Source organism: Actinocrispum wychmicini, from assembly GCF_004345645.1.
Classification (GTDB): domain Bacteria; phylum Actinomycetota; class Actinomycetes; order Mycobacteriales; family Pseudonocardiaceae; genus Kibdelosporangium; species Kibdelosporangium wychmicini.
The window spans coordinates 1-57,671 of sequence record NZ_SLWS01000023.1 but is presented as its reverse complement, the minus strand read 5'-3'; the positions used below and the strand labels follow the sequence as shown (position 1 = coordinate 57,671).

50 protein-coding genes and 1 pseudogene (1 of these 51 running past the window's edge) are annotated in these 57,671 nt (G+C 68.9%); 34 read left to right on the top strand and 17 right to left on the bottom strand.

The window, feature by feature from the left end; translation table 11 throughout:
• Positions 1–1,476 carry the 3' portion of a bifunctional 3'-5' exonuclease/DNA polymerase gene (locus EV192_RS52630; protein ID WP_132126367.1) on the top strand. Its footprint begins 153 nt before the window's first position, so 1,476 of the gene's 1,629 nt are visible here — the last part of the coding sequence; its start codon lies beyond the left edge, outside the window; the stop codon is at positions 1,474–1,476.
• Here the strand turns inward: EV192_RS52630 and EV192_RS52625 are convergent.
• Positions 1,458–2,081, bottom strand: a complete 624-nt coding sequence (locus tag EV192_RS52625) for a QsdR family transcriptional regulator (RefSeq protein ID WP_165961061.1) — start codon at positions 2,079–2,081, stop codon at positions 1,458–1,460. The genes EV192_RS52630 and EV192_RS52625 overlap by 19 nt on opposite strands.
• 84 nt (positions 2,082–2,165) lie before the next feature.
• On the opposite strand from EV192_RS52625, the gene EV192_RS52620 reads away from it, so the two are divergent.
• From EV192_RS52620 to EV192_RS52600, 5 genes are all read left to right on the top strand, one after another.
• Entirely contained in the window at positions 2,166–3,338 is a 1,173-nt protein-coding gene (locus EV192_RS52620; protein ID WP_132126365.1) for an acyl-CoA dehydrogenase family protein, read from the top strand.
• A complete protein-coding gene (locus tag EV192_RS52615) occupies positions 3,338–4,378 on the top strand; it encodes an acyl-CoA dehydrogenase family protein (RefSeq protein ID WP_132126364.1) in 1,041 nt (346 codons plus the stop codon). Before EV192_RS52620 ends, EV192_RS52615 begins: the two co-directional genes overlap by 1 nt.
• Positions 4,378–5,289 carry a tetratricopeptide repeat protein gene (locus EV192_RS52610; RefSeq protein ID WP_165961060.1) on the top strand — a complete coding sequence of 304 codons (912 nt, stop codon included), beginning with the start codon at positions 4,378–4,380 and terminating at the stop codon, positions 5,287–5,289. Before EV192_RS52615 ends, EV192_RS52610 begins: the two co-directional genes overlap by 1 nt.
• A 41-nt stretch (positions 5,290–5,330) precedes the next feature.
• Positions 5,331–5,591 carry a tetratricopeptide repeat protein gene (locus EV192_RS52605; protein ID WP_165961059.1) on the top strand — a complete coding sequence of 87 codons (261 nt, stop codon included), beginning with the start codon at positions 5,331–5,333 and terminating at the stop codon, positions 5,589–5,591.
• A 100-nt stretch (positions 5,592–5,691) separates the two neighbouring features.
• Positions 5,692–6,630: a tetratricopeptide repeat protein gene (locus EV192_RS52600; protein ID WP_132126361.1), complete on the top strand. Its 939-nt coding sequence runs from the start codon at positions 5,692–5,694 to the stop codon at positions 6,628–6,630.
• Here EV192_RS52600 and EV192_RS52595 read toward each other — a convergent pair.
• Complete coding sequence (locus tag EV192_RS52595) at positions 6,627–7,709, bottom strand: winged helix DNA-binding domain-containing protein (RefSeq protein WP_165961058.1); 1,083 nt, start codon at positions 7,707–7,709, stop codon at positions 6,627–6,629. The genes EV192_RS52600 and EV192_RS52595 overlap by 4 nt on opposite strands.
• Positions 7,710–7,910: 201 nt before the next feature.
• On the opposite strand from EV192_RS52595, the gene EV192_RS52590 reads away from it, so the two are divergent.
• Genes EV192_RS52590 through EV192_RS52580 form a run of 3 tightly spaced genes read left to right on the top strand, consistent with a single transcriptional unit; the run spans position 7,911 to position 14,026 of the window.
• Positions 7,911–10,799 carry a type 2 lanthipeptide synthetase LanM family protein gene (locus tag EV192_RS52590; protein WP_243727642.1) on the top strand — a complete coding sequence of 963 codons (2,889 nt, stop codon included), beginning with the start codon at positions 7,911–7,913 and terminating at the stop codon, positions 10,797–10,799.
• A gap of 53 nt (positions 10,800–10,852) precedes the next feature.
• Positions 10,853–11,044: a hypothetical protein gene (locus EV192_RS52585; protein ID WP_132126358.1), complete on the top strand. Its 192-nt coding sequence runs from the start codon at positions 10,853–10,855 to the stop codon at positions 11,042–11,044.
• 60 nt (positions 11,045–11,104) lie between these two features.
• A complete protein-coding gene (locus tag EV192_RS52580; protein ID WP_132126357.1) occupies positions 11,105–14,026 on the top strand; it encodes an ATP-binding protein in 2,922 nt (973 codons plus the stop codon).
• 243 nt (positions 14,027–14,269) lie between these two features.
• Here EV192_RS52580 and EV192_RS52575 read toward each other — a convergent pair whose 3' ends face one another.
• Positions 14,270–15,772 (bottom strand): PucR family transcriptional regulator, encoded by a 1,503-nt coding sequence (locus EV192_RS52575; RefSeq protein WP_132126356.1) that lies wholly within the window; start codon positions 15,770–15,772, stop codon positions 14,270–14,272.
• A 100-nt stretch (positions 15,773–15,872) separates the two neighbouring features.
• On the opposite strand from EV192_RS52575, the gene EV192_RS54530 reads away from it, so the two are divergent.
• The 8 genes and pseudogenes from EV192_RS54530 to EV192_RS52535 form a co-directional block, all read left to right on the top strand.
• Positions 15,873–16,958, top strand: coding sequence for a DUF917 domain-containing protein (locus EV192_RS54530; RefSeq protein WP_165961057.1), 1,086 nt, complete (start codon positions 15,873–15,875; stop codon positions 16,956–16,958).
• Positions 16,955–18,388 carry a hydantoinase/oxoprolinase family protein gene (locus tag EV192_RS52565; protein ID WP_132126354.1) on the top strand — a complete coding sequence of 478 codons (1,434 nt, stop codon included), beginning with the start codon at positions 16,955–16,957 and terminating at the stop codon, positions 18,386–18,388. Before EV192_RS54530 ends, EV192_RS52565 begins: the two co-directional genes overlap by 4 nt.
• On the top strand, positions 18,385–19,734 hold the full coding sequence (locus tag EV192_RS52560; protein ID WP_132126353.1) for a purine-cytosine permease family protein: 1,350 nt from the start codon (positions 18,385–18,387) through the stop codon (positions 19,732–19,734). The genes EV192_RS52565 and EV192_RS52560 overlap by 4 nt, the downstream gene beginning before the upstream one ends.
• Complete coding sequence (locus EV192_RS52555) at positions 19,713–21,287, top strand: hydantoinase/oxoprolinase N-terminal domain-containing protein (protein ID WP_132126352.1); 1,575 nt, start codon at positions 19,713–19,715, stop codon at positions 21,285–21,287. The genes EV192_RS52560 and EV192_RS52555 overlap by 22 nt, the downstream gene beginning before the upstream one ends.
• A complete protein-coding gene (locus EV192_RS52550; protein ID WP_132126351.1) occupies positions 21,280–22,350 on the top strand; it encodes a DUF917 domain-containing protein in 1,071 nt (356 codons plus the stop codon). Before EV192_RS52555 ends, EV192_RS52550 begins: the two co-directional genes overlap by 8 nt.
• Entirely contained in the window at positions 22,347–22,988 is a 642-nt protein-coding gene (locus EV192_RS52545) for a GGDEF domain-containing protein (protein WP_132126350.1), read from the top strand. The genes EV192_RS52550 and EV192_RS52545 overlap by 4 nt, the downstream gene beginning before the upstream one ends.
• A 172-nt stretch (positions 22,989–23,160) precedes the next feature.
• Positions 23,161–23,799: a DUF4360 domain-containing protein gene (locus EV192_RS52540; protein ID WP_424923456.1), complete on the top strand. Its 639-nt coding sequence runs from the start codon at positions 23,161–23,163 to the stop codon at positions 23,797–23,799.
• Between the two features lie 116 nt (positions 23,800–23,915).
• A pseudogene (locus EV192_RS52535) lies at positions 23,916–24,950 on the top strand (FAD-dependent oxidoreductase); the annotation flags it as partial.
• Positions 24,951–25,147: 197 nt separating this feature from the next.
• Here EV192_RS52535 and gad read toward each other — a convergent pair.
• Genes gad through EV192_RS52520 form a run of 3 tightly spaced genes read right to left on the bottom strand, consistent with a single transcriptional unit; the run spans position 25,148 to position 27,501 of the window.
• Entirely contained in the window at positions 25,148–26,527 is a 1,380-nt protein-coding gene (gad, locus tag EV192_RS52530; RefSeq protein ID WP_132126349.1) for a glutamate decarboxylase, read from the bottom strand.
• A gap of 9 nt (positions 26,528–26,536) precedes the next feature.
• Positions 26,537–26,962: a GNAT family N-acetyltransferase gene (locus tag EV192_RS52525; protein WP_132126348.1), complete on the bottom strand. Its 426-nt coding sequence runs from the start codon at positions 26,960–26,962 to the stop codon at positions 26,537–26,539.
• Positions 26,962–27,501 (bottom strand): NADAR family protein, encoded by a 540-nt coding sequence (locus tag EV192_RS52520; protein WP_132126347.1) that lies wholly within the window; start codon positions 27,499–27,501, stop codon positions 26,962–26,964. The genes EV192_RS52525 and EV192_RS52520 overlap by 1 nt, the downstream gene beginning before the upstream one ends.
• A 47-nt stretch (positions 27,502–27,548) precedes the next feature.
• On the opposite strand from EV192_RS52520, the gene EV192_RS52515 reads away from it, so the two are divergent.
• The gene (locus EV192_RS52515; protein ID WP_132126346.1) at positions 27,549–28,322 is read left to right on the top strand and encodes a helix-turn-helix domain-containing protein; all 774 of its coding nucleotides are present in this window, start codon (positions 27,549–27,551) and stop codon (positions 28,320–28,322) included.
• Here EV192_RS52515 and EV192_RS52510 read toward each other — a convergent pair.
• Complete coding sequence (locus tag EV192_RS52510) at positions 28,312–29,409, bottom strand: S-(hydroxymethyl)mycothiol dehydrogenase (protein WP_132126345.1); 1,098 nt, start codon at positions 29,407–29,409, stop codon at positions 28,312–28,314. The genes EV192_RS52515 and EV192_RS52510 overlap by 11 nt on opposite strands.
• 329 nt (positions 29,410–29,738) lie before the next feature.
• A complete protein-coding gene (locus EV192_RS52505; RefSeq protein WP_132126344.1) occupies positions 29,739–30,209 on the bottom strand; it encodes an SWIM zinc finger family protein in 471 nt (156 codons plus the stop codon).
• A gap of 150 nt (positions 30,210–30,359) precedes the next feature.
• On the opposite strand from EV192_RS52505, the gene EV192_RS52500 reads away from it, so the two are divergent.
• The 11 genes from EV192_RS52500 to EV192_RS52450 all read left to right on the top strand — a co-directional run bounded on the left by EV192_RS52500 (position 30,360) and on the right by EV192_RS52450 (position 41,498).
• Positions 30,360–30,980, top strand: a complete 621-nt coding sequence (locus tag EV192_RS52500; protein WP_132126343.1) for a BON domain-containing protein — start codon at positions 30,360–30,362, stop codon at positions 30,978–30,980.
• 6 nt (positions 30,981–30,986) lie between these two features.
• Positions 30,987–31,328 carry a sunset domain-containing protein gene (locus tag EV192_RS52495; protein ID WP_132126342.1) on the top strand — a complete coding sequence of 114 codons (342 nt, stop codon included), beginning with the start codon at positions 30,987–30,989 and terminating at the stop codon, positions 31,326–31,328.
• Positions 31,329–31,409: 81 nt separating this feature from the next.
• Positions 31,410–32,921, top strand: a complete 1,512-nt coding sequence (locus tag EV192_RS52490) for a hypothetical protein (RefSeq protein ID WP_132126341.1) — start codon at positions 31,410–31,412, stop codon at positions 32,919–32,921.
• Positions 32,922–33,126: 205 nt separating this feature from the next.
• Complete coding sequence (locus EV192_RS52485) at positions 33,127–33,972, top strand: ABC transporter permease (protein ID WP_132126340.1); 846 nt, start codon at positions 33,127–33,129, stop codon at positions 33,970–33,972.
• A 14-nt stretch (positions 33,973–33,986) separates the two neighbouring features.
• Positions 33,987–35,000, top strand: a complete 1,014-nt coding sequence (locus tag EV192_RS52480; RefSeq protein WP_132126339.1) for an ABC transporter substrate-binding protein — start codon at positions 33,987–33,989, stop codon at positions 34,998–35,000.
• A 2-nt stretch (positions 35,001–35,002) separates the two neighbouring features.
• Positions 35,003–35,800, top strand: coding sequence for an ABC transporter ATP-binding protein (locus tag EV192_RS52475; RefSeq protein ID WP_243727641.1), 798 nt, complete (start codon positions 35,003–35,005; stop codon positions 35,798–35,800).
• 27 nt (positions 35,801–35,827) lie between these two features.
• Positions 35,828–36,784: a hypothetical protein gene (locus tag EV192_RS52470; protein ID WP_132126337.1), complete on the top strand. Its 957-nt coding sequence runs from the start codon at positions 35,828–35,830 to the stop codon at positions 36,782–36,784.
• Positions 36,785–36,793: 9 nt separating this feature from the next.
• Positions 36,794–39,502: a ThuA domain-containing protein gene (locus tag EV192_RS52465; protein WP_132126336.1), complete on the top strand. Its 2,709-nt coding sequence runs from the start codon at positions 36,794–36,796 to the stop codon at positions 39,500–39,502.
• 73 nt (positions 39,503–39,575) lie between these two features.
• Positions 39,576–40,070, top strand: a complete 495-nt coding sequence (locus EV192_RS52460; protein ID WP_132126335.1) for a glutathione peroxidase — start codon at positions 39,576–39,578, stop codon at positions 40,068–40,070.
• Positions 40,063–40,995: an o-succinylbenzoate synthase gene (locus EV192_RS52455; protein ID WP_279496406.1), complete on the top strand. Its 933-nt coding sequence runs from the start codon at positions 40,063–40,065 to the stop codon at positions 40,993–40,995. The genes EV192_RS52460 and EV192_RS52455 overlap by 8 nt, the downstream gene beginning before the upstream one ends.
• Positions 40,996–41,066: 71 nt before the next feature.
• Positions 41,067–41,498: a type II toxin-antitoxin system Rv0910 family toxin gene (locus EV192_RS52450; RefSeq protein ID WP_207926982.1), complete on the top strand. Its 432-nt coding sequence runs from the start codon at positions 41,067–41,069 to the stop codon at positions 41,496–41,498.
• Here EV192_RS52450 and EV192_RS52445 read toward each other — a convergent pair.
• Positions 41,466–42,122 carry a TVP38/TMEM64 family protein gene (locus EV192_RS52445; protein WP_132126334.1) on the bottom strand — a complete coding sequence of 219 codons (657 nt, stop codon included), beginning with the start codon at positions 42,120–42,122 and terminating at the stop codon, positions 41,466–41,468. The two genes, EV192_RS52450 and EV192_RS52445, sit on opposite strands and share 33 nt — an antisense overlap.
• A 148-nt stretch (positions 42,123–42,270) precedes the next feature.
• Between EV192_RS52445 and EV192_RS52440 the strand changes: the two genes are divergently transcribed.
• Both EV192_RS52440 and EV192_RS52435 read left to right on the top strand, forming a co-directional pair.
• Positions 42,271–43,575, top strand: coding sequence for a Fic family protein (locus EV192_RS52440; RefSeq protein ID WP_132126333.1), 1,305 nt, complete (start codon positions 42,271–42,273; stop codon positions 43,573–43,575).
• 24 nt (positions 43,576–43,599) lie between these two features.
• Positions 43,600–44,448: a patatin-like phospholipase family protein gene (locus tag EV192_RS52435; protein ID WP_243727640.1), complete on the top strand. Its 849-nt coding sequence runs from the start codon at positions 43,600–43,602 to the stop codon at positions 44,446–44,448.
• Here the strand turns inward: EV192_RS52435 and EV192_RS52430 are convergent.
• The 5 genes from EV192_RS52430 to EV192_RS52410 are packed head-to-tail and all read right to left on the bottom strand — an operon-like array spanning position 44,439 to position 49,403.
• Positions 44,439–44,870: a DUF309 domain-containing protein gene (locus EV192_RS52430; RefSeq protein WP_132126332.1), complete on the bottom strand. Its 432-nt coding sequence runs from the start codon at positions 44,868–44,870 to the stop codon at positions 44,439–44,441. The genes EV192_RS52435 and EV192_RS52430 overlap by 10 nt on opposite strands.
• A gap of 13 nt (positions 44,871–44,883) precedes the next feature.
• A complete protein-coding gene (locus EV192_RS52425) occupies positions 44,884–46,962 on the bottom strand; it encodes a serine/threonine-protein kinase (protein WP_132126331.1) in 2,079 nt (692 codons plus the stop codon).
• A gap of 6 nt (positions 46,963–46,968) precedes the next feature.
• Positions 46,969–47,775: a protein phosphatase 2C domain-containing protein gene (locus EV192_RS52420; RefSeq protein ID WP_132126330.1), complete on the bottom strand. Its 807-nt coding sequence runs from the start codon at positions 47,773–47,775 to the stop codon at positions 46,969–46,971.
• A 4-nt stretch (positions 47,776–47,779) separates the two neighbouring features.
• Positions 47,780–48,616, bottom strand: coding sequence for a vWA domain-containing protein (locus EV192_RS52415; RefSeq protein ID WP_132126329.1), 837 nt, complete (start codon positions 48,614–48,616; stop codon positions 47,780–47,782).
• A gap of 49 nt (positions 48,617–48,665) precedes the next feature.
• Positions 48,666–49,403, bottom strand: a complete 738-nt coding sequence (locus tag EV192_RS52410) for a Gfo/Idh/MocA family protein (RefSeq protein WP_132126328.1) — start codon at positions 49,401–49,403, stop codon at positions 48,666–48,668.
• Between the two features lie 73 nt (positions 49,404–49,476).
• On the opposite strand from EV192_RS52410, the gene EV192_RS52405 reads away from it, so the two are divergent.
• Positions 49,477–51,486, top strand: coding sequence for an MDR family MFS transporter (locus EV192_RS52405; protein ID WP_132126327.1), 2,010 nt, complete (start codon positions 49,477–49,479; stop codon positions 51,484–51,486).
• Here the strand turns inward: EV192_RS52405 and EV192_RS52400 are convergent.
• From EV192_RS52400 to EV192_RS52390, 3 genes are all read right to left on the bottom strand, one after another.
• Entirely contained in the window at positions 51,483–52,688 is a 1,206-nt protein-coding gene (locus EV192_RS52400; protein ID WP_132126326.1) for a beta-ketoacyl-[acyl-carrier-protein] synthase family protein, read from the bottom strand. The two genes, EV192_RS52405 and EV192_RS52400, sit on opposite strands and share 4 nt — an antisense overlap.
• Before the next feature lie 99 nt (positions 52,689–52,787).
• Positions 52,788–53,882, bottom strand: a complete 1,095-nt coding sequence (locus EV192_RS52395) for an acyl-CoA dehydrogenase family protein (protein ID WP_132126325.1) — start codon at positions 53,880–53,882, stop codon at positions 52,788–52,790.
• Complete coding sequence (locus EV192_RS52390; RefSeq protein WP_132126324.1) at positions 53,882–56,197, bottom strand: bifunctional salicylyl-CoA 5-hydroxylase/oxidoreductase; 2,316 nt, start codon at positions 56,195–56,197, stop codon at positions 53,882–53,884. Before EV192_RS52390 ends, EV192_RS52395 begins: the two co-directional genes overlap by 1 nt.
• 97 nt (positions 56,198–56,294) lie before the next feature.
• On the opposite strand from EV192_RS52390, the gene EV192_RS52385 reads away from it, so the two are divergent.
• Together EV192_RS52385 and EV192_RS52380 are read left to right on the top strand one after the other, a co-directional pair.
• On the top strand, positions 56,295–57,044 hold the full coding sequence (locus EV192_RS52385; protein ID WP_132126323.1) for an SDR family NAD(P)-dependent oxidoreductase: 750 nt from the start codon (positions 56,295–56,297) through the stop codon (positions 57,042–57,044).
• Complete coding sequence (locus EV192_RS52380; RefSeq protein ID WP_165961056.1) at positions 57,041–57,451, top strand: RidA family protein; 411 nt, start codon at positions 57,041–57,043, stop codon at positions 57,449–57,451. The genes EV192_RS52385 and EV192_RS52380 overlap by 4 nt, the downstream gene beginning before the upstream one ends.
• Positions 57,452–57,671 lie beyond the last annotated feature (220 nt).

Sequence of the window (57,671 nt, the reverse complement as noted above, 5' to 3'; positions counted from 1 at the left end):
CCGGCCGCCGAAGCCCTCTATCCGCAGCTGCTGGAAGCCGGTGTCCGGGTGGCCCGTTGCCACGACCTGACCCTCACCGAGGGGATCCTGCTGGCGTCCGCGGGCCAGCACGGCTCGCCCCGCAACCCGGCCGCCGCGTGGGCCCGGCTGCACGGGCGGGCCGAGCCGCCGGACAAGCCGCCGCCCGCCCGGAACGCCCAGCCCGCCCTGTTCGAGACCGACCAGGAGACCCTGTCGCTGGACCTGCTGGTGGAGGTCTACCGGTCCCAGCTGGGCCGGGGGGAGGGGCAACGGTTACTCATCGCGGCCGAGTCCGCGGGTGGGCTGGCCGCGGCGGAGATGACGGATCACGGGCTGCCCTGGAACGAGGGCGTGCACCGGGAGCTGCTGACCGAGATGCTCGGCCCGAAGCCGGCGCCCGGCGCCCGCCCGGACAAGCTCGCCGCCCTGGCCGCCCGGATCGTCGACGCCTTCGGCGGGCATCCGGTCAATCCGGACAGCCCGGCCAGCGTGGTGCGCGCGTTCGCCCGCGAGGGGATCGACATCGCGTCGACCAGGGCGTGGCTGTTGCGCGAGGTGGACCATCCGGCGGTCGAACCGCTGCTGGAGTACAAGGAACTCGCGCGGATGTGGACCGCGCACGGCTGGACCTGGCTGGACTCCTGGGTCCACAATGGACGATTCCGGCCGGACTACGTGGTCGGCGGCGTGGTCTCGGGCCGCTGGGCGACCCGTGGCGGGGCCGCTCTGCAACTGCCCAAGGCGTTGCGCAAGGCCGTGCGCTCGCTGCCGGGCTGGTCGCTCGTGGTCGCCGACGCGGCCCAGTTGGAGCCGCGCGTGCTGGCCGCCCTGTCCGGCGACCAGCGGCTGGCCGAGGTGTCGGCGGACGTGGATCTGTACGCGTCGCTCGCGGCCGACTCGTTCGACGGCGACCGCGGCCGGGCCAAGATCGCGATGCTGTCCGCGATGTACGGCGGCACGAGCGGCGGTGCCGGCCCGCTGCTCGCCGTGCTGCGCAAACGTTTCCCGCAGGCGGTCGGGCACGTGGAACAGGCCGCCCGGGACGGCGAACAGGGGTTCATGGTCCGGTCCCGGCTCGGCCGCACCAGCCCGCGCCCGGGAGCCCAGCGGATGGCGTTGATGGAACGGACCGACGAGGAGTCGCTGCAGAAGTCTCGCCAAGCCGCTCGGGAGTGGGGCCGGTTCACCCGCAACTTCGTCGTCCAGGCCAGCGCCGCCGACTGGGCCCTGGTGCTCCTGGTGACGTTGCGCCGCCGGTTGGCCGGGACCGCCGCGGAGATCGTCTTCTACCAACACGACGAGGTCCTGGTGCACTGCCCGGCCGGCGACGCGCCGGACGTCTCGGCGGAGCTGGCGGCCGCGGCGGCGGAAGCGACCGGCCTGGTCTTCCCGGGAACGGAGGTGAAGTTCCCGCTCGAATCATCCATTGTGGACTGTTACGGGGATGCCAAGTGACCGCACACCGGCTCCTCGGCGGCGGCGATCAGCAGGTCGGCGATCTTCACCGCCTTGTCGGTCGCCGGGGGCGCGCCGGTGATCATGTCGCTCCAGACGAACGACTCGCCGACGCGCACGATGACGTAGGCGAGGTCGGCCACGTCGATGTCGTCCCGGAGCTTGACCTCGGCGCGCAGGAAGTCCGCGGTCCACTCGATCAGCCGGGCCTGCACCACGCTCTGCTTGGACGTGATGATCCGTAGCGCGTACTCGGCGTCCTCGGCCACGAACTGCTGTAGCGCGTCGAAGCTGCGGATCTGGGCGAGGGACCGCTCCAGCACGCGGGTCACCAGGGCACGGCCGGAGCCGCGGGTCTTGGCCAGGGTGTCTTTCAAGGCGCGTTCGTTGATGGCCCAGATGACCTCGCCGATGAGCTGTTCGCGGCTGCCGCACCAGCGGTACAGCGTCGCGCGGCTGACCCCCAGTTCGGCGGCGAGCTGCTGCATGTCGACCCGCCTGCCGGCCAGGAACCAGGCCTTGGCCAGGCGGAACGCGTCGATCGGAGCCGACTTCGGCGCCGGGGACGGGCCGCGCAGGGCGCGTGCGAGCGGGGTGGTCGACATACCCGCCACCATACCTGCCCGCGTCGCATTGCAGAGACATATCGGCTAGTTGACCTGGTGTGAGTCACAGTGCAAACATGTCTCATGGACTTCCGTGACACCGCTGACGAGGCGGCGTTCCGTGCGAAGCTGCGCGACTGGTACGAAGCCAACTTCGACGCCGGCGGAATGCCGGCCGCGGGCCGCCCCGACGCCGGCTACCTGCGTAAGTGGAGCCGCCGGCTGTTCGACGGCGGCTACGTCGGGTTGACCTGGCCACGAGAGTACGGCGGGCACGGGCTCTCGCCCAGCTACCAGGCCATCTACTTCGAGGAGATGGTCCGCGCCGGCGCGCCGGAGCACATGGGCATCATCGGCCTGAACATGGCCGGCCCGACGATCATGACCTGGGGCACGCACGAGCAGAAGAGCAAGCACCTGGCCAGGCTGCTGTCCGGCGAGGACATCTGGTGCCAGGGCTTCTCCGAGCCGGGCAGCGGCTCAGACCTGGCCGGCGCCCGCACCAAGGCGGTGCTCGACGGCGACGAGTGGGTGGTCAACGGCCAGAAGGTGTGGTCGTCGTACGCGCATCTCGCGGACTGGTGCATCCTGGTCGTGCGCACGGATCCGGCCGCCGAGAAGCACGCCGGCCTGTCGTACCTGCTGGTGGACATGCACCTGCCCGGCGTGGAAGTGCGGCCGCTCAAGCAGATCACCGGTGACCCGGAGTTCAACGAGATCTTCTTCACCGACGTCCGCGTGCCCAAGGACTCGATCCTCGGCAAACCGGGCGACGGCTGGAAAGTCGCCATGACCACCCTGCTGCACGAGCGCGGCACCATGGCGTTCGCGCTGGTCGCTCAGCTGCGTCAGCACTTCTCCCGGTTGGTGGACCTGGCCAGGGAGCCTGGTTCGGACGGCCGGGTCCCGGCGGACGACCCGGTGGTGCGGGACGCGATCGCCCAGGAGTGGATCGAGCTGCAGTCGTTGGCGTTCACCAACTACCGGACACTGACGACGTTGTTGACGAAGGGCGCGCCCGGTCCGGAGAGTTCGGTCGTGAAGCTCGTGTGGAGCGAGGCGAACCAGCGGCTGACCAAGCTGGCGCGCAGCCTGCAGGGGCTGTCCGGGATGTTGGACGGCGACGGCGGCGTGTGGGACGGGTACTGGCAGTATCGCCAGCTTCGCAGCCGTGGCAACACCATCGAGGCTGGGACGTCCGAGATCCTTCGTAACATCGTCGCCGAACGTGTGCTCGGCCTGCCTAGGAGCCGGTGATGGACTTCGCTTTCTCTGCCGAGCAGGAGATGCTTCGGGTCGCCGCCAAGGAGTTCCTGGCCGAGCAGTACCCGTTGGACGGTGTGCCGGCGATCGTCGACGGCTCGCCCGGCTGGCAGCCGGAGAGCTGGAAGCAGGTGGCCGAACTGGGGTGGACGGACCCGGAGCTGACCCTGCTCGACCACGTGGTCCTGTTCGAGGAGACCGGTGCCGCGTTGCTGCCGGCACCGTTGTTCTCGACGCTGGCGTTGGCTCTGCCGGCGGTCCAGCACGACGCCGAACTGGCCGCGGCGGTGTCGGCCGGGGATCTGCGGCTGTCGTTGGCGTGGGCGGAATCCGGGCGCCCGCAAGGTTTGCGGGACACTGACCTGGCCACATCCGTCTCCGCCGACGGCCGGGTGACCGGGACCAAGATCCTCGTCCCGGACGCCGCCTGCACCGACGCGTTGGTGGTCGTGACGGCCGGTGCCGAGCTGCGCCTGGTCCGTACCGCGGACGCCACGGTGACCCCTCTGTCCACTTCGGACCTTTCCAGGCGGCTGTACACCGTCGAGTTCGCGGACGCGCCGTCACGGTCGCTGACGTCGGGACACGCTGTGCTGGCGGCCATCGAGAACCGGGCGTTCGTGCTGGCCGCGGCCGAGGCTCTCGGTGTGGGCCGGCGAGCTGTGGACGACGGTGTCGCCCACGCGTCGAGCCGATCCCAGTTCGGCAAGGTCATCGGCACGTACCAGGCGGTGTCCAACCAGCTGGTCGACTCGTACGCGGCACTGGAACTGGCCCGGTCGCTGACGTACTGGGCGGCGTGGAGCGTCCAGGAGGAGGACCCGCAGGCGGACGTGGCCTGTGCCGCCGCGAAGTCCGCCGCGGCCGAGGCCGCGGTGGCCGCGTGTGAGCACGTCATCCAGGTGCTCGGCGGCGTGGGTATGACGTGGGAGCACGTCCTGCACCGGCTCTACAAGCGCGCCCAGTGGCTGGCGGCGTTCGGCGGTGGTGCCCGGGATCTGCGGGCCCGGATCGCGGATGCCATCATCGGTTAGTGGACCAGGCGCGTGAGTTGCTCGGCCTTGCCCGTGAGGCGTTCGCCGCGGGCAAGGCCGTCGACGCGCTGGCACCGGCCGAGGCCGCGTACACGATCCTTTTGCGGGACCACGGTCCTGACCATTCGAGCACGGTCAACGGGTGCTTCGCCCTGTGCGCGATCCTTGAGGCCCTTGGTCGTTACGCCGATGCCGAGGTCTACGCCCGTCGCGCGATGGCCGGCACGGAGTCCCTTTCGGACAGACGGCTTCGGGTGAACGCCCTGGCCCGGCTCGCGACGGTCGAGCGGATCCAGTCCCGGCTGGACAGCGCGGAAGACCTGTACCGGCAGGCGATCGCCCTGGCCGGGCCCGGTCACCCGGACATGGTGGCGTTGCTGACCGGTCTCGGTGTCGTCTACAAGTACGCCCGCCGGTTCGACGAAGCCGAGTCGCTCTACCGAAAGGCGTTGGCGATGGTCGGCCCGGACAGCCCGCGGGCGGCCACGATCTGGCACAACCTCGGCGGCCTGGACCATTCCCGACGCCGTTACGCATCGGGTGAGCAGCATGCCCGCCAGTCGGTCGAGCTGCGCCTGCGGACACTGCCACCCGACCACCCGACTGTCGCCGCCGACCAGGCCGCGCTGGCGTCGCTGCTGGCCGGACAGGGCAAGTGGGACGAGGCCGAGGTGCTTTACCGGGAAGCACTGGCCGTGTTCGAACGGGCGTACGGACCGGACCACTACGAGGTCGCGGTGACCTTGAACGACCTGGGCGCGCTGATGGCCGCGCGCGGCGAGAACGCCGAGGCCGAGCGGCACTACACGCGGTCCTTGGAGATCAAGAGACGGCTGTTCGGCGCGGATCACCCGGAGATCGCGCTCACCGTCCGCAACCGGGAACATCTCCCGGCGCGACCGGGAACCTGATACCTACCGCCCGGGACGTCCAGGACCGCACCATGGTCGGCATGGAAGAGGACCTGTTCTGGATCCTGCGGGAGCCGGCGAACCACAACCAGGTCGCCGTGGCCGACGAGGTCGCGCTGCTCAACGACGACGTCGCGGCCATGTTCAACGACCTCGGCGTGCTGATGGCCGTGCGCGGCAACGTCGAAGAGGCCGAGCGGTTCTATCGCCGGTCGTTGGAGATCCGCCGGCGGCTGCTTGCCGACGACCACCCGGAACTGACCTTGACCAGGCGAAACTTAGCAGTCCTGCCCACCGGCTGACCGATGGTCTTCGGCGTCTAGGGGTCGCCGAAGCCCACTCGCGGCCGAAGTCCTGCCATCATGTCCTCGACGAGAGGAGCTCAGATGTGCGGGGCCGGCGATGCTCGATCCGCTGGCTGAGGCACGAAGACGCCTCGGCCTGGCCGGTCGGTTCGCCGACGAGGGGCGGTTCGGGGACGCGATCGCGGTCGCGGAGACCGCGCTGTCGGTGGCCGAACAGACCCGGATCCCCAACCATCCCGCCGTCGCGGACTCGTTGATCCTGCTCAGCCGGTTGCATGAGGCGGTTTCCCGGTACGACAAGGCGGAACGCTACGCCAAACGGTCCATTGTGATCACCGAGGAGTACTCCCGGCTGGACGAGGGCCTGGTCCGGCTGCGGGTCGCCGCGTTGAGCTGCCTGGCCGGTGTCGAGCGGATCCGCAACCGCCTGGGCAGCGCGGAGGTGCTCTACTCCTCGGCGCTGGAGCTGGCCGAGGACGGCACCTGGCCCACCCCGACCGAGCAGGTCAACCTGATGTGCGGGCTGGCGACCGTGTACCAGTACGGCAGCCGGTTCGCCGAGGCCGAGCGGATGCTCCAGCAGGCGGTCGCCCTGATCGGCCAGGGCACCGGTCCGGCGGCCGCGGTGGTGTGGCACCACCTGGCCATGCTGGACCTGGTGCGCGGCCGGTTCACCAGCGGCGAGTCGTACGCGGCGCGGGCGCTGGGCCTGCGGGAACGCCGGTTCCCGCCGAACCACCCGGCGGTCGCGAACGACCAGGTGACCCTGGCGTCGTTCCTGTCCAGAGTGGGCAAGCTGGACGCCTCCGAGAGGCTGTTCCGGCGCGCGATCTCCACATTGGAACGGGTGCTGCCGGAGTACCACTACGACCTCGCGGTCGCCTGCGCCGAGTTCGCGATGCTGATGGCCGCCAAGGGCAACATGGCCGCGGCCGGCCGCCTCACCCAGCGTGCCCTGAACATCAGGACCCAGCTGCTGGGCCGGGACCATCCCGAGGTCCAGCAGACCATCGACGACCTGGCCCAGTACTCCTAGAACGCGAGCTTGGTCTGGGTCATCCCGCGCAGGTCGCCCAGCCGGTCGGCCTCCTGCTGCAGCGCCTTGCGGGCGTCGGCGGCGATCGGCAGGAACTCGGTGACCCTGACCTCCAGCTTCTTCCCGGACGCCTTGGGCCGCCAGATACCGGCCACGTCACCGTCCACGACGACCGCGCCCGGCTGGCCGATCACCGGCCACATCTCCTTGTGCCGCGTCTTGTCCGGGACGAGCATCAGCTTGTTGCGGTCCTGCAGGAACGGGTCCGATGTGGGCAGAAGCAGCGCCCGCGGCGGCTCGGGCGGGTCGGCCAGCAGGTCCATCTCGGACTCCGGCAGCCACACCGTCCGGCCGTCGACGTCCACTTCGGCCAGTCCGGCCGGCCAGATTTCCTTGACCTCGGCCTGGGTGGTGGTCAGCCACGCGGCCACGTCGCCGACGCTGGCCGGCCCGACGAACCGGAGGAACTCCCGGATCAGGTCGTCCGCGCCGGACTGTTCGTCCGGGATGCCCGGCCAGTCCTCGATCGGCACCAGCACCGGCGGTGACGTGTCCGGCTCCAGCCGCATCCCGGCGGGCAGGGCGGCCAGCCGGAACAGCGACTCGAAGACGTGCTCGGCCTGGCACCCACGGCAGTAGCTGACCAGCGGCTTCGGGACGACCTTCGACACGGCCGTGCTCGCCGCGCCCTTCACCGTCGGTCCCGTGATCACCTCGCGGAACGCCTCGGCGGTGTACCGGAGGGCCTCGGTGGCGGTGATCCCGCTCTTCTGCATCACCGAGCGCTGCCACGCGACCTTGCCGAGCGCGTCGCGTTCGCTGTGCGGCCAGAGCGCGGCGGCGATCCGAGGCAGGTCGACGGTGTGGTGCAAATATGGGGATGCCCGCAGGCTCCATACCCGGACGAGCGAATGATCGTCTGGGCTAGCCTCGGTCCGAACGCTGAACGAATGCCGGGCCGACCCCATCGGGGTGTCCTGGACGCCCAGGTCGACCACGTCGAGGTCGTCGACCGGCGTGTTCGTCCGATGCAGCCCCTGCCGGGCTATCCGGTACGCCAACACCTGCTCTCGATCCACACGTTCCATCCTGACATCAGAACCTGCCAGATCGTGTCAGGTTCTTCCGGGTGAACCAGGTCGCCGCCCCGGTCGCCCGCCGGTACCGTCGGTGGAACGGCCGTCGGGCCGGGGCCACTACCCAATACGGGTGGTTCCCGGTGGGAATGTGGGGATCTCTTACCCATGTCCCGTCCCAAGCCCGCTGCCAGCCTGTTTGTCGTGAGCCAAGCGATTTCGCACCGCGACAACGGGATCAACTCCGGACCGTGGTGGACCGGCGCGCTGACCGCCGCCGAACGCCGATGGACGGTCCAGGGCCGACCACGCTGGGCGGAACTTGTCGACCAGGCGGTCGCCACCGGTCCGGTCAGCGCCGAGGGGGCTGTGCCGTCGGAGTGGCCCGACGCTTTCGCCTGGGTGTTCCGCCCGCTCGCGCGGATCGCACGCAACCGGGTCGTCCAGGTCGCGCTGGACGGCAAGATCGACGCCGAGGCCGTGTCCGCCGGGTTCGACCGGCAACTGGGCCGCCGCCTCGCCGGTCTGGCCGCCCGCACCCTGGTGCTTGAGCTCAACGTCGAACGTGTCTCCGGCCGGCTCGCCGGCGACACCGCCCAGGAGCGGTTCGCCGACTTCGTCCGCGCCCAGGCCGGGTCCGACCGGCTGACCGCGCTGTTCGCCGAATACCCCGTGCTCGCGCGGCTGCTCGGCCAGGCCTGCGACCACACCTCGACCGCCCAGGTCGAGATGATCGAGCGGTTCAACGCCGACCGCGAGCTGGTCGTGGCCCGGCTGCTCGGCGGCGTCGACCCCGGTGACCTGGTGGACGTCCACATGGGCAGCGGCGACACCCACCAGCGCGGCCGGTCCGTCTCGATCCTCCGGTTCGCCGACGGCCGGCGGATCGTCTACAAGCCCCGGTCGCTGGACCTGCACCGGCACTTCGGCGGCCTGGTGAGCTGGCTCAACAGCAAGGTGCTCGGCCTCGGCCTGCAGACCGTCGACACGGTGACCCGGACCGGCTACGGCTGGCTGGAGTACGTCGAACACCGGCCGTGCGCGCAGATCGCCGAGGTGGACCGGTTCTACCGGCGCCAGGGCGCGCTGCTGGCGTTGCTGTACGCGATCGACGCCGCCGACATCCACTACGAGAACCTGATCGCCTGCGGCGACCAGCCGGTGCTCGTGGACGTCGAGACCCTGTTCCACCCGATGCTTGAGCAGCCGACCGCGACTGGCCCCGATCCGGCGGCCCGCGTGCTCGCGTCGTCCGTGCACCGCATGGCGTTGCTGCCGCAGATGCTCCTCGGTGAGCACGGCGCGGTGGACGTGTCCGGGCTCGGCGGCGACAAGGGCGTGCAGTATCCGACCGACACGGTGTCGTGGGACGGCGTGGGCACGGACGCGATGCGGCTGGTTCGCCGGCCCGGCGAGTTCCGTGGCGCGGTGAACCGGCCCCGGCTGGGTGCCGTGGACGTGGAGCCGTCGGAGTACCGGACCGCGATGCTCGGCGGGTTCCGTGAGGGCTACGACGCGATCGTGCGGCACCGGTCGGAACTGATCGGCCTGCTCACCGCGTGTACGAACGACGAGATCCGGATCGTGGTCCGGCCCAGCCAGGTGTACGCGACCCTGCTGGACGAGTCGACCCACCCGGACGTGCTGCGGGACGCGGTGCTGCGGGAGCGGGTGTTCGACGCGTTGACCATCGACTCCGCGTGCGACCTCGCCCGGCAGCGGCTGATCCCGAGCGAACTGGCCGACCTGTGGGCCGGCGACGTGCCGATGTTCACCAGCCGGCCGGGCTCCCGCGACCTGTGGGCGGCCGACGGCGAACGCCTCCCCGACCTGCTGGAAGGCCCCGGCCTGGCCACCGTCGTGCTGAAGATCGCGGCGATGGACGAGGTCGACCGGTACGACCAGGAGTGGTTGATCTCTGCCTCCCTGGCCACCCGGGCCAAGCCGGTCGAGCACCGCTCCGGCGAGTCCCGGCCGCGCGCCGGCACCTCAGGCATCCCGGACCCCCAACGGCTGCTGTCGGCGGCCTGCGGGATCGCCGACGAGATCGGTGCGCGCGCCATGCACGGCGACGGCCGCGCGAACTGGCTCGGCCTGGAGCCGATCGTCGACAAGCACTGGGCCGTGCTCCCCATGGGCGCCGGCTTGGCGCACGGGTACTGCGGCGTGGCCCTGTTCCTGGCCCAGCTCGCGGACCTGACCGGTGTGCAGCGGTACGCCGAACTGGCCCGGGACGCGGTCCGCCCGGTGCCCCGCCTGATCGACCAGCTGATCACCGAGCCCGAACTCGGCGTCACCATCGGCTGCGGCGGCACCCACGGCCTCGGCGGGATCAGCTACGCCATCGCCCGCCTCGGCAACCTGCTGGACGACCCCGAGATCCGTTCATGGCTCCCGGCCGTGGTCGACCTCACCCGGGCCGCCACCGACGACGAACTTGCCTGCTTCGCCGCGGGCAGCGCCGGCGGCCTGGCCGCCATGCTGGCCGTCCACACCGAGACCGGCCTCCCGTCCGCCGGCCGGCTCGCCTGGGACTTCGCCGACCGCCTGGTGGAACAGGCCAACACCGTGCCCTGCACCTGCATGGACATGCCCACCTCGGGCTTCGCCCACGGGCACACCGGAATCGGCTGGGCCCTGATGCGGTTCGCCCAGACCGGCGCCGGGGAGCCCTACGGCGAGTTCGGCCAGGCCATCCTGGACGCCGAAGTCCCCGACGGCTCCGACCTGTCCTGGTGCGCCGGCCTGGCCGGCTTCACCATGGCCCGCCGGGACACCCCACGGGACTGGGCCGACACCCTCACCGCCCACGCCCCGCTGCGGGACATGAGCCTCTGCCACGGCGAACTCGGCGTGACCGAAGCCCTGATGATCCTCGGTGATCGTGGTCACAACCACGCGGCCCGCGCCGCCACCCAGCACGCAGGTCTCCTGCTCGGCGCCATCGACCGCGGCGGCGTCCGCTGCGGCACCCCCCACGGCGTCGTCTCCTCCGGCCTGCTCAACGGCCTCGCCGGCATCGGCTACGGCCTGCTCCGCCTCGGTTTCCGCCACCGAGTCCCGTCGGTGCTGCTGCTCGAACCCACTCCCTGAGCAACCGCACCTCCTCCCCTGAGAACCTCCCCGCTCACAGGAAGAAGTACGTCATGAGCACTCCTCCCCTCGCCGCCGTCGGTACCCCGAGCCAGTCCGTGGGCCAGATCACCCTGTTCCCCCAGCGCACCGCGGCCGCGCGGGTGCGGGCTCTCGGTGGGTACCGTCCTGGCATGCTGCACCAAGATGGCTTCGTGAGCCTCATCTTCACCCAGGCCTCCCCGGGGTCCGACGCCGAGCGTTAGATCGAGATCTTCGACCGTCCGGTCTTCAACCGAACGGGGGATTCTAGGTACTGTCCGGCCATGTGGTCCCATTCTCCACTCGTCATCGGCCGCGACCGCGAGGTGGCCGAACTGACGAGGGCGATCGACGCGGCCCGCGCCTCGCGCGGCGGCACGATCTTCCTCGTCGGCGAGGCTGGGATTGGAAAGTCTCGGCTGGCTGCGGAGACGGCAGGTATCGCCTTCGCGGCCGGAGTCCGAGTACTACGCGGCCGAGGCAGCACGATTGGTCCGATTGTTCCCTTTCGACCCCTGACTGAGGCTCTGCTCGGACTGTTCCGGAGCGGGCATCCGCCAGATGATCCGGCTTTGGGTCCGTACTTGCCGATCCTGGGACGCCTCATCCCGGACCTGCAGCAGTCGGACGCGGCGGCCGGCGCGTCCCTCGTGGTCCTGGGCGAGGCGGTGCTGCGGCTGATCGCGGTCGCCGGCCGGGCGGACGGCTGTGTGCTGGTCCTTGAGGACCTGCACCACGCGGACGCGGAGACACTCGCGATTGTCGAGTATCTGGTCGACAACATCGCCGATCTCCCGGTCCTGTTGCTGGCGACGATCCGAAGCGACCCGTGTGCCGCTCTCGACCTGGCACGTTCGGCGACTCAGCGCCGCGCCGCGTCGATCGTCGTGCTGAACCGGCTCTCCAAACAGGACGTGGCCAGGCTGGCAGCGTCGTGCCTGGACACCAGCCCGACGGATCTGCCCGTGGACGTCGCCGAGCAACTCGCCGAGGACAGCGCGGGTATCCCGTTCATCGTCGAGGAGTTACTGCACCAGCTGGTCAGAGACTGCGTTCTGGTGGAAGGAGACGCCGGCTGGCGGGTGGCCGGCGAGTTGCGCGCGGGTGTCCCGGAGACTGTTCAGCGGGGTGTCACCGATCGCGCGGAGCAACTCGGGGCGCAGGCGAGCATGTTGCTGTCGGCGGCCGCGGTGCTCGGCGATCGCTTCCCGCTGTCGGTTGTCGGCAAGGTGACGCGGTTGGACCAGCGGAGCATGCTGTCCCATCTGCGTGCGGCGGTCAACGCCCAACTCGTCGCCCCGGACGAGGGAGCGCCGGACTGGTACGCGTTTCGCCATCCGTTGACTGCCGAGGCATTGCGCGGCGCGCTCACGCCGACCGACCGCGCTGAGTATTCGAGACGCGCCGCCGAGGCGGTGCAAAGCCTGCATCCCGGCTTGCCAGGCGAGTGGTGTCAACTGGTCGCGACGTTGCAGGCCGATGCCGGGGACACCCACACCGCCGCGCACCTGTTCGCCGAGGCGGGGAAAAGAGCTCTCGACGACGGAGCTTGCGAATCGTCGGTCAAGTTGCTGGACCGGGCGAACGCGTTGCTCCAAGGCGAGGCAGCGAACGAGCGCAGGTTCGAGATTCTCGAAGGACTGCTCTACGCGCTCGCCGAAACGGGGCAGATCGAACGCGCCCGGGTGGTCATCGACGAACTCGACGAACTGGGCGACGCGGGCGTGTCGCCGGCCTCCCGGGCCAGGCTGCACGTCCGGCTCGCCAAGGTCTACCACGTCGCGGGGCTTTGGTCGGAAGGGATGCGTGAAGTGGCCGCGGCCAGGGCGGCACTCGGCCCGGACGCCGACGGGAAGGACACCGCGCCGATCGACGCGGTGGCGGCGAATCTGGTGTGGCTGGGCGGCGGGCAGAATCGTGCCGAGACGGCGGAGCGGCTTGCCCGACGCGCGATCGCCGAGGCTGAACCGGCCAACCTGGGCATGGTTCTCTGCGATGCGTGGCAGCTCGTCGGCGATGTGGCCCGGGAACGCAGCATGGCCGAGTCGAATGCCTGCTTCGAGAGAGTGCTTGCGCTGGCTGAGGAACACCGGCTGCCCTACTACCGCGTCTACGCGATGGTGTTGTCGGCGGGCAACGAATGGCTCGCGACCGGCTCGATGGGCAGCATGCAACGCACACTTGACGAAGCCCAACGGCTCGGCGCGGTCACGATCGGGTACATGATCCAGGTCAACCTGGTTCTCGACTCGGTGCTCCGTGGCGATTTCGCCACCGCGGCGATGGCGGTGGAACAGCGCAAGTACGACTTGATCCGGCTGCGCCTGCGGACGCACGTCCGATATCTGTTCATGGTGCAGGCCACTCTGGCAGCCCATCAGGGCAAACGTGCGGACATGGAGAAGGCACTCGTCGAGTTCGCGCAATGGGGCGACGAGTACTCGCAGGAGATCCCGCTGACTCTGGGGTTCGCGCGGACTTTCTGCGCGTTGCTTGAGGAAAACCGCGGGCTCGCCCGGGACGAGCTTGTCAAGATGCTGGCTATCACCGAAGACGTGCCGTCGATGTACCACCTCGCCGGCCGCCACGGACTGCACCTGCTGCTGTCGGTGCTGGACGGGGATGCCGGGTGGACCGAGTACAACCAGTCCGCGTCGACGGTACGCGCGACGATGCGGTGGAACCGCCATTTCGTTGGCCTCGCCAAGGCGATCCTGCTGGGGCGCGACGGCCGGGCGGACGAGGCGACGGCGGCTGCCGTCGCAGCCCACGAGGACGCTGCCACATACGCCATGGCCAGCCATCTCGGGTTGAGACTGGCCGCCGAGGCGGCGATAGCGGACGGGTGGGGTGAGCCCGTCGCGTGGCTTCGCAAAGCCGAGGAGTACTTCCACCAGTTGTCCGTGGCGCCGGTGGCGAGTGCTTGTCGGTCGTTGTTGCGGCACGCGGGAGCGCCAGTACGCCAGCGACGGGCGGGGACGGACGACGTCCCGGACGAGCTGCGAGCCATCGGCGTGACCGTTCGTGAGCATGAGGTCCTGCAGTTGCTCGTCGAGAGGCTGACGAACAAGGCGATCGCGAACCGGCTGCACATCTCGCCGCGGACGGTCGAGAAGCACGTCGCCAGCCTGATCATCAAGGCCGAGGTGGCTGACCGGATCGAGTTGAGCGACTTCGCCGCGTCCGCGTACGCCGACGGACAGTAAGTTCGTCCTCCGGATACCGAGCTGGTGCTGATGGCTCAGCTATCGCCTTGACCTGCGGAGATGAAGATTGAAAGTGGACTGAAAGCGGTCGTCGGTAGGTTGTTGAAACGTACGAAGAAAGGTCGGTGTCGGGCCGGTGTGGCGGTGGCGTTGGCACCGCTGGGTGGTTCGGCGCTTCATCTCGGTCACGCCAGGGAATACCGCCCCCCGGCCGACTTGGCGTGGCCGAGGCCTTCTTCTTCGCTAGCGCATCAGCCAGGCGCGGCAGGCCAGTTGTAGGGCCAGGCGTTGTTCCGGGTCGTTCAGGTCCACACCCAGCTGTTTCGTGATCTTGTTGAGGCGGTAGTGGACCGTTTGGCGGTGCACGCTCAGCACTTCGGCCGCTCGGGCCGGGGAGTTCTGGTGGTCCAGGTAGGCCTGCAGGGTGCGGATCGCTTCCTCGGCCGCGGCCGGGCCCAGGTCCACCAGCGGGGCGAGCAGGTCGTCCACGGAGGCTCGGGTGTTGTCTGAGGCGTACCACTCCACGAGCATCCGGTTCAGGCCCAGGGCGTCGATGGCCACCACGTCCCGTTGTGGGCGGGCCTGCCGGGTGACGGCCAGGGCGGCTTTCGCGTCGGTGGCCGAGGTTCGCAGGCCCTCGGCCTGCCGGTGCACCGCGCCGATGCCACAGCGGACGACGATTCCGGGGAAACGTTTGCGGGCCGCGGCGAGGGCTGTTGTCGCGGCGAACTGGGCGGTTCGGGCCGCGGCTGGGCCGGGATCCGCGTCGACACTGTGTACCAGCAACGGTTCGCCGCCGATCCGGGTGGTGTGCCACTTCGCGTCCACTTCGGACCGAACCGCGTGCAGCATGGACACGCTGATGGCGTCGACCTGGTCCGCGCTCACCTCGCTGGAGTCCAATGAGGACGAAAGTTCGAAGCGGAGCACCTGGTGCCAGCCGTCGACAGGAAGGCCGACTGTGCGGGCGTGCGAGACGAGTTGGACACGTTCGGAATCCGGCGCCAGCAGCAACTCGCCCAACAGACGGCCGCGGTCAGCCAACGGCGCCAGCTCGGTACGGCGTTCGTCGGCGATCACGCGGGCGTACGCGTCCGCCGTCAGCGTGCTGACGACACGCGCCGCGACAACCCACGAACCCCTGGCGTCCGGAGGAACCGAGGCGGTGACGAACGTGTCGACCGTGCCGTCGACGAGCACAGGCGCGGCAGGCTCGCCGTGTGACGGCTGCCGCGCGTCCACGCGGGTGCCCAATGCGTCCGCTGCGGAAGACAGGACTGCGGCGCGACGGTCTTCCGAACGCATCTCGGCTGCGGTGATCAGGCGACGTGCCGCGTCGATACGGGCCAACGCGGCGGTGGCGTCGCCGGCGAGCGCCTCCGCCACCGCGATGACCAGCCGGGTCGGTTCCATGTCCAACGGCGCCAACAGTAAGGAAACACCGTTGCGGCTGGCGATCCGTACCGCCGTCGACTCCACGGCGGCCGCGTCGATGCCGTTCAGTACGACGGCGACGACGCCGCTCGCGGTCGCGTCACGCATCGCGATGTCGAACAGGTGCCCACGTGCCTGCGCGGACGCGGTCGACAGCACGACGACGAAGCTGTCACGTGGCACGGACCGTAGATCCGTAAGCTTGTCGATGACACGCACTGAGGTCACTGTGCGTTCGGGTGCCGCCGTCAGGACTGTGAGCGAGTTCAGGTCGGGCCCGACAAGCAGGTCACGCATGGGAACGTGGCTCACGAAGGTCCTCCCGTGGGACTGTGCGGCGGGGATAGCCGGGGCCTGGATTCTATTCGGCCAGGACAAATACCGAGAGTTGTTGTTTTACTACCATTCACTCGTGCGACTTAGTGGGGGTTGCCTCGGCGAGTTCGCCCGCGGCTGTGACGTGCTCGCCGCCGGCGGGGGCGGCAGCGCGGTCGAAAAGGTGCCGATGGCGCAGGTCGCGCTCGCGACACAGGGCCCGGTGGAGATCATCGGCCTGGCCGACCTGCCGGCCGACGGCCTGGTCATGCCCTGTGCCTACCTTGGGTCACCGGCGGTCTGGACCGAACGGATCGGCACCGGACGGGAGGGACTCGCCATCCGCCGTCAGGTCGAAGCGCACTTCGGCCAACCGGTGGTGGCCATGATGACCACGGAGATCGGCGGCGCCAACGGGATCGGTTCGGTGGCGCTCGCGGCGTACGCGGACCTGCCGTTGGCCGACGCGGACGGCATGGGCCGCGCGTTCCCGGGCATCGAGCAGGTCGCGATGCAGGTCGCGGGCGTGCAGCCGGGGCCATCGGTGCTCGCTGACGACCATGACCACGTCGTGCTCGTGCAGGCGGACACAGGCGACTGGTTGGAGCGCCTCGCGCGTAGCGCGGTGAACGCGTTCGGGGACACAGGCGCGAGCGCCGAGTACGTGATGACGGTCGAACAGGCACGGAACAGCGTGGTGCTCGGCTCCCTGAGCAAGGCTCTGCAGATAGGCGGTGTCCTGGCCGAATGCGAGGGCGCGCCGACCGTGCAGGCCGTCGCACGCGTCGCCGAGGAGTTCAACGGCGTGTGCCTGATGGAGGGCAAGGTCAGCGCGGTTACTCCAGGACAAGGCAAGTCGTCGTTCGCGGCTAACCTCCGTAGTACGACGTTGCTCGACGGGATCAACGGCGACAGCGGCCGTTGCATGCGCGCGGAGGCGGGCCACGAGTACCTCGCGATTCTGGAGGACGGCGAGGTACGGGCCACGACACCGGACATCATCACGTTGTTCGACGTGTACAGCGGCGAGACGGTCACGACGGACTCGTTGCGCTACGGGCAACGCGTGGTCGTGCTCGCGTTGCCGTGCCCGCCGCTGTGGCTGGAGCCAGCCGGGTTACAACTCGTCGGTCCCCGGGCGTTCGGCCTGGACCTCGACTATCACCCGTTGGTGACGCGATGACGTACCGACTGGGTGTCGCGCTCACGGCCGACCGCGCGGCCGGCGCGATCGTCGACGGCGACAGCCGTGTGGTGGCCACGATCAACCGCGAGCTCACCACGATCAACGCGCTCGGGTACGTGCTGGACGAGATCCTCGCCGAGGCCGACGGTGTCACCCCGGCGCAGATCGAGCACGTCACGTTCGCGTTGTCCGACCTGCAGGCGTTGACCGAACTGCCCGCGCAGACCGGGCACGGGCGGGGCTGGCCCGGTCGCCTGGCCCGGGTCGCCGCCGTCCGGCTGGGCGCGGCGACCACGTCCGTGCCGCCGCTCGCGTTGTGGCCGGCGGAGATGCGCGACCGGGTCGCGGTCGCGTCCACCTGCCTGTCCGGCGGGGCGATGCTGGACGGCAGTGACTACGAGCCCTTGGACATCGACGGGTTGCTCACGTTCGCCCGCCGGATCACGGGCACGGTCGGGGCGGTGGCGATCACCGGGGTGTTCTCGTCGGTGACCCCACGGCACGAGTTGGCCGCCGCGGACGTGCTGCGGGAGGAACTGGGGGCGGCCACCGCGATCCTGCTGTCGCACGAGTTCGGTGGCCTTGGCCTGATCGAACGCGAGAACGCCACGGTGTTGCAGGCGGCGCTGACCGTGCCCGCGGCCGAGGAGGCCAGCCATCTGCTGGCCACCGTGACGCAGCGGGGGATGCAGTGCGCGGAGGTGTTCCTGGCCCGGAGCGACGGGACCATCGCGACCCTTGACCACGCGGTGACGCATCCGTTGTCCCTGCTGGGCGGGACGGACGCGACGTCGGCGGTGGGCGCGGCGCTGCTCACCGGCCATCAGGAGGCCCTGGTCGGTCTGACCAATGTGGACGGTACGGGCCGGGCGATCTGCGCGCTGACCGGGGGAATGCCGCGGATGACCATGGGGCACACCGACGTCGGCGGCGTGCCCACCGGGTTGAGCGTGCCGGCGCTGGCCCCGGTCGACGGACTGATCGAGGACGCGCTCGACCGAGCCAAGGACGCGCCCGGCGACCTGCCGTTGGTGATCGTCGGCCCGGGGGCCCGTGAGTACGTGAAGTCGTTGACGCACAAGCCGTTGGGGACGAGCGAGGTGTGTTACCCGAAGGGTGCCGAGGCCGCGGCTGCGGTGGGCGCGGCGGTCGCGCCGGTCTGCGGGGAGGCGAGCCGGATCGTCCCGTTGAACAGCCCGAAGCTGGACGAGATCCGGATCAGCGTGCGGGAGGCGGCACGAGCCTCGGCGATGCGCGCGGGCGCCGACCCGACGGCGGTCGCGGTGATCTCGGCGGAGGAGAAACCGCTGGCGTACCTGTCGCAGCCGACTGTGGTGATGCGGGTGCGGGCTGCCGGGCCGCCGAGGGTGGGCTGGATGGCCGCGAAAACCAGGATGGTCGCGTCGAGCAGGGAGGACCGGAAGTGACGTCCACGGCTGACGATTATGCGCTGCAACGAGTTCCGACGGAGGCCCGTTACGGCTGGTGGACCGTCGCCCTGCAGCAGTTCGGGCAGCTGTCGGACATCATCACGTTCATCACCGGTGTCGCGCTCGGGGCGGGGCTGTCGTTCTGGGGCGCCTTCTGGGCGTTGACGCTCGGGTCGGTCGTCCTCGAACTGGTGGCGGTTTTTGTCGGTATCGCGGGTGTCCGGGAGGGACTGTCCACTTCGGTGCTGGCGCGCTGGACCGGGTTCGGCCGATACGGCTCGGCGCTGCTCGGCCTGATCATCTCGGTCAGCCTGATCGGCTGGTTCGGCATCCAGAACGGCGTTTTCGCCGAAGGGATGCACGCCATCCTGCCCAAAGTGGACACCTGGATCTGGTCCGTGGTCACCGGCCTGCTCGTGACCCTCCTCGTGATGTACGGATTCCGGTCCATGCGGTGGATCGCGTTCATCGCGGTGCCGGCGTTCCAGGTCGTCATCGCGTACTCCGTCATCACGCAGTTCGCCAAGCACGACATCGGCGCGGTCTTCGCCGCCGGGCCGATGGGGGAGCCGATGACGATCGCGGCGGGTGCGACCATCGTCGCCGGGTCCTATATGGCCGGTGCGGTGATCGCGCCGGACATGACCCGGTTCACCCGGTCGCCGATGGCCGTCGTCAAGCAGAGTGTCCTGTCCATCACGTTGGGGCAGTATGTGATGGGCCTGATCGGTGTCCTGCTGGCGTACGCCATCAAGGGCGAGGACGCGGTCTCGATCCTGGTGACCACCGCCGGCGTCGTCGGGGTCGTCACGCTGATCGCCGCGGTGGTGAAGATCAACGACTGGAACCTGTACAGCTCGTCACTGGGGATCGTGAACGCCATCGCGACGATCTTCGGCGTCCGGGTCGGCCGGATGCCGGCCACGCTGGTGATCGGCATTCTCGGCACGATCCTGTCCGCGGTCGGGATCCTCGAGAGGTTCACCGACTTCCTGACCCTGCTGGGCGTGTCGTTGCCGCCGATCGCGGGTGTCATCGTGGCCGAGTACTACCTGGTCCGCCGCTGGCGCGGGCAGCTCGACGAGTCGCGGGCGCGGGGCGCGCTGCCGGCGACCGAACCCACGCTCGTGCCGGCGACGCTCATGATCTGGGCGGCCGCCGCGCTGTTCGGCTGGTGGAGTGACCACGTCGGGTTCGGCATCGGGTCGCTGAACTCGTTGCTGCTCGCGGGATTGCTCTACCTGGTCGCCGGAAAGCTCGGCTGGGTCAGGGCAACGCGCGAGGTACCAGTCGCGACCGAGGTACGAGAGGAGGACCCGGCGTGCGAATCGGCATCGACGTAGGCGGCACGAACACCGACGCCGTCCTTCTCGCCGACGACAACCGGCTGTTGGCGTCGGTGAAGACGCCGACGACGCCCAGGGTGACCGAGGGGGTCGCCTGGGCGGTCACGGACCTGCTCGCCGCCGCGGCCGCGGCCGGTGTCATCGATCGGATCGACGACGTCAGCGCGGTCATGATCGGCACAACGCACTTCACCAACGCGCTTGTCCAGCGCCGTGGCCTGACGCCGACCGCGGTGGTTCGGTTGGCGCTGCCCGCGACGGGTGCACTGCCGCCGCTCGTGGGCTGGCCGAAGGACCTGCGCGCGGCCATCGGCGACCGCCATTACCTGGTCCACGGCGGGTACGAGTACGACGGCGTCGAACTGGCCACAATGGACCCGGACGAGATCAGACGGGTCGCCGCGGACATGGCCGGCCGCGGCATCCGGTCGGTCGCGATCTCGTCCGTGTTCGCCCCGGTGAACAACGAGATGGAGCTGCGGGCGGCCGAGATCCTCCGCGCCGAGGTGCCGGACCTGGTCGTGTCGTGCTCACACGAGTTCGGCCGGATCGGGTTGCTGGAGCGGGAGAACGCGACCGTCCTGAACAGTTCGCTGATCGATCTGGCCGGCCGGATCGTGGACAGCCTCACCGAAGCGCTGCGCGGCGCCGGGATTACCGCACCGCTGCTGCTCAGCCAGAACGACGGCACGGTCATGGACGTCGAGTACGCCCGGCGGTTCCCGGTCGCGACCTTCGCGTCCGGTCCGACGAACTCGATGCGGGGCGCGGCCTTCCTGGCCGGCCTCGCCGACTGCGCGGTGGTCGACGTGGGTGGGACCACCGCGGACATCGGGATCGTCAGCGACGGGTTTCCGCGCGAGACGGGCGCGGTGACCGAGCTGGCCGGGGTACGAACCAACTTCCGCATGCCGGACCTGCACTCCTTGGGTATCGGTGGCGGAACTCTGGTCCGCGGCAACGCCTTCGGGCCGGACAGCGTCGGCTACGAGCTGACCGAACGCGCGATCGTGTTCGGCGGCACCGAGCTGACCCTGACCGACCTGGCGGTCGCGGCGGGGATGATCGAGCTGGGCGATCCCGACCTGGTCGCCCAGCTCGATTCTTCTTACGTGACGAGTGTGCTCGCGAGCGTCGGCGAACGGATCGCGGATGCCATCGACCGGATGCGGACGTCGTCGCGGGCGCTGCCGGTCGTGGTGGTCGGCGGCGGCAGCATGCTCGTGCCGGAGGCGCTGACCGGGCTCACCGATATCCGCCGGCCGGAGCACTTCGCGGTCGCCAACGCGGTCGGCGCGGCCATCGCCGAGGTCGGCGCCGAGGTGGACCGGGTGGTCAAGATCGCCGCGGGGACACGGGACGCGGTCATGGACACGGTCAAGCAAGAGGCGATGACAAGGGCTGCGAACGCGGGCGCGCGGGCCGACACCGTCCGGGTGGTGGACGTCGAGGAGGTTCCGCTGGCGTACCTGCCCGGCGGCGCGACCAGGGTCCGGGTCCGGGCCGTCGGTCAGCTGGACGTCTCCCGGCTGGCGGTGGCCCATGCGTGACCTCACACTGTCCGATGTGGACGACATCGCGCGCGGCGCGGCGATCCTGGGCGCCGGCGGCGGTGGCGACCCGCACATCGGCCGGCTGCTGGCCGAGGCCGCGATCGGCCGGTACGGCCCGGTGTCCCTTGTGGACATCGCGGAGGTGCCTGAGGACGCCGTCGTCGCCCCCGTCTCGTTCATGGGCGCGCCCACCGTCGGCATCGAGAAGCTCCCGTCCGGCCAGGAGGCGACCGTGGCGTTGCGAGCCATGGAACGGGCCACCGGCCGGCCGGTGACGCACCTGGTGCCGATCGAGATCGGCGGCGTGAACTCGGTGATCCCGCTGGCCGCCGCGGCCGAGACCGGCCTGCCGTTGGTCGACGGCGACGCGATGGGCCGCGCGTTCCCCGAGACGCACATGGTGCTGCCGACCCTGATCGGGGTGAGTTGCACCCCCATGGTGATCGTCGACGACAAGGGCAACACCACGGTCCTGGACACGGTCACCAACCAGTGGGCCGAACGGATCGCCCGCGCGGTCTGCACCGAGGCCGGCTGCACTGTGTTCACTGTGGACACAGTGCTGCGCGGCGGGCAGCTGGCGGACGGCTTGGTGCCGGGCACGTTGAGCCTGGCCCAGCGGGTCGGCCGGGCGGTACGCGAGTCGTCTGAGCCGGTCGCGAGCGCGTGCGCCATGCTCGACGGCCGGCGCTTGTTCGTCGGCAAGGTCGCCGACGTCGCCCGGCACACCAGCGCGGGATTCGTCCGCGGCCAGGCCGTGATCGAGGGGATCGACGGCGACCGGGGCGCGCGGATGCGCCTGTCGTTCCAGAACGAGCACCTCGTCGCCGAACGCGACGGTGAGGTCGTCGCCAGCACGCCGGACCTGATCTGCGTGCTGGACAGCGAAACCGGGGAACCGGTCACCACCGAGGGGATGCGTTACGGAAACCGCGTGGCCGTTCTCGGCGTTCCGTGCGACCGCCGATGGACGACGCCTGAGGGGCTGCGGCTGACCGGTCCGCGCGCCTTCGGCTACGACCACGAGTACGTGTCGATTATTTCTGGGGGCAAGAGATGACCACAGCGCGGAGCATGTCGGGGGAGAGCACGCTGATCCCGTTGCCAGGCCATGACCACCACCACGACGTCTGCGGCACCTGCGGGCAACCGCTGGGCTACTGGGCCGTCGACCGGCTCACCGGCGTGCTCGACCGGTGGGGATGGGACACGTACGCGCCAGAGGCGTTGCGCGTGGCCCACGAACGCCGTCAGCCGCTCGCGTTGCTGCTGCTGGATCTGGACCATTTCAAGGACATCAACGACCGCTACGGGCATGTCGCCGGTGACATGGTCCTGCACGCCGTCGCGGAGGTGTTGCGGGCGTCCGTACGGGAGGAGGACATCGTCGGCCGGTACGGCGGGCACGGCGGCGACGAGTTCCTCGTGCTGTTGCCGACGGCGAACCGGGACCGCGCGATGGCGGTCGCCGCGCGCATCCTGAACGGCGTGCGGGACCTACGGGTGAGCGTGCCGGATGTGGACCGCGGCACCAGGACGACGTTGACCGGGCTGACCGTGTCCATCGGGGTCGCGCTGTCCGTGCCGGCCAGGGGAGTGGAGCCGACGCTCGAGGATCTCGTGCTGGAAGCGGACTCCGGGCTGCTCACCGCCAAACGGGAAGGCCGGGACACCGTGCGGACCGGCCGGCCGCGTTGATTCTTTTCCCATTTCGGCCGGAATTTTGCGAGATTAAACCATCCCATCATCCTTTCCCGGTTATGCCTCACGATTGCATTTCTTACTCCGTTCAGCGGGGTGATACCGCGTTATGGCTGCGATACCGTGGGTCACCGCCGCGAGTCGAGCGTGATGCATTTGGAGGTCCCCCGTGCTCCATATGTTCGCGGCTGTCGGCGTCGCTTTATCGATCGTCGCACAGCCGGCCCACACTTCGATGTGGCCGTCAAACCCACCACCCGACAAGATTATCATCGACGTCGTCACGATCAATGGTTCAGGGTGTCGGCCGGGAACGGCCGCGGTCGCCGTCTCGGACGACAACACCGCCTTCACCGTGACCTACAGCGAGTTCCTCGCCCAGGTGGGCGTCGGTGCCAAGCCCACCGACTCCCGCAAGAACTGCCAGCTCTCCCTGAAGGTGCACGTCCCACAGGGGTTCACCTACGCGATCGCGGCGGCGGACTACCGTGGGTTCGCGCAGCTAGCCTCCGGCGCGACCGCGCTCGAGCGGGCGAACTACTACTTCCAGGGCAACAGCCCGACCGCATTCGTCGAGCACCCGTTCTCCGGGCCGATGACCGACGACTGGCAAAAGACCGACACCACGGATATCGCCGCACTCGTATTCCTGCCGTGCGGCGAGCTCCGCAACTTCAACATCAATGCCGAGGTGCGGGCCGGAGTTGGTACATCAGATCCCAGGAAAACCACCAGCTTCATCGCCATGGACTCCACCGATGGGAGTATTACCACGACATACCATTTCCACTGGAAGAACTGCCCCTAAGTAATTCCGACTCGCGGTGAGAACCCTCGCGGGTGGTGTTCCCGGCCGCTCGCGAGGCACCGCGTGACCTCACTCACGTCGGGAAGCGGGACGCTTTCCCGTGCGTTTTGTTCAGCATGCCCGAAACAGACGTGGTGGTCGTCGGCGCCGGCCAGGCCGGCCTGTCGAGCGCGTACTACCTGCCCCGCTACGGCTTCACGTCGTACGTGGTGCTCGACGGCAACGACGGACCCGGTGGAGCGTGGCGCCACCGCTGGGACTCCCTGCGTCTGGGAAAAGTACACGGCATCTACCCGCTGCCCGGCTTCCCGCCGGTCAATGCCGACGCCCGCCGACCGGCCGCCGAGGTGGTGTCGGAGTACTACGCCGCCTACGAACGTGAGTTCGCCATCCCCGTGCAGCGACCGGTTCGGGTCAGGTCCGTCAGCCGAGGTCCCCGCGACCGCCTCGTCGTGGCCACGGATGCGGGCGAGTGGGCTGCGCGCGCGGTCATCAGCGCGACCGGCACGTGGACGCACCCGTTCTGGCCGTACTACCCGGGAATGGCCTCGTTCCAGGGACGCCAGCTGCATACCGCGGACTACCGCGGCGCCGACGAGTTCCGCGGGCAACGCGTGATCGTAGTTGGCGGCGGCTCGTCCGGGGTCGAACAAGTCACTGAGATCGCCCAGGTCGCCTCGGCTGTCACCTGGATCACCCGGACCCGGCCGGTGATCCGCGACCGCGTGTTCGACCAGGACATCGGCCGCCGCGCGGTCGCGATGGTGGACCAACGCGTCCGCGCCGGGCTGCCGCCGAAGAGCGTGGTCAGCGTGACCGGCCTGTGGGTGGCGCCCGAGCTGCGGCCGGTCCTGGCGGCGGTGCCCTGGCGGCCGGTCTTCACCGAGATCACCTCGACCGGCGTGCGGTGGCCGGACGGGACGAGCCTGGACGCGGACGTGATCCTGTGGGCCACCGGGTTCCGGGCGGCCATCGACCACCTCGCACCCCTGGGGCTGCGGACGGCCGGCGGCGGGATCGTGATGGACGGCACCAGGGTGGTCGCCGAACCCCGGCTGCACCTGGTGGGATACGGCCCGTCGGCGAGCACGATCGGCGCGAACCGAGCCGGGCGCGCGGCGGTCCGGGAGATCCGGGCACTGCTGGGAACGTCCGAGCTGGTGGCGTGGCCCAGCCAGATGGCCGGCACGGTTGGCGCGAACCGTGCCGGCCACCAGGACGCGAGCGAGGAGGGCTCGCGCGATCTGGCAAACTCCTTGCGGTGCAAGGATTCTTTTAGTGTAAGGACACATCGGCCGGCCGGTGGATCACCCATTGCCATAACCCAGGCTTATCCCACGTTCGGTACCTACGCTCCGTGCGCGAACGACGCGGCGGCCGGTCCGTGCCGTGGATGGTCCTGCTTGGCCAATGTCCCCAGGACACGCTTGAGGTTGTCGAGCATCAGCCCGGCGAGGTCCTCGCTGAAGCCGTTGCGCACCACGATCCGCAACGCCGAGAGGTCCGTGCGGTTCGCCGGGAACGTGTACGCCGGGATCAGCCAACCCTCCGCGCGCATGGCCGTGGAGACGTCGAACACCGAGAACGGCTGGTCGCCGGCGACCGTGAAGGCGAACACCGGCAGCTCGTCACCCCTGGTCAGCAGCTGGAACGGGCCCAGGGCGGCGATCTCGGCGGACAGCCACGTGGCCACGTGCCGGCACGCGTGCTGCACCCGACGGTAGCCGTCGAAGCCCAGCCGCAGGAAGTTGTAGTACTGGGTCACCACCTGCGAGCCCGGCCGGGAGAAGTTCAACGCGAACGTGGGCATGTTCCCGCCCAGGTAGTTGACCCGGAACACCAGGTCCTCGGGCAGCGCCCGCTCGTCCCGCCAGATCACCCAGCCCACCCCCGGGTACACCAGGCCGTACTTGTGCCCGGACGTGTTGATCGACGACACCCGGGGCAGCCGGAAGTCCCACACCAGGTGCGGGTCGCAGAACGGCGCGATCATCGCCCCGGACGCGCCGTCGACATGCACCGGGATGTCCAGGCCGCTCGACGCCTGCAGCTGGTCGAGAGCCGCGCAGATGTCCGCGACCGGCTCGTAGCTGCCGTCGAAAGTGGACCCGAGCACGGCCACCACACCGATGGTGTTCTCGTCGCAGCGCGCCACGGCCTCCTCGGCGGACAGGTGCAGCCGGTCGCCCTCCATCGGCACCAGCCGCATCTCCACGTCCCAGTAGTTCGCGAACTTCTCCCAGCACACCTGGACGTTCGCGCCCATCACGATGTTCGGCGTGCCCGTGCCGCCGCGGTGCTTCCACCGCCGCTTCAACGCCAGACCGGCCAGCATGCACGCCTCGCTGGACCCGGTCGTGGAACACCCGGGCGCGTTCAGCGCGTCCGGCGCGTGCCACAACCCGGCGAGCATCCGCACACAACGCGCCTCCAGGTCGGCCGTGCGCGGGTACTCGTCCTTGTCGATCATGTTCTTGTCGAAGCACTCGGCCATCAGCCGGTCCGCCTGCGGCTCCATCCACGTGGTGACGAACGTGGCCAGGTTGAGCCGGGCGTTCCCGTCGAGCATCAGTTCGTCGTGCACGATCTGGTACGCCAGCTCGGGATCCAGCCCCCGCGCCGGCAGGTCGTTCTTGGAGATCTGCACCGGAACCCTGGTGTACAGCGGGTTCACGGACACCTCGGAGCTGCCGGGCTCGGACTGGCCGGAAGGATGTGCGAGTGCCATAGGGCCAAGCTAGTGGAGTTGTTTGGTCATGAAGATGCGACTCGCTCCTTCGGGTGTGGACGGAACTTCACCGAACACGCGCCAGCCGTGTTTCACGTAGAAACCCGGCGCCTGCCACTCGACGGTGTAGAGCACGCCGTGCCCACAGCCGCGCCGCACGGCCTCCTCCTCCGCCTCCTGCAGGAGCCGCGCGCCCAGCCCGCTGCCGCGCAGCGACTCCGGCAGGTACAGCAGTTCGACGAACAGTAAGCCCAGCGCTGTCCGGCCCTCCAGGCCGCCGATCACCTGACCGGTCTCCTCGTCGCGGACGAGCACCGCGAGCGGCCGCGGGTCGAACCGGCCGTACGTCTGGACGTTGTACTCGTTCAGGCCGTCCTCGACGGTCTTGATGTCCGCTTTATCCGGATTGTCCGTGACGAAGATCGTCGGCGCCACTACCTCACTCCTTTGCGTACGTCCATCAGGGCGAACCCCAGCAGGTTCTGGCCGCGCCACTGGGCCGGGTCCTGGGCGCGCGGGTTCCCCGCGCCGAGCCCGATGCCCCAGACGGTGTCCCGCGGCGCCGCCTCGACCAGCACCTTCTCGCCGGTCGCGACCAGGAAGTCGCGTAACTCGGGGTGCTGGCCGAACTTGGCGGTGTTCGCGCGGACCACCACGTCGAACCGTCCCGCTTCCCAGGTGGCCTGGTCGAAGTCACGGACCGTGCGGCCCAGTTTCTTCGCGTCCATCGGCTCGACGCTGTCCATGATCCGCTTGAGCGCCGCCGCGTCGTCGAACATCCGGGCCTTCTCGGCCATCATGAACTGCTCGGCGTGCCGATAGGACTGGCCGTCCACTGTGAACTCCACCGGATACCACTGGCTGAACACCCACTTGCCGACCGGGTGGCCGGCCGCGGCGGTGTGCCCCCAGAAGAACAGGAAGTCCGGGACGAACCCGGCAGCCATGCGGGTGATGAGCGATGAGCGGTCCATGACCTGGAAGGTAATGGTAGGGACTGACAATCAGCGCGTAGTTTTGGATCGTGACCCTGACCCAACGGCCGGTGGGCGAGCTGCTGCGGCAGTGGCGGGAGCGCCGCCGGCTGAGCCAGCTCGACCTGTCCATCCAGGCGGACATCTCCACCCGGCACCTGAGCTTCGTGGAGACCGGTCGCTCCGCGCCCAGCCGGGACATGGTCCTGCACCTGGCCGACGAGCTGGACGTGCCGCTGCGCGACCGCAACCGCCTGCTGCTGGCCGCCGGGTACGCCCCCGTGTACGGCGAGAGCGACCTGGACGCGCCGGAGATGGCCCCCGTCCGCGCGGCCGTCCGCAAGATCCTGGCCGGTATGGAGCCGTTCCCGGCCGGCGTGTTCGACCGGCGATGGAACCTGGTCGACGCCAACACGCAGATGTCGCTGTTCACCGAAGGTGTGCCCGCCGAACTGCTGGCACCGCCGATGAACGGGCTCCGGGTGAGCCTGCACCCGGACGGGCTCGCCAGCCGGATCATCAACCTGGGGGAGTGGCGGGCGCACCTGCTGGGCCGGCTGCGCCGCGAGGTCGCGGTCACCGCCGACGCGGTCCTGATGGAGCTGTACGAGGAGCTCGCGGCCTACCCCTGCGAGGACCCGGAACCGCACCTGGACAACGACGTCGTGGTGCCGATCCGGATCCGGCACCACGACGTGGAACTGGCCTTCTTCAGCACGGTCGCGACCTTCGGCACCCCGGCGGACATCACCGTCGACGAGCTGTCCATCGAGTCCTTCTTCCCCGCCGACGACGTGACCAGCAAGTTCCTCACAAGATGACGACCGACCGCAGCACGTCGCCGGCGTGCATCTTGTGGAAGGCGTCCTCCACCTGGTCCAGGGCGATCTCCTCGGTGACGAAGGCGTCCAGGTCCAGGCGGCTCTGCTGGTAGAGGTCCACCAGCAGGGGGAAGTCCCGGGTCGGCAGGCAGTCGCCGTACCAGCTCGACTTCAGCGACCCGCCGCGGCCGAAGAAGTCGATCAGCGGCATCTCCAGCGTCATGTCCGGCGTCGGCACCCCGACCAGCACGACCGTCCCGGCCAGGTCACGGGCGTAGAACGCCTGCTTCCACGTCTCCGGCCGGCCCACGGCGTCGATCACCACGTCCGCGCCGAACCCGTCGGTGAGGTCCTGGATGGCGGTGACGACGTCGTCCACTTCGCGTGCGTTCACCGTGTGGGTGGCGCCAAAACCCTTGGCCCACTCCAGTTTCCGCGGGTCCACGTCCACCGCGATGATCTTCGCCGCGTTGGCCAGCCGCGCCCCGGCGACCGCACCGCTGCCCACCCCACCGCACCCAATGACCGCGACCGAATCGCCCCGGCCCACATTCCCGGTGTTGATCGCGGCCCCGATGCCGGCCATCACACCGCACCCCAACAGCCCGACCGTGGCCGCACGGGCGGCCGGGTCGACCTTTGTGCACTGTCCGGAGTGGACGAGCGTCTTCTCGATGAACGCCCCGATGCCCAGCGCGGGCGACAGAACCGTGCCGTCGGTCAACGTCATCGGCTGCGACGCGTTGTGCGTGTTGAAGCAGTACCACGGCCGCCCGCGACGGCACGCCCGGCACGTCCCGCAGACCGCGCGCCAGTTGAGCACCACGAAGTCACCCGGCTCAAGGTCCACAACGCCGTCACCAACGGACTCGACCACACCCGCGGCCTCATGGCCCAACAGGAAAGGGAATTCGTCGTTGATGCCGCCGTCGCGGTAGTGCAGGTCCGTGTGGCAGACACCGCACGCCTGCACCTTGACCACGGCCTCCCCTGGCCCGGGATCGGGCACGACGACGGTCGTCACCTCGACCGGCTCGCCCTTGCCTCGCGCGATGACTCCACGGACCTCAGCCACATCGGCCTCCATTCGCCTCGTTGGGTGTCGTATCGACGAGTAGACATGGTTCGCCGCGGAGTGTCGAGAGCTGATCTACGCTCACACCCGTGCGAGCAGTGGTTTCGGTCGCGGAGGGTGGGCCAAGCCGAAGCGAAGGTTCGGTTTTACACGGGGCGTGGGGCCTATAAGCTGGCTGCGGCGGCAGGCCAAACGACGCCCCAGCGAAGGACCTGGGGAAACGAACCGGAGAACCCTTGGCCTGCCGGCGTAGTCGGCTTGCAGGCCCCGCGGGGGTCCCCGTGTCAAACCGAACCGGTGGTGGGCCGCACGAGCGAAAGCCATCCACCGCGGGTCCTAGGTCAAACCGAACCGGCGCCCTGGTCCGAGGACTCCTCCGGCTCGGCCAAGGCTAACAACTCGTCGGCGAAGTCCGGGTCGGCCACGGCCTGCCGGGCCACCAGGTCCACCAGCTGGTCGAAGGTCAGCGTGGCGGCGATCTCGGCGAACCGCTCCTCGTCGTCCTCGTCGTCCGGCTGGCTGAGGGACGTGAAGGAGAGGCCGTCCTCCAGGGCCGCGAGGGTCACCGCGACGGCGTGACCGCACAGGGGGCCGTCCTCGGTACAGTCGCACTCGCCGGTAAGTTCCCCGTTCACCACACCGACCCAGACGTCGAACTCCGCACGGGCGGAGTCGAGGACCACGGCAGCCACTCCGCCGTCCTCCGGCGCGAGCTCGAACACTCGGCCCTGATCGAGGTGTTCCCGGCCGATCCGGGCGAGGTCCGGTCCAACTAACGAGGACACGGTGTCGGCATCAAGTCGTACAGCCACTGGGTCATCCAACACCACCGCACAACCCTTTCGTGAGTGATTGCCGAATCCGTCCAACTGGCTGCTCTGGTCGCTGGATCGGGTGAAGTTGGCCGGGTGGGGCGCGGCCAGGTTGGTGTCCGGACCGCGTGGCCGGTAGGAACGTCGGCCATGTCGAGGTTTCCCCGCTGGTGGTTCTGGGCTGTCGGATCGGTGCCGGCGGCGGTCACCGCGATCGGCCTCACGATTCAGACAAGCGGTATCGAGGGGGACATCAGGGACGGTGTCCAGGCCGTTGTTCCCGGTGCGGTGGTTCAGGTGTACGGCCGGGACGTGACCATCGGCGGCCTGCAGATGGAACGGTTGCCCGAGGCGCGCCTGGCCGCGGCGAAGGCGCCGGGGGTGCGCACGGTCGCCACGGTGGATCCGGTGCTGCGGCCGATGCGGCTGGTGTTCCAGGGCGGCCAGGTCGTGGTGTCCGGCGCCACCGGGAAGGACGAGTGGCGGCGGGCTTTCGTGGACAGTCTCAAGCCGCACGCGAACGGCCATCCGGTCGTCGACCAGACCAGGACCGTCCCGGACACCGACTTCCCGATCACCACGACCGCCGCGGAGGCCATGGTCGCGGTGGTCACCCAGCAGCGGTCGGACCTGACTATCGCGGTCGAGGCCGGCCAGGTGACCATCACCGGTGTCGTGCCGGACGCCGCCGTCCGCTCCGCGATCGTCACGGTTCTCCGCCGGTTCCTCGGCGCCACCACCGTCATCGACCAGACCCGACCCAAGGAGTGACCCACGTTGTTGTGGCTTGCCGCCCAGACGTACCTGCTGTGCCTTGGCTCGTTCCTCGCCGGCGTGGTCGTCACCGTGCTGGTCCTGCGCAAGCGGAAACCGGTGCCGGACATCCCCGTGGAGCTCCTGGACATCCCCGAGGACGTCACCGACGACGAAGTCGATGAGGACGAGGACGACGAGGAGCCGGCGGTGATCAAGGCGACCAGGAAGTCGATGCGTTACCACACCTCGGACTCGCCGTACTACAACCGGCTCAAGGGCGACCTGACGTTCGTCTCGGTCGAGGAGGCCGAGCTGGCCGGGTTCTCCGCCTGGAACTCCCACAGGACCCCGGCAGCCACATAACACCCTTACGGGACATTTTCCCGGCCGGGCGGGACCGGCGTCTCTTCTGGATGGGGGTATCTCCCGTCGACCATTCGGCGCATGGCTCTCACCAGGATGCGCTCAGCTGTGGCCGCCGCGGCCGTGGTCGCCTTGCTGACGGCGTGCGGTTCGTCCGACGGCGGCGGCTCGGGCGGCCAGCCGGTTCCCGTGGCCGACCAGCCGGTGGCCCAGTTCGGCAACGGACCGAAGGATGCCAAGGTCACGTACCAACCGGACGTCGTGGTGGTCGACGGCGGCCCCAAGGCCATCCGGTCAGCGGGGTCGGACGGCCTGACGTGGACCGTGGACGGCAACGCCCAAGGTGTCGGCGACCTGCAGCCCGGCAAGATCATGCTGGCGACCTCACGGGCGGCCGGCCGGGTGGTGAAGGTCGAGGGGGCCGGCGCCGACCGGGTGGTCACCCTCGCGCCGGTCCAACTGTCCGAGGTGATCCGCGACGGCGAGATCGAGGCCGACGGCCCGCTGTCCACCGACGGCCTGACCTACCAGGAGATCCCGGACGCCCCGGGCGCGGTGAGCGTCCCCGAGTCGACCCAGGGTGGTGCCGACCCGAGCGCGACGGAGAACCCCAGCGCGACCAACGAGCCGACGGAACCGGCCGAGCCGTCGACGGAGACGTCGGAGACGCCGGACGGCTTCGTGGTTCGGACACCGCCGCTGCGGCTGCGGACCGGTGGCACCCCGATGCCGCCGCCCACGCTGGGCGCGTTGGAGAAGACCATCGGGGACTGGGTGGTGAAGCCGTTCCTGGACAAGAACGGCCTGATGACCAACGTCGGCCTCGATGTCGGCGTCACCCCGACCCAGGGCCTGAAACTCAAGCTCGGCCTGAAACTGCGGATCGAGAACCTGCAGCGGAGCATGCGCCTCGGCTTCCACGACGGCCAGATCACCCAGAACTCGAAGTTCATGATCGACGGCCTCAAACTGATGAGCCTGAGCGTGGCCGCGGGCAGCGCGAACGGCACCTCGGACAACAAGAAGGTGAAGATCGAGGTGCCGATCGAGCTCAACCAGCAGGTGATCGCGGGCGGCTTCCCGTTCGTGATCAGCCAGAAGTTCACGTTCCTGGTGACCACCGGGCTGAGCGAGAAGAACGCCAACATGACCGCCCTCGGCTCGTGGACCTTCAGCGGCCCGCTCGGCTTCGACGGCACGAACGTGGTGGTGCCCACGGTCACCGAGAAGGACGACATGCTGAAGTCCCTGCAGGGCGTCTCGATCGGGATCAACGGGATCGTCGCGGCCTTCCAGTACCGGATCATGATCGGCATGGGTGTGCCAGCGGCGGCCGCCGGTCCGTACGCCAAGGTGATCGTCTCGGCCGGCCTCACCAACGGCTCCGACGCGGGCATGGTGAAGTGCAAGAACGTCTCGTTGACGCTCAGCGCGGGCGCGGGTGTCGGCACCACTCTGAACAAGACGGTGGCGTCGGCGATCGAGAAGGTCCTCGGCCGGGCGATCGGCAAGAAGGACGACTTCCCGTTGGTCACCAAGGACCTGCTGAAGTACTCCAAGTCCGATCCGGACATCCGGGGCTGCCAGGTCTAGGCTGGCGAAGCTCACAGCGCCGCCTGTCCTTGTCCCGCAACGCGGACACCGCGCCGATGGCCATCTCCTGTCCTTGACCGGTCGCTGGCGCCTGTCTAACCTAGCGCAGAAAGCGCTTTCTGAAAGCGCTTTCAGAACTGCCCGCAAATGTTCATGTACATGAACGTAAGCGCTTTCTTCCGTTGTCGAGGGAAGGCGGGGGAGTATGGCGGTACGGAGCGCGCCGGCCGGGGTCGCCGAGCGCGAACGGCCCGGACCAGGCGCGCGGGCCGCCAAGGTCGCCGCCCAGGCGTGGCGGCCGGTCGCGTTGCTGGCACTGCTGTTCGTGGCGTGGTGGGTGATCACCGCCGCGGGCTGGGTCGAGCCGTACCTCGTCGCGTCCCCCTGGGACACCTTCTCGATCATCGGGAACAAATGGGGGTATTTCTGGGACAACACGCTGGTCACGCTGTGGGAGACGGTCGCCGGCTTCGTCATCGCGATCGCGCTCGGCGTGCTGACCGCCGTGCTGATGGTGTCCTCGGTGACGATCGAGCGCACGCTCTACCCGCTGTTGCTGTTCGCGCAGGTGATCCCGAAGATCGCGATCGCGCCGCTGTTCGTGGTGTGGCTCGGCACCGACCTCGCGCCGAAGATCGTCATCGCCGTGCTGATGGCGTTCTTCCCGGTGGTGATCTCGATGGTGACCGGGCTGAAGTCGATCGACCCGGAGATGTTGCAGCTGTCCGCGACCATGGGGGCCGGTCCGGCGAAGACGTTCGTCAAGATCCGGCTGCCGGCGTCGCTGCCGCATTTGTTCGCCGGCCTGAAGATCGCGGCGACGCTCGCGGTCACCGGCGCGGTGGTCGGCGAGTTCGTCGGCGCCAACGAGGGCCTCGGTTTCGTGATCCAGCAGGCGAACGGGAACTTCGACACGCCGACGCTGTTCGCCGGCCTGATCATCATGTCCGTGCTCGGCGTGCTGCTGTTCGCCGCGGTCGAGCTGCTTGAGTACTTCGTGCTCCCGTGGCACGCCAGCCGCCGCATCGACGCCGCCACGACCAGCATGTGAAGAGGGAGTTCACCATGAGGTTCCGCGCGCTCGTCCCAGCCATGGCGCTGTTGTTGGCCGCCGGATGCGGCGGTGGTGGCGGAGGGAAGTCGACCGGCTCGGGCGGCCAGCAGCTGGACAAGGTCACGCTCACGCTGAACTGGTACCCGTACGGCGAACACGCGCCGTTCTACTACGGCAAATCCAAGGGGATCTACGAGAAGCACGGGATCGACCTGGCCATCCAGGCCGGCCAAGGCTCCCAGAAGACCATCCAGGCGACCGCCGCCGGCCAGACCGACTTCGGCTGGGCGGACACCCCGGCGCTGCTGGCCGGTGTCGGCCAGGGCATGAAGGTGAAGAGCGTCGGCGTGTTCCTACAGACCACTCCGTCGGCCGTGCAGTTCTTCAGCGACAAGAACATCAAGGCGCCCGCTGACCTCAAGGGCAGGACCGTAGCGAGCACCGCGGGTGACGCGCTGAGTAAGACGTTCCCGGCGTTCCTCAAGGTCAACGGCCTGCAGGCGAGTGACGTCAAGCTGCAGAACCTGGACGCGGCCGGCAAGATGGCCGCGACGATCGCCGGCCAGACCGACGCGCTGCTCGGCTTCGCCACCGACCAGGGCCCGACCATCCAGGAGAAGGCCGGCAAACCCGTGTCATACCTGAAGTTCGCCGACTACGGTCTCAATTTCTACGCTAACGGCCTGCTGACCGCGCAGAAGAACCTGGCGGACAAGAAGGAACTGGTCACCCGCATGGTCGCCGCGACAAGCGAGGCATGGGCGGCCGCGCAGGGCGATCCCCAAGCGGCCGTGGACGCCATGAAAGGTGCCTCCGAGCAACTGCCGTCGCCGTCCGTCGTCAAGCAGCAGTTCGACGCGACCGTCAAGCTGCTGCACACCGAAGCCACGCAAGGGAAAGCGCCTGGTGTCGACGACGAAGGCGACTGGCGCAGGACCATCCAGGTGTTCGCGGACGCCGGCGTGATCGACAAGGCACAGGAACCGTCGGCATACTGGGACGTCAGCTTCGCGCCGAAGGGATGAGAATGTCCGCGCCCGCGGCTGTTCAGATGGATTCCACGGTCGACATCCAGGACGTGGCGGTTCGGTTCCGCAGCAGGAAACGGGACGTCACGGCGTTGCGCGAGGTCTCGCTGAGCGTTCGGTCGGGGGAGTTCGTGGCCATCGTCGGCCCGTCCGGCTGTGGCAAGTCCACTTTGCTCAAACTGGTGTCCGGGCTGCTGCGGCCGTCCACCGGGCAGGTCCGGCTGCTCGGGACGGAGGTCCGCGGGCCACGCCGGGACATCGGCTACGTCTTCCAACGCGCCGCCCTGCTGGACTGGCGCACGGCCCGGAAGAACATCCTGCTCCAGGCCGAGATGCGCGCCATGCCGTCGGCCGCGGCCCGGGAACGTGCGGACGAGCTGATCGCGATGACCGGGCTGACCGGCTTCGAGGACGCCTACCCGCACGAGCTTTCCGGCGGTATGCAGCAACGGGTGGCGTTGTGCCGCGCGCTGCTGCACCGCCCGCCGGTGCTGCTCATGGACGAGCCGTTCGGCGCGTTGGACGCGCTCACCCGTGAGCAGATGAACGTCGAACTGCGCCGGATCTGGCGCGAGACAGGGACCACAGTCCTGCTGGTCACCCACTCGATCCCCGAGGCCGTGTACCTCGCGGACCAAGTGGTGGTCATGACACCCCGACCCGGCACGGTCGACGAGTTGATCCCCGTCGACCTGCCGGCCGAACGCGACTACGGTCGGACCATGGCCGAGCCGGAGTTCGCGCGGGTGACTGGCCGAATCCGAGATCTGCTGGGCGCCGCCACCAGTGCTGAGTGACCGAACCCGTCAATGGAGGTATTTCGCATGAAGGCTCGTTCTGTGTTAGCGGTGGCCGCGTGCGTCGTCGGGGCGACCTTGGGCGTTGTCGTGCCCGCGAGCGCCGGCCTGACCACGTTCTGCGAGGGTGATGCCGGCGCGGTGACCGTGCCGGGCGACCTGAGAGTCGCGGCCGGCAAGTCCTGCGTCCTCGACGGCACGATCGTGACCGGCACCGTGACCGTCGAGCCGGACGCCAACCTGGTGATCACCGGCGGCGCGTTCCAGCGCGCGGTCTCCGTGCAGGACAACGGCTTCCTGGACGCGCAGGGCACCACGTTCGGCAGCACGCTGACCGTCACCGACGGCTATGGCGTCTTCATGGGCAGCACCACGTCCGGCTCGGTCAAGGTGTCACCGGACAAGCACCCCGAACGGCCTACGTACACGTACTTGAACCGGGTCACCGTGAACGGCGACTACGCCTCCACGGTCGGTGCCGTGTACGCCGACTCGAGCACGTTCAGCGGCAGCTTCAGTGGTGCCAACGTGGCCTATGTGGATCTGCTGAACTCGGTGGTGAACAAGGACTTCTCGGTGTCCGGGGCGCCGCAGGGCTCGGTGTTCTGCGCGAACGAGGTGTACGGCAACAGTTCGTACTCGGGCAACCCGGGGACGTTGCAGATCGGCGCGGACGGCCCGATCGCCGGCTGCGGCCAGGCCAGCTTCTTCTTCGGCAACCTGGACGTGTCCGGCAACACCGGCGGGGTGACGTTGGGCAACACCATCATCCGCGGCAACCTGGCCGGCACCGGCAACGACCCGGCGCCCACCGGCTCCAACAACCGGGTCCGTGGCACGACCTCCGGCCAGTTCGTGAACCTGGCGCCCCAGGCGGCCGCGCGTGGCATGGCAGCGCAGCAACAGAACCCGGCGGACAAACTGGGCGAGCGCAAGGCACAGGCGGTCGCGGCCGCGCAGGCCGCCGGACCAGCGGCACTGTAACGGCTGGACATGTCAACTGCCACACGCCTTCGGGCGTTGATCTGTGCTGCCCTGCTCATGGTCGGCGTGCCGGCGGCTGCGGCGACCCCGCGGTTCTCCGTCCTGGTGTTCTCCAAGACGACGTTCGTCCGGCACGAGTCGATCCCGGCCGGCAACGCCGCGATCAAGAAGCTCGGCGAGCAGAACAACTTCGCCACGGACTTCACCGAGGACTCAACCGCGTTCAACGACGCCAACCTGGCCAGATACCAGGCGGTCGTCTTCAACAACACCGACTCCACCCCACAGTCGGGCAACCTGCTCGACGACGACCAACGGGCCGCGTTCCAGCGGTACATCGAACACGGCGGCGGCTGGACGGGCATCCACGCCGCCACCGCGAGCGAGCGGGACTGGAAGTGGTACGAGGGCCTCGCCGGCGCGATCTTCGACAACCACCCGGTGATCCAGCCGGGCCGGGCGAAGGTCCTCGACCACGCCCATCCCTCCACAAAGGACCTGCCAGACCTGTGGGAGCTGTCGGGCGAGGAGTGGTACAACTGGAAGGTCAACCCGACCGGCAAGGTGCACACCCTGCTGCAGATCAAGATGCGGGACGGCATCCAGGGCGTCACCCCGGACGTGGATCACCCGATCTCCTGGTGCCAGAACTACGACGGCGGCCGGTCCTGGTACACGATGATCGGGCACGGCTCGGCAAGGTACAACGATCCGTTGTACCTCAAGTACCTGCTCGGCGGCATCCAGTGGTCGGCGGGCGCGGTTGCCGGTGACTGCTCGGCGACCAAGGACGGCATGTTCCAGCGGGTCCCGTTGGTCACCGAGGGCCTGGCCGACCCGTTCGAGCTGGCGGTCGCCCCGGACCGCCGGGTGTTCCTCATCCAGCGGACCGGCGCGTTGAAGATCGTCGCGGGGGACACGTTGCGGGTGTCGACCGCGCTGGACTTCCGGTACTCGCCGCAGATGACGAGCCAGTCCGACGGGTTGTTGGGGCTCGCGCTGGACAACGACTTCACACACAACCATTGGTTGTATCTGTTGTATTCGGACAAGGTCGAGAAACGGGAGAACCTGTCCCGGTTCACCGTCACCGGCAACGTCGTGGACCCGGCGTCGGAGAAGCGGCTGCTGGAGATCCCGACGTACCGCGACGAGAACCGCGCGAACTCGAACATGGCCGGCTCGATCGCGTTCGACAAGCACGGCAACCTGTACATCGCCACGGGCGACAACACCGACCCGTTCCACTCGGACGGCTTCGCCCCGCTCGACGAGCGGCCAGGCAACCGTTCCCTCGACGCGCAGAGCACCGCGGCCAACACGAACGACCTGCGCGGCAAGGTCCTCCGCATCACGCCTCAGTCCGACGGCACGTACACGATCCCGGCCGGCAACCTGTTCCCGCCAGGGACGGACAAGACCCGGCCGGAGATCTACACCATGGGCCAGCGCAACCCGTTGCGGATCACGGTCGACCCGGTGTCGGACGCGCTGATGGTCGGCGACCACGGGCCGGACGCGCGGGCGGCCGACCCGAACCGCGGTCCGGAAGGGACAGTCGAGTACAACCGCGTCACCCACGCCGGCAACCAGGGCTGGCCGTACTGCGTCGGCGACAACATCCCGTTCAACGACTACAACTTCGCGACCGGCACCTCGGGTCCGAAGTTCGACTGCGCGCACCTGGTCAACGACTCGCCGAACAACACGGGATTGACGAACCTCCCGCCGGCCGAGCCGGCGACGGTCTGGTACGCGTCCTCGGCGTCGGCCGAGTTCCCGGAGATGGGGACGGGCGGCGGCGGGCCGATGTCCGGTCCGGTCTACGCCTACGACCCGGCGAACCCGCTGGTGACCAAGTTCCCGCCGTACTTCGACGGGAAGTGGTTCACGTTCGAGTCCACCCGCCGGAACTTCAGGACGTTCTCGTTCCAGCGCGCCGACCAGACGTTCGCGGATCCTCGGTTCCCCGCGGTCGAAGCCGGCGACCTCCAGTCGATCAACCCGATCCTCGGGACCATGCCGTGGGTCCAGCCGTTCGCCGCGCACTTCGGCCCGGACGGCTCGCTGTACGTGATCGACTCCGGCGCCGACGGCTCGGGCGTCTACCGGATCGACTACGTGGCCAACGGAAAGCGGCCGACCGCACAAGCCACGGCCAGCACCGACTCCGGCCGGTATCCGTTGACGGTCGCCTTCTCCAGCGCGGGGTCGACCGGCGAGGACCCCGCGTACGCCTGGGATTTCGACGGCGACGGCACGGTCGACTCCACCGAGGCCAACCCGACACACGTGTACATGACACCAGGCCAGTTCGACGCCCGGCTCACGGTCACGAGCCGTCGCACCGGGCTGACCGGGGTCGCGGTGACCACGATCACCCCCGGCAACACCCGGCCGGCCGTGCGGATCGTGTCGCCGCAGGCGGGCGGGTTCTTCGACTGGGGCGACACCATCCCGTTCGAAGTGCACGTCACCGACCGCGAGGACGGCCGGATCGACTGCTCGAAGGTGACTGTGCGGACTCAACTCGGCCACGACGCCCAACTGCGTCCGATGGACACCCTGACCGGCTGTTTCGGTTCGTTCAAGGTCGACCAGGCACCCGGTCAGAACCTGTACGTCGTGGTGAGCGCCCAGTACACCGACGGCGGCGGCCCGCGAGGCGTGCCGGCGTTGACCGGCTCGGCGCACCTGTCGCTGCTGCCCAGGAGATGACTACCTGGTCAATGTGAGGTTTCAGACACGCGGTGCCGATGTGCGCCCGGGGATAGCCTGGGCGTACATCAACATGAGGAGAACACAGGTGCCTGAGATCAAAACCCTGGCCGGTCAGGAGACGACGCTTCAGGACATCCGGGCCGGCCGGGCCGCGCTCGTCGTCAACGTGGCGTCGAAGTGCGGGCTCACCCCGCAGTACACGGCGTTGGAGGAGTTGCAGCAGAAGTACGGCGACCGCGGCTTCACGGTGATCGGCGTGCCGTCCAACCAGTTCGCCGGGCAGGAGCCGGGCACCGCCGAGGAGATCCAGACGTTCTGCTCGACCACGTACGGTGTGACGTTCCCGATGACGGAGAAGGTCGACGTGAACGGCGCGGACCGGCACCCGGTCTACCAGGCGCTCGTCGAGACGCCCGACGAGGAGGGCGACGCGGGTGACGTGCAGTGGAACTTCGAGAAGTTCCTGGTGTCCCCGGCGGGTGACGTCGTCGCGAGGTTCCGGCCGCGGACCACACCGGACGACCCGAAGGTGATCGCGGCCATCGAGTCGGTTCTGGGTGACTGACACCTGGGTCTACTCGATCCCGATGCGGACCCGGTTCCGCGGCATCACCGTCCGTGAGGGCGTGCTGGTCCGTGGGCCGGTGGGCTGGGGCGACTTCTGCCCGTTCACCGAGTACTCGGACGCCGAGTCCGCGGCCTGGTTGGCGACGGCGGTCGAGCAGAGCTCGGTGGGCTGGCCCGCGCCGGTTCGGGACCGGATCCCAGTGAACTGCACGGTGCCCGCGGTGGATCCGGTGCGCGCACACGCGATCGCCGCGGGCTCGGGCTGTTCGACCGCGAAGATCAAGGTCGCGGACCACCCCTCGGCCCTGGCCGAGGACGTCGCCCGGGTCGAGGCGGTCCGGGACGCGCTGGGGCCGTCCGGGCGGATCCGGGTGGACGCCAACGCGGTGTGGGATGTCGAGACCGCGGTGTCGTCGATCCGGGCGCTGGACAAGGCGGCGGGCGGGCTGGAATACGTCGAGCAGCCGTGCCGGTCGCTGGACGAGCTCGCCGCGGTCCGGCGCCAGGTGGACGTGCCGATCGCGGCGGACGAGTCGATCCGGCGCGCCTCGGACCCGATGCAGGTGGCGGTCGCGGGCGCGGCGGACATCGCGGTGATCAAGTGCACCCCGTTGGGCGGTGTCCGGCGGGCCCTGGAGGTCGCCTCGGCGTGTGGCTTGCCGTGCGTGGTGTCCTCCGCGTTGGAGACGTCCGTCGGGTTGGCCGCGCAGTTGGCGTTGGCGGGCGCTTTGCCGTCGCTGGACTACGCCTGCGGCCTCGGTACCACGTCGTTGTTGGCCGGTGACGTGGTCGCTTCGCCGTTCGTACCCGTCGACGGGTACCTGCCCGTGCCGCGAACGCCACCCGCACCGGTTTTCGCGTTCGCCGCGCCCCCTGACCGGGCAGCATGGTGGAACGCTCGGTTGACTCGCGTTAGGGGCTAGTTCACTGGTTGTTTGCGGGCGCGAGATCGGCTGTTTGGCGGTACCGTCCTTCCGACCATAAGGAGGACGCCGTGGCCAAGGTGAGTGTGACCGCCTCGATGCCCGTGGACCCACAGACCGCGTGGGCGACCGCTTCCGACCTCAACAGGTTCGGTGAGTGGCTCGCGTTGCACGAGGGCTGGCGAGGGGACGTGCCCAGCGAGATCAAGAAGGGCACAGTGCTGACATCGGTGGTGTCGGTGAAGGGCCTGCGCAACCGGATCACCTGGTCGGTCATCTCGTACGACCCACCGAACGGGATCGCGTTGTCCGGCGAGGGCAAAGCCGGTGTGAAGGCGTCACTGGAGCTGAAGTTGACGCCGGCGGCCACCGGCGCGACCGGTGAGCTGGACGTGGAGTTCACCGGCCCGGGGATGTTCGGCCCGATCTCCGCGGCCGTGGGCAGAACGCTGCAGGGCGACCTGCGCAAGTCACTCGACAAACTCGTCTCGCTGATCGACTGACCGCCGTCGCCGGAACGCGAACCACAGTCCGGCGAGACCGACGACCGCGCACGCCGCGGACACCACGAGCAACGCCGGGGGCGTACTCCCGGTCAACGTGTCACCCAGCACGACGACCGCGATCGTCCCCGGCAGGCTCCCCACCACCGTCCCCACCAGGTACGGCCAGGTCCGCACCGAGGAAACCCCGCACGCGTAGTTCACCGGCAGGAAAGGCGCGACCGGAATCAACCGGATCGACGCCACCGCCATCCACCCGCCACTGGTCAGCCGTTCGTCCACGCTCCGGACCGTCTTGTGCTCCAGATGCCGGGCCACCATCCGCCGCCCGATGGACCGCGCCAGCACAAAGCTCAACCAGCCGCTCACCACGGTCGCGGCGAGCGCGACGCAGACCCCCACCGCCGGCCCCAGCAACAACCCGGACGCCAACGAGAACACCGTCCGCGGAATGGGCACCAACGTCACCACCACGTACGCCAGGAACATCAACACCGGCGCCGCCGCCCCAGCCCCCTCCGCCCACGACCGCAACTCCCCGGCCTTGGGCACAGGCAGCACGAACGCCGCGACGACCACCGCCGCGAGCAGGCCAACCGCCACCAATGTCCTCACACGCGGCACAACCTCAGTCTATGCGTTGTCGGGCAGGGGCGGCCTGTCACGGCCATCCGCCGGGACGACGGTCCCAACCTTTCATGCGCGACGCATGTGTTAAGGTTTAGGTCAATAAACTTTAATCTCAATGCTGATCATGAAAGGTTCGGTCCCGATGGCCACGTGGCTTCCGCATCATTGGGAGCCGTCGTTCGAGGGGCGCTCCCGAAGGGACCAGCGAGGTGGCAGGTACTCGGCGTATCTGCCGGATCCGCTGGTCACCAGGCGGTTGGCGCTCCCGGACGAGCTGGCCCGCCGGGCGTTCGCGGTCGAGACCGCCGTCCGTGAACTGAGTGCCGGCTCCCGCGTGGCCACGTGCCTGGAGGGACTCGCTCGGTTCCTGCTCCGTTCGGAGGCGATCGCCTCGTCGCGGATCGAGGGCCTGCAGGTCTCGGCGCAACAGGTGGCGCTCGCCGAGCTCGCCCAGACAGACGAGACCATCACGCGCGGTTTCACGACGAATGCCCAGCTCGTCGCGAACAACATCACTACTGTCCGCCACGCCGCCACGGCTTTGGCATCCGCGTCAGCGGTCACCGTGGACGATGTCGACGAACTGCATCGTGCGCTCCTGCCCGACGACAAGCACCACGGTGTTCGCGCCGTCCAAAACTGGATAGGCGGAAACGATTGGCACCCCATCGGTGCGGACTTCGTGCCGCCACCGCCGGACCGTGTCCATGCGCTCATGGCTGACCTGTGCGACTACGTGAGCGGGGGAGTGCACGCGCCGCTGGTTCAGGCCGGTTTGGTGCACGCGCAGTTCGAAACAATTCACCCGTATTCGGATGGCAACGGCAGGGTGGGCCGCGCACTGATCCACACCGTGCTCGTCCGACGGGGCCTCACCCCAACCGCGTTGCTGCCGATCAGCCTGGTGTTGCTGACTCGTACACAGGACTACCTGGCAGGCCTGACCAGCTACCGGCACGACGGTCCGGCGGACACCGACGCGGCCCAGGTTGCCGCCGCGGAATGGGTGGCGGTGTTCCTGGACGCCGCCGCGGTCGCCGTGGACCAGGCCCGCCAGTTGGGTGCGTCCGTCGCCGAGCTGGCATCCGAGTGGGGGGCAAGACTGACCGCACATCGGGATCGGAGCGGAGTTCGTGGCGCGCCGCGGGCGGACTCCGCAGTGGCCCGACTGCTGGAATTGCTGCCCGAGCTTCCTGTGCTCACGGCCCGGACCGTGCAGCGAACCTTGGGTGTCTCGTTTCCTCCGGCGAGACAGGCTCTCGAAGAGTTGGCAGAGGCCGGCATCCTGTACCGCAAACAGGTCGATCGAGGCACGACCGGCTACCTGGCCCGCGAAGTGTTCGACTTGCTCACCTTCGCCGAGCGGAAGCTCGCCAGCACCAGGTGGGACACGCGGGAATCCAAACCGTGCCGTCCGGTGCCCGGGACACCCAGACCGGGCGACTAGCGGTCTGCTGTGCGCTAATGGGCTGTGGACGAGATTGGGTTGCCGGGGCCGGTGGGGTTCGTGATGGGTGGGGGCGGCAGTTTGGGGGCCGCTCAGGTGGGCATGCTGCGGGCGTTGGCGGATCGAGGGGTGCGGCCGGACGTTGTGGTGGGGACGTCGGTGGGGTCGGTGAACGGGGCTTTGCTGGCGTTGGATCCGGGGAACGCGGCGGGTCGGCTTGACGCGGTCTGGCATCGGATGACCAGGGCGAAGGTGTTTCCGGGTGGGCCGATCGCGCAGTTGAGCAGGTTGCGCAAACACCGTAACCACCTGTTTCCGAACACCGGGCTGGCGGAGGTGTTGGCGACCGAGTTGGCGGGGGTGGATGACTTCGCGCACCTCACGTTGCCGTTCGGCGCGGTGGCTGTGGACGCGGTGACCGGGCAGCCGGTGCTGATCACTGAGGGGCCGTTGACCCCCGCGATCCTGGCCAGCGCCGCGATCCCCGGGATCTATCCGCCCGTGCACCACCAGGGGCGGGTGTTGTACGACGGGGGTGTGGTGGCCAACGTGCCGGTCAGGCAGGCGTTGGCGGCCGGGGCGAAGAGCCTGGTAGTGCTCGACTGCGCGTTCCCGGGGCACCTGCCGAGAGTGCCGGAGACGTTGGCGGACGCCGTGTTGTTCTGGGCGACGCTGAGTATGCGTACCCAGGCGACTCTTGAGTGTGAGCTGGTCGCCGACCGGGTGCCGATCCTGTACCTGCCGGGCGCTCCCGTCCGGAACCTGACGCCGCTGGACTTCGGCCACACCGACGTGTTGATCGAGAGCGCCTACTTGAGCTCCAGCAAGTTCCTGGACAACGTCCAGGTCACCGGCCCCGGTCTTTACACCTGAAGCCGGGGCGTCCCCGACGGTGCCAGCGCCCACTGCCGCACCCCGGCGATGTCGATCCCGTGCGGCGGATGGGCCTCGTACGGCCCGATGTTGTCCGCGCCACGCTTGATCAGCGCGGCCGCGCCCGAGGTGTTGCCTCGCGCGGCATGGGTCAGGCCCACCGCGACCTGCGCCAAGCCCCGCCAGAGCTCCCGCTCCTCCTCCGGCGCCGTCTTCCAGGCGTCCTCCAGCACCTCGTGGGCGTGGAACGGCAACCCGTCGTCCAGCAGTTGCTGTGCCTCGGCCAGTGACTCCGCCGGGGTGCGCGGGATGCCCTCCGGCTGCCGTTCGACTCCGGATGAGCCGTACGGGAGCGGACGACCCAAGCCGTCCCGTGGCCTGGCGTTGCGAGCACGTCCCGTGGTGTCCCGGTCGCGATCCATGAGTGCGATCCTCTCACTTGCCGAGCAGGGCGAATCGCAGGAAACGCAGGTACGTGATCTCCTGGTGGGCGTCGGCGTCCATGGAGATCATCTGCAATCGCCGCTGGAGTTCGAGCACGTGGCTGTTGGCTTGCTGCAATATCATCGTTCGCTGCGTGCGGACGTTCGCGATGGCGACGTTGAATCGGGTGAGATCGGCGTCCAGAGCGGCGCGCGCCGAGTTGAGGCTGCTGGTCACCTCGGCCTGCTTGACGGCGATTTCCTGATTGATCTTTTCTCGCTCGGCGTGGAGCTCCAACCTGCGTTCCGAATAACGGTTCGCGAGTTCGTTCTCCACCTCCTTCGACAGCGTTCTCGGTTGCGTTTGAACGGCGGATTTCATGTGTTTTCGACACCACGCCAGGAGGATCTTGGCCTTGGCCTCGTCGAATCCCTGGACCCGCACGACCGCGCCGGAACGCAGCCGGAACCACGGTGTTCTGGTGTTGTACTGCCTGTTCACCTCGTACCGCACGCTGAGGACATCGGCCGCGGAGACGATCCCGGCCTCCCTCAGCCGGTTGGCGACGAACGGGCCGATGCCGGGCAGGTTCGCGTCCGAGACCCGGAAGCTCGCCAGATAGGTCACCTTATGGTATTCGCGGATCTTCGCGAGCCGCGCACGGGCCTCAGTGGCCTGTTCCGAGGTTGTCCGGCCCATCTGAGAATTGATTTCCTTCAGCTGTTGCCTGGCTGAGTTCTGCAACGAAAGGAGTTCTTGGTCGTAGTGTTTCTTCAGGTCACGTCGTCGCTGCGCGTACTTGCTGCTGAACTCTTCGTTCTCCTGGTCGGTGCGCTTCAGTTCGGTGCCGAGTTGCGATACGCGCTTGGTCGCGGCCGCCAGCTCGCTCTCCAGAGCCGCCCGCTTCTTCCGCACCGTGCTCGCGGGGCCGATCTCGGGGCGTTGCCGATACGCGACGGCTCCCGAGCCGGCCAGCGATGTCAGGGACATGAACATCCCCACGACGGCGAACTCCCCCGCGACCAGCCCGGCCACGCCCAACACCAGGACGACCGCCGCCAACGTGATCGATGTCCACCCGACCGCTCGGAAGGCCGCCGCGGGCTGGGCGAACCTTCGCGGCGCCGGCACCACCGATGGGGTGACGTGGTCGACGAGCCACGACGGAAGGCCCGATCGGGAAGGCTGGTCGATGATCACCGCGGTGAGCGCGGGCGGATTCCTGTCCGGCTTGGTCAACTGGTCGTGCACCTGCGCGGCCAGCGCCCGGATCTCGTCCCGTGGGTGGCTCAGCAGCGTGCTGAACCGGAACGAGGCTGCCGGGTTGTCGAAGTCCTCGCCGGCGAGCAACAGGTGCTCGGCGCCGTCCTCGCGGAGCAGCCGCCACAACGAGGGATCCAGCGCTAGCGAGACCAGCGAGAGGTACACGACCCACGACGAGAACCTGTCGACCGTCGGGCCGAAGTCGGTATCGGACCGGGTCGGCAGCTGGTAGTTGCGGTGCCCCTGTTCCGAAGCCCGCATACCCGCGAGCGCGGGCACGTACATGCCGTCGTAGTCGACCAGCCGGAGCGACCCGTCCGCCGTCACGAGAAGGTTTCCGTGCTGGAAGTCGCCGTGTCCGATGTTCGCCGCCGACAGCTCCTGGACGAGCGTCACGAACCGGCCAGCCAAGCCCGCCAACGCGACGCTGTCGTGGAGATGCGCGTCGATCCACTGGGTCAGGCCGACCGCGTCGACCCACTCCATCTTCACCACCGGGTACCAGGTGCCGTCCACCAGGATGCCGGGGTCGAGATAGTCGAAACCCACTTGCCACGGACAGGAAAGACCGGCCAGGTGGCTGCTGATGGCGGCGTACCGGATGTCCTGGTCGGGGACGTCCCGGGTGAAGCACTTCAGCGCGTATCGCTTGCCTGCCGCGGTCCTCAGGGCGAACACACTGGCGAACGCGCCGGAGATGGCCCGAGGCCGCCCCAGCTTGTCCAGCCGGGGGCTCGCGCCCTTCAGGTCGGGATCGCCCAGGCAGATCGAGGTGTTCTGGAGAGCGTCGACATACATCGCCGGTGACGGGAACCGCTGTACAGTCATGGCCGCTCACCCGAGATCCACGTGCACGACGGCCACGTCGTCGTTGCGCATCCCGCCCGTTGACCGTTGGGCGACGATCCATTCCGCGAACCTGTTCCGGTCACCGGCCCTGGTGAGCTCCATCAGCGAGTCCCACGGCGCCCGGTCGCTCTCGACCTGCAGGAGCAACCAGGCGGCCAGGGCGTCGGTGCACAGGATGAACTGGTCGCCCTGGTCGGCCACGCCGGCGGTCAGCGTGACATGGTCGACGAGGAGATCGACATCCTGCGTGCGGCTTCTGGCCAGTGCGGGCGTGCTGGTGAACGCGGCCACGGACTGCAGGGGAAACGACCGCAGCAGTTCGGTCCCGCGAATGTGGAAAAGGCAGCTGTCGCCCAGCCCCGCGGCCTGCCAGTGGGTCGACCCGGCCACGCTGTGAAACCGAGCGGCCAGCAGCGTCGCGTAGGCGCCGGTTGCCAGCTTCGGCTCCTCGTACCACCGAATCGGGCGGTCGTTGGCCTCCCGATGCGCGACGTACTCGGCCAGCCACTTCGTCCACCGCGTACTCGCTTCGACCATCACAGCGGCGAAGTCGTCCGCCGACGTGAGGACTTCCGGTGTGCCGTGCACGATTTCGCGGACAGTGTTCGAGAGGAGCTCCGCCCACCGGCCCGCGAGAAGACTCTCGGATGCCCCGTCCGAGACCGCCGCGGTGACCGGTCCGTCAAGCCACTCCGACGGCGACTCGGCCGGGGCGACCGTGGCGAAGTCCTCGCACTCCTCGTCCGTGCTGCCGCCCTTGGGAACCCGCAAGATGGAGACGAAGGCGCCCATCGGACTAACGCAGATCCGTCGCGCGGGTCCCGATGTCGAGAAACTGCACCACAGCGGCTATGTCCGCGTTGTAGACGAACCCGCGTGTCGTGTCGCTCACCGCGAAGCCTTGCTGGGCCGCGTAAGTGCGCATGTGCGGTGGCAGCGGGCTGGACATCTTGAACAGCGTGCGCGAATACGTGTCGGGTAACGCGCCGGGGCTGTTCGGGAACGTGATCGGCGCGGGGCCGGCGGCGGACACGTGCAGGTTGAAGAGCAGGGCCGCGCCGTCCGCACTGGCCTGGCTCCGGATGCCGCTCGCCGGTCCGGTCGGATCCCCGTCGGTCGACTCCCCGTCGGTCAGGTTGAGCACGATCGGCGGAAAGCAGCTGGGGTGGTCGGAAATCCACTTCGACACAAGCAGCTCCGCGTACCCCAGCGCGGTGCACATCGGTGTTCCGCCGCTGGCCACCGGGTCCATCCAGACCGGGAACCGGGTCGTTGTCTCCACGAGTCCGCCGGCCCCGTCCGGAACCTTCTTCGGCCGGCTCTCCACCCTGGCGGGCTTGTCGGCCACCTCGCTCAGCGGAACTAAGTCACGCCCGGTCAGGTCGCCGCCGAACACGGAGCCCACCGCGTCGCCGTAACCGATGACACCGACGTAAAAGTAGTCCCGCACCCCTTCTTCCTTGGCACACTTCACAGTCAGTTCGGTGAGCAGCCGGTTCACCGCGTCGGCCACCGCGTTCGCCTTCTGCTGTGGGGCCGTGCCGCCGATCGGATCGCTCATCGACAACGACTGGTCGACCAGGAAGAGGAAACATGTGGGATTGACCCGGCTGATCTCCGCGGTATAGGGCATGCGCGTCCCCGACCCCTCTCAACGCGACGTGGGGGTCTGCGGCGTGCTTTCAGCCGTGACATCCCCTTCCGCCCGATATTACTCGGTCGATCGTGGCTGACGCGTGGGCCGCCTCGATCACCTCCAAGGTCGCGATCGCCGACTCGGGGGCGACCGGGACGGCGGCGCCGTCCCGCAGCGCGGCCACCATGGCTGCGTAGAAATACTGGTAGGAACCGGGTTTCGTGGCCACGGGGGTGTCGCCGAGCAGGCCCCAACCGGACTGGGGTTCAGTGCCCCAGCCGGGGTCGGCGGGGGTGCCGCCGGCTTTCAACGCGGCCTCCTGGACGTCCAGACCGTGCTTTGTGTACGCCGTAGACGTGCCGAGGAGGCGGAAGCGGGGGGCCGGGTGGGCGGCCAGGGTGCTGGCGGCCAGGTGCGAGATCACGCCGGACTCGTGCGTCAACGCTACGAAGAAGTCGTCGTCGACCTGCACGCCGTCGCGTTGGCGGTTGACCTCCGCGTGGATCGACCTGGGCGGACCGAACAGCTGGAGCGCCTGGTCGATCAGGTGGGCACCCAGGTCGAACAGCACGCCGCCGGCCTCGTCGCGGCCGGGCAGTTCACGCCAGCCCGACTTGGGAACGGGCCGCCAGCGGTCGAAACGGGACTCGAACCGCACCACCCGGCCGAGCGCGCCGGACGCGAGCAACGACTTCAACGTCAGCCCCGGAGTCGCCGCGATCAGAGGTGCGTGGAACACCTTGCCGGCGGTCCCGTACCCGACCAGACCCACACGCAACGTCATGACCGCTATCTAAGCCGACTCGCGAGGTGTCCGGACCGGACCTATCCTGCGACTGTCCACACAGGAGGGCACGATGGCCGACGAGGTTCCCACCACTGGACGGGCGGCACGCAACGCCGTGGTGGTGGCGATCATGCTGGGGATGCTGCTGTCCGCGCTGGACCAGACCATTGTGTCCACCGCGCTGCCCACGATCGTGGGCGATCTGGGCGGCGGCAACCACCTGTCCTGGGTGGTCACGTCGTACCTGCTGGCCGAGACGATCATGACGGTCCTGATCGGCAAGTTCGGCGACCTGTACGGCCGCAAGAAGATGTTCCTGCTCAGCGTGGTGCTGTTCCTGGTGGGGTCGTTCTTCGCGGGCTGGGCCGACTCCATGACGTGGCTGGTCGCGTCCCGCGCGGTGCAGGGCCTCGGCGCGGGCGGGCTGATGGTGACCGCGACCGCGGTGATCGCCGACGTGGTGCCGTTGAGCGAACGCGGCAAGTACCAGGGCGCGATGGGCTCGGTGTTCGGCGTCGCCACCGTGGTCGGGCCGCTGCTCGGCGGCCTGTTCGTGGACCACTTGAGCTGGCGGTGGGCGTTCTACGTGAACATCCCGATCGGGGTGATCGTGCTCGTGGTCGCCGGGTTCGCGCTGCCGAGCGTGCGCGGCGCGATCCGGCCGAAGATCGACTACCTGGGCATTTTGTTGATCGCCCTGGCGTCCACCGGCCTGACCCTGGTGACCAGCTGGGGCGGCACCGAATACCCGTGGGGTTCGCCGACGATCATCTGGATGGCCGTCGGCTCGGTCGTGGCGCTGGTGCTGTTCGTGCTGGTGGAGCTGCGGGCGGCGGAACCGATGCTGCCGATGCGGCTGTTCCGGAGTTCGGTGTTCACGGTGTCCAGTGTGCTCAGCTTCATTGTCGGGTTCGCGATGCTCGGCGGCGTCACGTACCTGCCGACATACCTGCAGTACGTGCAAGGGGCGTCGGCGACCGAGTCCGGACTGCGGATGCTGCCGCTGGTGGTGGGGTTGCTCGCGGCGGCCATCGTGACCGGCCAGGTGATCAGCAAGACCGGCCAGTACAAGTGGTTCCCGGTGGCCGGGTCGCTGCTGATCGCGGGCGGGCTGGTGTTGCTGTCGCTGATGGACGCGTCGACCACGTTCTGGGTGGCGTCCGGGTACATGCTCGTGTTGGGCCTCGGGGTCGGGCTCGTCATGCCCGTGCCGACCGTGGTCGTGCAGAGCACCAGCGACTACAGCGACCTCGGTGTCGCCACGTCCGGCGTGAGTTTCCTGCGGACGTTGGGCAGCTCGTTCGGCGTGGCCATCTTCGGCACGATCTACGCCGGCGAACTGCCCGACCACCTGCGAAACGCGATCCCGCCCGGCGTGGATCCCCGGGTGGTCCAGACCGTTCAGGGCGTGCACGCCCTGCCCGCGGCGGCCAGAGCGCCGGTCATCCAGGCCTATGTGGACACACTGCACACCATGTTCCTGGTGGCCGCGCCGGTGGGACTGCTCGCGTTCGTGGTCGCGTTGTTCCTCAAGCAGGTGCCGTTGCGGGACACCGCCAGGGTGGTCGCCAAGGGCAACAGCGGTGTGGGGGAGAGCTTCGCCGTGCCCGCGTCCAGTGATTCCGAAGTGGAGCTGGAGAAACTCGTCTCCCTCGTGGTGAGCAAACAGGACCACGACCCACGGCCGGAGATGCTCGCCCGCTCAGGCGTGCCGTTGAGCTTCGCGCAGGCGTGGATGCTCGTGATGGTGTTCAAACACAGCGTGGACGACGGCGACGCGACCCTGCATGAGATCGCCACGCAAACCAAGGTCCCGGCGGGGATCTTCGAACCGGTGGCGCGGCAACTGGTCGACAGTGGATACGCGACCGAGGCCGACGGCCACTACCGCTTCACCCCCAAGGGAACCGAGGCGTTCGCGCGCCTGATCGGCGCGGCCCGGACCTGGCTGCTGGCCAAGTTCGCGGACTGGCACCAGACCGAGGACCACGGCTTCGCGGAAGCGGTGGACCGGGTCGCCGAACGCCTGATCGCCAGCAGCCGAGACCTCAGCGCGGGCAAGCACGCCGCCCACGTCTAGCGGGCGGTGAACACCAGGCATGCGTTGTGGCCGCCGAAGCCGAAGGAATTGACCAGGGCGGACGGGGCCGAGCCGGATCGGGGGGTGCCGGTGATGACGTCGAGCTTCACCCTGGGGTCCAGCTCGTCCAGGTTCTGGATGGCCGGGATCGTCTGTTCGCGCAGGGACAGCACGGCCGCGACCGCGCTCATCGCGCCCGCCGCGCCGAACATGTGACCCGTCATCGACTTCGTCGCGGTCACCACGGGGTGGGTGCCGATCGCCGAGACGATCGAGTCGGCTTCGGTGAGGTCGCCGAGCGGGGTCGACGTCGCGTGCGCGTGCACCTGGCTGACGTCAAGGGGATCCATCTCGGCCGACGCCAGTGCCCGGCGGATCGCCCGGACCTGGCCGTCGTGGTGGGCGGCGGTGATGTGGTGCGCGTCGGACGTGAGCCCGGCGCCGACCAGCCGGGCGTGCACGCGCGCCGAGCGGGCGGCGGCGAACTCGGCACGTTCGAGGACCACCAGGGCGGAGCCCTCACCGATGACGAATCCGTCCCGGTCCACGTCGAACGGCCGGGACGCGCGCTCAGGCTCGTCGTTGCGCGTCGAATGAGCTCGTGCCTGGGCGAATCCGGCCAACGGCAGCGGGTGGATGCACGCCTCCGAGCCGCCCGCGAGCACGACGTCCGCGCGGCCCAACCGGATCATGTCCAGGCCCATGGCGATCGCCTCGGCGCCGCCGGCACACGCGCTCACCGGGGTGTGCGCGCCGCCTTGGGCACCCAGTTCGATGCTCACCCACGCCGCCGGACCGTTCGGCATCAACATCGGCACGGTGTGCGGCGAGACCTTCCGTGGGCCATGGGCCCGCAGGATGTCGTTCTGTTCGAGCAGGCTCAGCGCGCCGCCCGCGCCTGTGCCGATGATCACAGCGAAGCGTTCCGGGTCGACCTGGGGCGCCCCCGCGCCGGCCCAGGCCTCCCTGGCCGCCACCAGGGCGGCCTGCTCGCATCGGTCGAGCCGCCGGGCCAGCACCCGCTCCAGCACGGACGTCGGCTGCACGCGCAGCCGGGCCGCGATCCGGACCGGCAGCTCGGCCGCCCACTCGTCCTCGATCGCCTGGACGCCGGACTCCCCGGCCAGCAACGCCGCCCACGTCGACGGGACGTCCCCGCCGAGTGGTGTGGTCGCGCCAAGGCCGGTCACCACAACGTCCATCACACACTCCGATTGTCGAGTGATCACAAGCTAACTCACTGTGTCACGATGTTGATGTGCGATGACATACCGAACTGGAGTCGCGGTTTTAGAGACGATCTACAAGCGATAGAGGTCGCGGGCGATGATGGTCCGCTGGATCTCGGACGCTCCCTCGTAGATTCGTGGGGCACGGACCTCACGGTACAGGTGCTCAAGGAGATGGCCTTGCCGCAACGCTCGGGCGCCGTGAATCTGGATGGCTGCGTCCACTACGAACTGGGCCGTCTCGGTGGCGAAGAGCTTGGCCATCGCGGAGCGGCTGGCGATCTTCGGCCGGCGGCTGTCGTACGCCTTCGCGGCCGAGTAGACCAGCAGCCGGGCCGCTTCCAGGCGGGTGGCCATTTCGGCGAGTGTGTGGGACACGGTCTGCTGGTCCTTGAGCGGGCCGCCGAAGGCCTGCCGGGTGCCGGCGTGCTCGACTGCCGCGTCCAGTGCGGCCTGTGCCATGCCGACCGCGAACGCGCCGACGCTGGGGCGGAACAGGTCCAGGGTGCGCATGGCCACCTGGAAGCCGCGGTTCTCCTCGCCCAGCAACTCGTCCCGCTCGACCGGGACGCCGTCGAACGTGAGCTTCCCGATCGGGTGCGGGCTGATCATGTCCAGGTGTTCGCCGGCCAGGCCGGGCCGGTCACCGGGCACCACGAACGCGCTGACACCCCGGGATCCGGCGTCGGCGGTGCGGGCGAAGACCGTGTAGAAGTCCGCCTCCGGCGCGTTGGAGATCCAGATCTTCTCGCCGGTCAGCCGCCAGCCCGTGCCGTCCGGTTCAGCGGTCAGGGTCAGCGCGGCCGCGTCCGAGCCGGCCGACGGTTCGGTCAACGCGAACGCGGCCACGGCGTCACCGGCCGCCACCGCGGGGATCCAGCGGTCCCGTTGACTGTCCGAACCGGACTGGATGATCGGGTAGCTGCCCAGTCCCTGCAACGCGAGCGCGGTCTCCGCCTCGGTGCTCTGCGAGGCGAGCGACTCCCGTAGCAGGCAGAGGTCGAGCGCGGACGCGTCCCGAAACAGGCGCGGGAGCAGGCCGAGACCGGCCATGGTCTTCAGCAGGTCACGGTTGACCCGGCCGGGCGTGCTGGGCATCGGGACGAGCGACGCCGCGGCCATCGCCTTGACCTCGTCGGCGAAGGTCTGCTCCAGCGGGGTCAGCATTACGGCCTCCAGCGGGCGTGGGCGGTCGTCGGCGCGCCCTGGCGGATCAGGTCGAGCCGGGGCTTCGGGCCGTCGGTCCGGCCGGACTGCGGCTTTCGGCTGCCGGCCGCGAACGGCTTCGGCCAGGCGATGGCGAAGTCCTGCTCGGCGGCGGCGTGCAGCGTCCACTGTGGATCATAGAGGTGTGTCCGGCCCAGCGCGCACAGGTCGGCGCGGCCGGCCAGGATCAGGGAGTTCACGTCGTCGTACGAGGAGATCGCGCCGACCGCGATCACCGCCACCCCGTACTTCCGGCCGATCTCGTTGCGGATCCGGTCGGCGTACGGCGTCTGGTAACTACGGCCGTACGCGGGCTTCTCCGTGCTCACGACCTGCCCGGTGGACACGTCGACCCCGTCGACGCCACGCTCGGCGAACGCCCGCGCGATCTCCACGGACTCCGCGTCCGAGATCCCGCCCTCACACCAGTCGGTCGCCGAGATCCGCACTGTCAATGGCCCGTCCCACACCGCTCGGACCGCGTCGAACACCTCCAGCGGATACCGCAGCCGGTTCGCCAACGAGCCGCCGTAGGAGTCCGTGCGCTGGTTGGTCAACGGCGACAGGAACGACGACAGCAGGTAGCCGTGCGCGCAGTGCAGTTCAAGCAGGTCGAACCCGGCTCGTGCGGCGGCCTCGGCCGAAGCGACGAACTGGGCCTTGATGTCGGCCATCTCGTCGACGGACAGCTCCCGTGGCGTCTGGTTGACCGGGGAGTACGGCAGCGCCGACGGCCCGCAGACCGCCCAGTTCCCGGTCGGCAGTGGCTGGTCGATGCCGTCCCACATCAGCTTGGTCGAGCCCTTGCGGCCGGAGTGTCCCAACTGGATGCCGATCTTCGCCGGGGTGTTGGCGTGCACGAAGTCGACCACACGTCGCCAGCCCGCCTCGTGCTCAGGGGCGTACATTCCGGTGCAGCCAGGCGTGATCCGGCCCGTCTCGGACACGCACACCATCTCGGTCATCACCAGCCCGGCGCCACCGAGCGCCTTGCTGCCCAGGTGCACCAGGTGGAAGTCGTTCGGCACGCCGTCGACCGCCGAGTACATGTCCATCGGCGACACGATCACCCGGTTGGGCACCTCCAGCGACCCGATCCGGAACGGCTGGAACATCGGCGGCCGGACCGATTCGTAGTCGCGGGCGAACCACGTGTCCATCGACGCCACGAACTCCGGGTCACGCAGGCGCAGGTTGTCGTACGTGACGCGGCGGCTGCGGGTGACGATGTTGAAGGCGAACTGGTGGGGGTCCTGGTCGGCGTACTGGCCGATGTTCTCGAACCACTCCAGGCTGGCCTGCGCCGCGCGCTGGGTCGACGTCACCACCGGCCTCCGCTCGGCCTCGTACGCCGCCAGCGCTGTGTCCACTGAGGACTTCTCGTGCAGGCAGGCGGCCAACGCCAGCGCGTCCTCCATGGCCAGCTTGGTGCCGGAGCCGATGGAGAAGTGCGCGGTGTGGGCGGCGTCGCCAAGCAGGACCATGTTGCCGTGCCGCCAGGTCGCGCAGCGGACCGTCGCGAAGTTCGTCCACTTGGAGTTGTTCGCGAACACCTGGTGGTCGCCGAGGATGTCCGCGCACAGCTCACGGATCCGCGCGATCGACACCTCGTCGCTCTCACCTGGCCGTAAGCCCGTCGGGGCGGTGAATCCGGCGCGCTCCCAGACGTCGTCGTGCATCTCCAGGATGAACGTGCTGCCGTCGCGGCTGTACGGATACCCGTGGACCTGCATGATCCCGGCGGGGGTGTCGAGGACGTAGAACTTGAACGCGTCGAACACGAGGTCCGTGCCGAGCCAGATGTACTTGCACCGCCGCGTCTCGATGGTCGGCTGGAACGTGTCGGCGTACGTGTTGCGCGTCGTGGAGTTCACGCCGTCGGCGGCGACGACGAGGTCGTAGCCGGTCAGGTCCGGTGCCTCGGTCTGGAAGTGGATCGTGATGCCGAGCGCGCGGCACCGCTGCTGGAGGATGTTCAGCAGCCGTTTGCGGCTCATCGCGGCGAACCCGTGGCCGCCGGAGGTGAAGGTCGTGCCCCGGTAGTGCACGTCGATGTCGTCCCAGCGGGCGAACTCGTCGCGCATCGCCTCGAAGACCGCGGTGTCCGCGTGCTCGATGCCGCCGAGGGTCTCGTCAGAGAAGACCACGCCGAAGCCGAACGTGTCGTCCGGACTGTTGCGCTCCCAGACCGTGATCTCGTGTTCGGGATCGAGTTGTTTGGCGAGCGCGGCGAAGTAGAGCCCGCCTGCTCCGCCACCGGCCACCGCGATCCGCACGACGCTCACTCCTTCTGTCGTAAACGGTACGGTCGTCAAGAGTACAACATATCGCGGGTGTTTGACGACCGTAACGAACCTTTGGCAGGCTGACCGGGTGACAACCAGAACCTGCCTGGTCACAGGCGCGAGCCGGGGGATGGGCGCGGTCATCGCCACCCGGTTCTCCACGGCCGGCCACCGGGTCGCGCTGACCGCCCGCGGGGCCGCCCAGCTCGCCGACGTGACCGGCAAGCTCACCGGACCCCACCTGAGCATCCCCTCGGACGTCACCGAACCACCGGACGCGGTGTTCTCCGCCGTGGAACGCTCGTTCGGCCCGGTCGAGGTGCTGGTGCTCAACGCGGGCGCGGCGGTCGCCAAGCCCCTCACCGCGTTGACCGACGAGGAATGGCAGAGCCAACTCGATCTCAACCTGACCGCGCCGTTCCGCTACATGCGCCGCGCCATCCCAGCGATGGTCGAACGCGGCTGGGGACGGATCATCGTGATCGCATCCATCGCCGCCAAACGAGGCGACCGCGACATCAGCGCCTACACCGCGAGCAAACACGGCGTGCTGGGGCTGGTCCGTTCAGCAGCGGCCGAACTGGCCAAAACCGGTGTCACGGTGAACGCGGTCTGCCCCGGCTACGTCGACTCGCCGATGACCGACAGCAACATCTCCCTGCTCGCGGCCCACACCGGCCGCACCGAGCAGGACATCCGCCGCGCCCTGGAACGCAAACAGCCCATCCACCGACTGATCACCGCCGACGAGGTGGCCGACGCCGTGGACCTGTGTGTGCTGAGCGCGGCCATCACCGGCCAGAGCATCGTGGTCGACGGCGGGGCGGTCCAGTCATGATCGAGCACATCAACCCACCCTCACTCGGCAAACCCTCCGGCTACTCGCACGCCGTCGTGGTGACCGCGAACCGCCTGGTCTTCCTCGCCGGCCAGACAGCCCTGAACGCCGACGGCAAGATTGTCGGAGACACCGTCGTCGAGCAGTTCGAGCAGGCCCTGGGCAACCTGCTGACCGCCCTGCGAGCAGCCGGCGGAACCCCGAACGACCTGGTCAGCCTCACTGTGTACATCGTAGACATGGACGACTACAAAGCCCACGCGCGCGAGATCGGCGCGGTCTGGCGCCGGCTCATCGGCAACGCGTATCCAGCGATGGCCGGCATCGGCGTCAGCCGACTGTGGGACGTCGAAGCCCTGGTCGAGGTGCAGGGCTACGCGGCCATCCAGCATGAAAGTGACACCTGAGCCCGGCCACTCCGGGGTCGTTGTCCTTCACAACAGACCTGTGGTTCGTGTCCTCTCTCCCGGCCGACCTGTGCTTTGCAAACCATGGGTGTCAAGGGGTGCGCCCACGGGACCCGGCCCCGGTACAATGCCGCGTAGTTAGAGGGTTGGTGGTGGTGTCGAGATGGGTGGTGGGTTGAGGGTGTAGTGGCCTTTGGTGGTTTTGGTGAGGTGGCCGTGG

Excerpts from the sequence above, each read along its gene's own strand:
- EV192_RS52625 (WP_165961061.1), bottom strand. The coding sequence starts at position 2,081 with ATGTCGACCACCCCGCTCGCACGCGCCCTGCGCGGCCCGTCCCCGGCG.
- EV192_RS52620 (WP_132126365.1), top strand. The coding sequence starts at position 2,166 with ATGGACTTCCGTGACACCGCTGACGAGGCGGCGTTCCGTGCGAAGCTG.
- EV192_RS52615 (WP_132126364.1), top strand. The coding sequence starts at position 3,338 with ATGGACTTCGCTTTCTCTGCCGAGCAGGAGATGCTTCGGGTCGCCGCC.
- EV192_RS52605 (WP_165961059.1), top strand. The coding sequence starts at position 5,331 with ATGGAAGAGGACCTGTTCTGGATCCTGCGGGAGCCGGCGAACCACAAC.
- EV192_RS52600 (WP_132126361.1), top strand. The coding sequence starts at position 5,692 with ATGCTCGATCCGCTGGCTGAGGCACGAAGACGCCTCGGCCTGGCCGGT.
- EV192_RS52585 (WP_132126358.1), top strand. The coding sequence starts at position 10,853 with ATGAGCACTCCTCCCCTCGCCGCCGTCGGTACCCCGAGCCAGTCCGTG.
- EV192_RS52580 (WP_132126357.1), top strand. The coding sequence starts at position 11,105 with ATGTGGTCCCATTCTCCACTCGTCATCGGCCGCGACCGCGAGGTGGCC.
- EV192_RS52565 (WP_132126354.1), top strand. The coding sequence starts at position 16,955 with ATGACGTACCGACTGGGTGTCGCGCTCACGGCCGACCGCGCGGCCGGC.
- EV192_RS52550 (WP_132126351.1), top strand. The coding sequence starts at position 21,280 with ATGCGTGACCTCACACTGTCCGATGTGGACGACATCGCGCGCGGCGCG.
- EV192_RS52545 (WP_132126350.1), top strand. The coding sequence starts at position 22,347 with ATGACCACAGCGCGGAGCATGTCGGGGGAGAGCACGCTGATCCCGTTG.
- gad (WP_132126349.1), bottom strand. The coding sequence starts at position 26,527 with ATGGCACTCGCACATCCTTCCGGCCAGTCCGAGCCCGGCAGCTCCGAG.
- EV192_RS52520 (WP_132126347.1), bottom strand. The coding sequence starts at position 27,501 with ATGGACCGCTCATCGCTCATCACCCGCATGGCTGCCGGGTTCGTCCCG.
- EV192_RS52510 (WP_132126345.1), bottom strand. The coding sequence starts at position 29,409 with ATGGAGGCCGATGTGGCTGAGGTCCGTGGAGTCATCGCGCGAGGCAAG.
- EV192_RS52500 (WP_132126343.1), top strand. The coding sequence starts at position 30,360 with ATGTCGAGGTTTCCCCGCTGGTGGTTCTGGGCTGTCGGATCGGTGCCG.
- EV192_RS52490 (WP_132126341.1), top strand. The coding sequence starts at position 31,410 with ATGGCTCTCACCAGGATGCGCTCAGCTGTGGCCGCCGCGGCCGTGGTC.
- EV192_RS52485 (WP_132126340.1), top strand. The coding sequence starts at position 33,127 with ATGGCGGTACGGAGCGCGCCGGCCGGGGTCGCCGAGCGCGAACGGCCC.
- EV192_RS52480 (WP_132126339.1), top strand. The coding sequence starts at position 33,987 with ATGAGGTTCCGCGCGCTCGTCCCAGCCATGGCGCTGTTGTTGGCCGCC.
- EV192_RS52475 (WP_243727641.1), top strand. The coding sequence starts at position 35,003 with ATGTCCGCGCCCGCGGCTGTTCAGATGGATTCCACGGTCGACATCCAG.
- EV192_RS52470 (WP_132126337.1), top strand. The coding sequence starts at position 35,828 with ATGAAGGCTCGTTCTGTGTTAGCGGTGGCCGCGTGCGTCGTCGGGGCG.
- EV192_RS52465 (WP_132126336.1), top strand. The coding sequence starts at position 36,794 with ATGTCAACTGCCACACGCCTTCGGGCGTTGATCTGTGCTGCCCTGCTC.
- EV192_RS52460 (WP_132126335.1), top strand. The coding sequence starts at position 39,576 with ATGAGGAGAACACAGGTGCCTGAGATCAAAACCCTGGCCGGTCAGGAG.
- EV192_RS52440 (WP_132126333.1), top strand. The coding sequence starts at position 42,271 with ATGGCCACGTGGCTTCCGCATCATTGGGAGCCGTCGTTCGAGGGGCGC.
- EV192_RS52430 (WP_132126332.1), bottom strand. The coding sequence starts at position 44,870 with ATGGATCGCGACCGGGACACCACGGGACGTGCTCGCAACGCCAGGCCA.
- EV192_RS52425 (WP_132126331.1), bottom strand. The coding sequence starts at position 46,962 with ATGACTGTACAGCGGTTCCCGTCACCGGCGATGTATGTCGACGCTCTC.
- EV192_RS52420 (WP_132126330.1), bottom strand. The coding sequence starts at position 47,775 with ATGGGCGCCTTCGTCTCCATCTTGCGGGTTCCCAAGGGCGGCAGCACG.
- EV192_RS52415 (WP_132126329.1), bottom strand. The coding sequence starts at position 48,616 with ATGCCCTATACCGCGGAGATCAGCCGGGTCAATCCCACATGTTTCCTC.
- EV192_RS52410 (WP_132126328.1), bottom strand. The coding sequence starts at position 49,403 with ATGACGTTGCGTGTGGGTCTGGTCGGGTACGGGACCGCCGGCAAGGTG.
- EV192_RS52405 (WP_132126327.1), top strand. The coding sequence starts at position 49,477 with ATGGCCGACGAGGTTCCCACCACTGGACGGGCGGCACGCAACGCCGTG.
- EV192_RS52400 (WP_132126326.1), bottom strand. The coding sequence starts at position 52,688 with ATGGACGTTGTGGTGACCGGCCTTGGCGCGACCACACCACTCGGCGGG.
- EV192_RS52395 (WP_132126325.1), bottom strand. The coding sequence starts at position 53,882 with ATGCTGACCCCGCTGGAGCAGACCTTCGCCGACGAGGTCAAGGCGATG.
- EV192_RS52380 (WP_165961056.1), top strand. The coding sequence starts at position 57,041 with ATGATCGAGCACATCAACCCACCCTCACTCGGCAAACCCTCCGGCTAC.